Source organism: Coleofasciculus sp. H7-2 (assembly GCF_042747725.1).
In the GTDB taxonomy this organism is placed as follows: domain Bacteria; phylum Cyanobacteriota; class Cyanobacteriia; order Cyanobacteriales; family FACHB-T130; genus FACHB-T130.
The window spans coordinates 56,516-114,186 of sequence record NZ_JBHZGO010000086.1; the positions used below are offsets into that span (position 1 = coordinate 56,516).

At 47.2% G+C, this 57,671-nt stretch carries 45 protein-coding genes and 1 pseudogene (2 of these 46 running past the window's edge); 23 read left to right on the forward strand and 23 right to left on the reverse strand.

Annotation, left to right across the window (positions count from 1 at the left end; genetic code table 11):
• Positions 1-474, forward strand: the 3' portion of a protein-coding gene (locus ACFW2W_RS17655; RefSeq protein ID WP_378180862.1) for an energy-coupling factor ABC transporter ATP-binding protein. Its footprint begins 312 nt before the window's first position; only the last 474 of its 786 coding nucleotides appear in the window; the start codon falls outside the window, past its left edge; it ends in the stop codon at positions 472-474.
• A gap of 13 nt (positions 475-487) precedes the next feature.
• Here the strand turns inward: ACFW2W_RS17655 and ACFW2W_RS17660 are convergent, their stop codons facing one another.
• The 11 genes and pseudogenes from ACFW2W_RS17660 to ACFW2W_RS17710 all read right to left on the reverse strand — a co-directional run bounded on the left by ACFW2W_RS17660 (position 488) and on the right by ACFW2W_RS17710 (position 17,395).
• The gene (locus ACFW2W_RS17660; RefSeq protein WP_378180865.1) at positions 488-2,971 is read right to left on the reverse strand and encodes a CHAT domain-containing protein; all 2,484 of its coding nucleotides are present in this window, start codon (positions 2,969-2,971) and stop codon (positions 488-490) included.
• A 272-nt stretch (positions 2,972-3,243) separates the two neighbouring features.
• Entirely contained in the window at positions 3,244-5,031 is a 1,788-nt protein-coding gene (locus ACFW2W_RS17665; protein ID WP_378180868.1) for a ShlB/FhaC/HecB family hemolysin secretion/activation protein, read from the reverse strand.
• The gene (locus ACFW2W_RS17670; protein WP_378180871.1) at positions 5,021-7,447 is read right to left on the reverse strand and encodes a filamentous hemagglutinin N-terminal domain-containing protein; all 2,427 of its coding nucleotides are present in this window, start codon (positions 7,445-7,447) and stop codon (positions 5,021-5,023) included. The genes ACFW2W_RS17665 and ACFW2W_RS17670 overlap by 11 nt, the downstream gene beginning before the upstream one ends.
• A gap of 152 nt (positions 7,448-7,599) precedes the next feature.
• Positions 7,600-10,173, reverse strand: a complete 2,574-nt coding sequence (locus ACFW2W_RS17675; protein WP_378180874.1) for a filamentous hemagglutinin N-terminal domain-containing protein — start codon at positions 10,171-10,173, stop codon at positions 7,600-7,602.
• Between the two features lie 573 nt (positions 10,174-10,746).
• The gene (locus ACFW2W_RS17680) at positions 10,747-11,130 is read right to left on the reverse strand and encodes a hypothetical protein (protein WP_378180877.1); all 384 of its coding nucleotides are present in this window, start codon (positions 11,128-11,130) and stop codon (positions 10,747-10,749) included.
• Positions 11,131-11,227: 97 nt separating this feature from the next.
• Positions 11,228-11,332, reverse strand: a pseudogene (locus ACFW2W_RS17685) (IS30 family transposase); the annotation flags it as partial.
• Between the two features lie 214 nt (positions 11,333-11,546).
• Positions 11,547-11,804, reverse strand: coding sequence for an ISAs1 family transposase (locus ACFW2W_RS17690; RefSeq protein WP_378181036.1), 258 nt, complete (start codon positions 11,802-11,804; stop codon positions 11,547-11,549).
• Between the two features lie 477 nt (positions 11,805-12,281).
• Positions 12,282-13,214: a DUF928 domain-containing protein gene (locus ACFW2W_RS17695; RefSeq protein ID WP_378180880.1), complete on the reverse strand. Its 933-nt coding sequence runs from the start codon at positions 13,212-13,214 to the stop codon at positions 12,282-12,284.
• Positions 13,215-13,246: 32 nt separating this feature from the next.
• Positions 13,247-15,619, reverse strand: coding sequence for a CHASE2 domain-containing protein (locus ACFW2W_RS17700; RefSeq protein WP_378180883.1), 2,373 nt, complete (start codon positions 15,617-15,619; stop codon positions 13,247-13,249).
• Positions 15,620-15,732: 113 nt separating this feature from the next.
• Positions 15,733-16,725, reverse strand: coding sequence for a DUF1822 family protein (locus ACFW2W_RS17705; protein WP_378180886.1), 993 nt, complete (start codon positions 16,723-16,725; stop codon positions 15,733-15,735).
• Between the two features lie 19 nt (positions 16,726-16,744).
• A complete protein-coding gene (locus ACFW2W_RS17710; protein ID WP_378181039.1) occupies positions 16,745-17,395 on the reverse strand; it encodes a sigma-70 family RNA polymerase sigma factor in 651 nt (216 codons plus the stop codon).
• A gap of 817 nt (positions 17,396-18,212) precedes the next feature.
• On the opposite strand from ACFW2W_RS17710, the gene ACFW2W_RS17715 reads away from it, so the two are divergent.
• From ACFW2W_RS17715 to ACFW2W_RS17770, 12 genes are all read left to right on the forward strand, one after another.
• A complete protein-coding gene (locus ACFW2W_RS17715; RefSeq protein ID WP_378180889.1) occupies positions 18,213-18,914 on the forward strand; it encodes a calcium-binding protein in 702 nt (233 codons plus the stop codon).
• A 575-nt stretch (positions 18,915-19,489) separates the two neighbouring features.
• Complete coding sequence (locus ACFW2W_RS17720; RefSeq protein ID WP_378180892.1) at positions 19,490-20,242, forward strand: calcium-binding protein; 753 nt, start codon at positions 19,490-19,492, stop codon at positions 20,240-20,242.
• Between the two features lie 585 nt (positions 20,243-20,827).
• Positions 20,828-21,067, forward strand: coding sequence for a hypothetical protein (locus tag ACFW2W_RS17725; protein ID WP_378180895.1), 240 nt, complete (start codon positions 20,828-20,830; stop codon positions 21,065-21,067).
• A gap of 123 nt (positions 21,068-21,190) precedes the next feature.
• The gene (locus ACFW2W_RS17730; protein WP_378180898.1) at positions 21,191-21,376 is read left to right on the forward strand and encodes a hypothetical protein; all 186 of its coding nucleotides are present in this window, start codon (positions 21,191-21,193) and stop codon (positions 21,374-21,376) included.
• Between the two features lie 166 nt (positions 21,377-21,542).
• Positions 21,543-22,328, forward strand: coding sequence for a peptidylprolyl isomerase (locus tag ACFW2W_RS17735; protein WP_378180901.1), 786 nt, complete (start codon positions 21,543-21,545; stop codon positions 22,326-22,328).
• Positions 22,329-22,611: 283 nt separating this feature from the next.
• Positions 22,612-25,584: a peptidase domain-containing ABC transporter gene (locus ACFW2W_RS17740; protein WP_378180904.1), complete on the forward strand. Its 2,973-nt coding sequence runs from the start codon at positions 22,612-22,614 to the stop codon at positions 25,582-25,584.
• A 331-nt stretch (positions 25,585-25,915) separates the two neighbouring features.
• Entirely contained in the window at positions 25,916-27,472 is a 1,557-nt protein-coding gene (locus ACFW2W_RS17745; protein ID WP_378181042.1) for an HlyD family efflux transporter periplasmic adaptor subunit, read from the forward strand.
• 130 nt (positions 27,473-27,602) lie between these two features.
• Positions 27,603-28,271 (forward strand): glutathione S-transferase family protein, encoded by a 669-nt coding sequence (locus ACFW2W_RS17750; RefSeq protein WP_378180907.1) that lies wholly within the window; start codon positions 27,603-27,605, stop codon positions 28,269-28,271.
• Between the two features lie 216 nt (positions 28,272-28,487).
• Positions 28,488-29,315, forward strand: a complete 828-nt coding sequence (gene map / locus ACFW2W_RS17755; protein ID WP_378181045.1) for a type I methionyl aminopeptidase — start codon at positions 28,488-28,490, stop codon at positions 29,313-29,315.
• A 195-nt stretch (positions 29,316-29,510) separates the two neighbouring features.
• Positions 29,511-29,699: a hypothetical protein gene (locus ACFW2W_RS17760; RefSeq protein ID WP_378180910.1), complete on the forward strand. Its 189-nt coding sequence runs from the start codon at positions 29,511-29,513 to the stop codon at positions 29,697-29,699.
• A 167-nt stretch (positions 29,700-29,866) separates the two neighbouring features.
• Positions 29,867-30,526, forward strand: coding sequence for a Uma2 family endonuclease (locus ACFW2W_RS17765; RefSeq protein WP_378180913.1), 660 nt, complete (start codon positions 29,867-29,869; stop codon positions 30,524-30,526).
• 101 nt (positions 30,527-30,627) lie between these two features.
• Positions 30,628-32,031, forward strand: coding sequence for an amidase (locus ACFW2W_RS17770; protein ID WP_378180916.1), 1,404 nt, complete (start codon positions 30,628-30,630; stop codon positions 32,029-32,031).
• Positions 32,032-32,232: 201 nt separating this feature from the next.
• Here the strand turns inward: ACFW2W_RS17770 and ACFW2W_RS17775 are convergent, their stop codons facing one another.
• Entirely contained in the window at positions 32,233-33,282 is a 1,050-nt protein-coding gene (locus ACFW2W_RS17775; protein WP_378180918.1) for an EndoU domain-containing protein, read from the reverse strand.
• Between the two features lie 284 nt (positions 33,283-33,566).
• Here ACFW2W_RS17775 and ACFW2W_RS17780 point away from each other — a divergent pair, with 284 nt between their 5' ends.
• On the forward strand, positions 33,567-35,378 hold the full coding sequence (locus ACFW2W_RS17780; protein WP_378180921.1) for a tetratricopeptide repeat protein: 1,812 nt from the start codon (positions 33,567-33,569) through the stop codon (positions 35,376-35,378).
• A 255-nt stretch (positions 35,379-35,633) separates the two neighbouring features.
• On the opposite strand, the gene crtW is transcribed toward ACFW2W_RS17780, so the two are convergent.
• The 3 genes from crtW to ACFW2W_RS17795 all read right to left on the reverse strand — a co-directional run bounded on the left by crtW (position 35,634) and on the right by ACFW2W_RS17795 (position 36,979).
• On the reverse strand, positions 35,634-36,410 hold the full coding sequence (gene crtW, locus ACFW2W_RS17785; RefSeq protein ID WP_378180924.1) for a beta-carotene ketolase CrtW: 777 nt from the start codon (positions 36,408-36,410) through the stop codon (positions 35,634-35,636).
• Between the two features lie 207 nt (positions 36,411-36,617).
• Entirely contained in the window at positions 36,618-36,839 is a 222-nt protein-coding gene (locus ACFW2W_RS17790) for a hypothetical protein (protein WP_378180927.1), read from the reverse strand.
• Complete coding sequence (locus ACFW2W_RS17795; RefSeq protein ID WP_378180930.1) at positions 36,776-36,979, reverse strand: chlorophyll a/b-binding protein; 204 nt, start codon at positions 36,977-36,979, stop codon at positions 36,776-36,778. The genes ACFW2W_RS17790 and ACFW2W_RS17795 overlap by 64 nt, the downstream gene beginning before the upstream one ends.
• Positions 36,980-37,246: 267 nt before the next feature.
• On the opposite strand from ACFW2W_RS17795, the gene ACFW2W_RS17800 reads away from it, so the two are divergent.
• Positions 37,247-38,068 carry an SDR family NAD(P)-dependent oxidoreductase gene (locus tag ACFW2W_RS17800; protein WP_378180932.1) on the forward strand — a complete coding sequence of 274 codons (822 nt, stop codon included), beginning with the start codon at positions 37,247-37,249 and terminating at the stop codon, positions 38,066-38,068.
• Between the two features lie 366 nt (positions 38,069-38,434).
• Here the strand turns inward: ACFW2W_RS17800 and ACFW2W_RS17805 are convergent, their stop codons facing one another.
• Positions 38,435-41,035: a CHAT domain-containing protein gene (locus tag ACFW2W_RS17805; RefSeq protein ID WP_378180935.1), complete on the reverse strand. Its 2,601-nt coding sequence runs from the start codon at positions 41,033-41,035 to the stop codon at positions 38,435-38,437.
• A 93-nt stretch (positions 41,036-41,128) separates the two neighbouring features.
• On the opposite strand from ACFW2W_RS17805, the gene ACFW2W_RS17810 reads away from it, so the two are divergent.
• On the forward strand, positions 41,129-41,347 hold the full coding sequence (locus ACFW2W_RS17810; protein WP_378180938.1) for a hypothetical protein: 219 nt from the start codon (positions 41,129-41,131) through the stop codon (positions 41,345-41,347).
• Positions 41,348-41,982: 635 nt separating this feature from the next.
• Here the strand turns inward: ACFW2W_RS17810 and ilvC are convergent.
• Together ilvC and ACFW2W_RS17820 are read right to left on the reverse strand one after the other, a co-directional pair.
• Positions 41,983-42,978 (reverse strand): ketol-acid reductoisomerase, encoded by a 996-nt coding sequence (ilvC, locus tag ACFW2W_RS17815; protein WP_378180941.1) that lies wholly within the window; start codon positions 42,976-42,978, stop codon positions 41,983-41,985.
• Positions 42,979-43,146: 168 nt separating this feature from the next.
• Positions 43,147-43,875: a DUF3891 family protein gene (locus ACFW2W_RS17820; protein ID WP_378180944.1), complete on the reverse strand. Its 729-nt coding sequence runs from the start codon at positions 43,873-43,875 to the stop codon at positions 43,147-43,149.
• Positions 43,876-44,257: 382 nt separating this feature from the next.
• On the opposite strand from ACFW2W_RS17820, the gene ACFW2W_RS17825 reads away from it, so the two are divergent.
• The 3 genes from ACFW2W_RS17825 to ACFW2W_RS17835 all read left to right on the forward strand — a co-directional run bounded on the left by ACFW2W_RS17825 (position 44,258) and on the right by ACFW2W_RS17835 (position 48,003).
• Positions 44,258-45,202: a DUF4349 domain-containing protein gene (locus ACFW2W_RS17825; protein WP_378180947.1), complete on the forward strand. Its 945-nt coding sequence runs from the start codon at positions 44,258-44,260 to the stop codon at positions 45,200-45,202.
• Between the two features lie 179 nt (positions 45,203-45,381).
• Positions 45,382-46,923, forward strand: a complete 1,542-nt coding sequence (locus tag ACFW2W_RS17830) for a SagB/ThcOx family dehydrogenase (RefSeq protein ID WP_378181049.1) — start codon at positions 45,382-45,384, stop codon at positions 46,921-46,923.
• 138 nt (positions 46,924-47,061) lie between these two features.
• Positions 47,062-48,003 (forward strand): ribonuclease III domain-containing protein, encoded by a 942-nt coding sequence (locus ACFW2W_RS17835; RefSeq protein ID WP_378180950.1) that lies wholly within the window; start codon positions 47,062-47,064, stop codon positions 48,001-48,003.
• Between the two features lie 6 nt (positions 48,004-48,009).
• On the opposite strand, the gene ACFW2W_RS17840 is transcribed toward ACFW2W_RS17835, so the two are convergent.
• Positions 48,010-48,342: an alkaline phosphatase D family protein gene (locus tag ACFW2W_RS17840; protein ID WP_378180953.1), complete on the reverse strand. Its 333-nt coding sequence runs from the start codon at positions 48,340-48,342 to the stop codon at positions 48,010-48,012.
• On the reverse strand, positions 48,339-48,683 hold the full coding sequence (locus ACFW2W_RS17845) for a hypothetical protein (RefSeq protein ID WP_378180955.1): 345 nt from the start codon (positions 48,681-48,683) through the stop codon (positions 48,339-48,341). The genes ACFW2W_RS17840 and ACFW2W_RS17845 overlap by 4 nt, the downstream gene beginning before the upstream one ends.
• A 400-nt stretch (positions 48,684-49,083) precedes the next feature.
• Between ACFW2W_RS17845 and ACFW2W_RS17850 the strand changes: the two genes are divergently transcribed.
• Positions 49,084-49,464: a response regulator transcription factor gene (locus ACFW2W_RS17850; RefSeq protein WP_378180958.1), complete on the forward strand. Its 381-nt coding sequence runs from the start codon at positions 49,084-49,086 to the stop codon at positions 49,462-49,464.
• 24 nt (positions 49,465-49,488) lie between these two features.
• Here the strand turns inward: ACFW2W_RS17850 and ACFW2W_RS17855 are convergent, their stop codons facing one another.
• Positions 49,489-50,082: a hypothetical protein gene (locus ACFW2W_RS17855; protein WP_378180961.1), complete on the reverse strand. Its 594-nt coding sequence runs from the start codon at positions 50,080-50,082 to the stop codon at positions 49,489-49,491.
• Positions 50,083-50,368: 286 nt separating this feature from the next.
• Positions 50,369-51,754: a tRNA uridine-5-carboxymethylaminomethyl(34) synthesis GTPase MnmE gene (mnmE, locus tag ACFW2W_RS17860; protein ID WP_378180964.1), complete on the reverse strand. Its 1,386-nt coding sequence runs from the start codon at positions 51,752-51,754 to the stop codon at positions 50,369-50,371.
• Between the two features lie 59 nt (positions 51,755-51,813).
• Between mnmE and ACFW2W_RS17865 the strand changes: the two genes are divergently transcribed.
• A complete protein-coding gene (locus tag ACFW2W_RS17865) occupies positions 51,814-52,812 on the forward strand; it encodes a mechanosensitive ion channel family protein (RefSeq protein WP_378180967.1) in 999 nt (332 codons plus the stop codon).
• Positions 52,787-53,923: a mechanosensitive ion channel family protein gene (locus ACFW2W_RS17870; protein ID WP_378180970.1), complete on the forward strand. Its 1,137-nt coding sequence runs from the start codon at positions 52,787-52,789 to the stop codon at positions 53,921-53,923. The genes ACFW2W_RS17865 and ACFW2W_RS17870 overlap by 26 nt, the downstream gene beginning before the upstream one ends.
• Positions 53,924-54,010: 87 nt before the next feature.
• Here ACFW2W_RS17870 and ACFW2W_RS17875 read toward each other — a convergent pair whose 3' ends face one another.
• Positions 54,011-54,538 carry a hypothetical protein gene (locus ACFW2W_RS17875; RefSeq protein ID WP_378180973.1) on the reverse strand — a complete coding sequence of 176 codons (528 nt, stop codon included), beginning with the start codon at positions 54,536-54,538 and terminating at the stop codon, positions 54,011-54,013.
• 1,498 nt (positions 54,539-56,036) lie between these two features.
• Between ACFW2W_RS17875 and ACFW2W_RS17880 the strand changes: the two genes are divergently transcribed.
• Positions 56,037-57,671: the 5' portion of a family 10 glycosylhydrolase gene (locus ACFW2W_RS17880; protein ID WP_378180976.1), read on the forward strand. 210 nt of this gene lie beyond the right edge of the window; 1,635 of the gene's 1,845 nt are visible here — the first part of the coding sequence; it begins with the start codon at positions 56,037-56,039; its stop codon lies off the right edge, out of view.

Below are 57,671 nucleotides of genomic sequence, written 5' to 3' on the forward strand. Positions count from 1 at the left end.
GGCCCGATGAATCAAGGCTTGCGAGACAAGGAACTGACCGCACGAGTGCTTCAGGCGATGGCAGCGGTGAATATCGATCCAGAACGCTATGGAAAGCGGAATACAGATAATTTATCTGGAGGCGAAAAGAAGCGGATAGCGATCGCCGGCGTGCTGGCAATGAACCCCCAAGTGCTGGTATTCGACGAACCCTCTGCTCAGCTAGATCCCCGTTCTCGTCGCCAGTTGATCGAGTTGTTAAAAAGATTGCCGCTGACTCAACTGATTGCCACCCACGACTTAGATTTAGCCTTGGAGTTATGCGATCGCACTGTAGTCTTGAGCCAGGGTCAGGTCGTATACGATGGTGCAACTGAGCAGGTAATGAGCGATCCTGACTTCTTGGTTCAGCACTCTCTAGAGTCGCCCCTATGCTACAGTCGCCCTTACTGTCAGCTTGAAGATGCGCCGGTTAAAGAGCGCCTTCTTGTTTGAAATCTTCCCGCCACTATAGCCAATTCCCTACCAACACATAGGGTGCCCAGTAACGGGGATGCTGGTATCGCGGATTCTGCAACAGAGCCAGCTGGGCAAACCGGAGTGCTTCCGCTTTCGTCACCTTTGTATTCGTTAACTCTTGATAAAACTGACTCATCAGGAGGGCGCTGCTTTCATCGTCCAGCGACCATAGAGAAGCAAGGGTACTGCGTGCCCCAGCTCGTACCGCCACCCCAGCAAGTCCTAAAGCCGCCCGTTTGTCACCGCTAGCGGTTTGGCAAGCGCTGAGGACGAGTAATTCGATCGCAGTCGGTCGGTTCGTATCTCTAATTCGGAGTAAATTATCCAACTGATTGACATTAATGCGATTATCCCAAGTTAAAATAAATGTCTCCTCAGCTTTAGAACTGAATTGACCGTGAGTGGCAAGATGTACGACTGGAAAGGAAACAGCATTAATTTCTTTTTGGAAAGCGGTACTGGTAAATTCCCGATCGAGCAGTACCGTAGTAGGCACTACAGATTTAATCTGATTTAATTCCAGCATCACATTGCTTAGAGCAGCAAAACCTTGACGAGATTCAGTTAGTCCGGCAGTTAAAGCTTTGATTTTTCCCCGTTCTAAAGATTTGGGACCGAGTAACTGCAAGCCTGGAGTTAATGCAACGCCATACTTTTGGACAAGGTACTGTTGACCGTCGTAGAGTGCAGCCATCGGGATATTTCGCAAGGAACCATCTAGGACAAATACCAAAGTTTTAATGTTGCTAGCGGCGAGATCCTTAGACGCAGGTAAAATCAGCCAATCATATACTTGCTTGGATAAAGATTGAGTTTCTCGAAGCGTGTAAGGTTTGGTCAGTTGCTTTCGCAATTCCCCGGCAATTCTTTCTACTTCACTTTGGCTGATAGCAGTTTTGTAGTGGCGTAGCGGTTGTTGAGGCAACTTGAGAATGACTTCTAATCGGTTTGCCAAAATAATCGGATAAATGACGGCTGCTGTTGGATCGTCTTTATCAATAACTTGGTCGATTTGTACTGCCTTGCCTTGCAAACAAGCGGTACGAAAGAAGTTATCGAGTTCGGCGAGTTGCAGAGATTCAATGGTGTTACGGGCTAGTTTGAGATTGTCTTGACTCGGCTTTGAAGTTCCCTCTGTTTGCAATAGCAACTCGACAAGCTGCCGATAGATAGGCTCGACTTCCTCTCGAAAAGAAAACTGAACGTCAGGATTAATTGTGACTAAATCGCTGCGGAGAGATTGTAGAATATTGACCGCTTCCGTATAAGATGCGATCGCATCTTTAGTTTTTCCCTGCGCTTTCAATAAGCGTCCTAATTGCCATTGCCAACGATAGGAAATATCTGAGGCGTTAATTGATTGTGCCAGAAGTAAAGCTTGCCGAGTCAAGTCTTGGGCATTCGGCAATTGCTGAGTTTGTTCGTATAGTCCGCCGAGATGTCCCAGCGCATAAGCTTCTGCCCGGATATCTTTGATACTTTTGGCTTGTTGAACTGCATTCGCCAACACCTGACCGATTTCTGTCCAAGAGGGAGTATTGGCAGTGTCAGCTTGTTTGAGTCGCGTCAGACTTTGGGCAAAATTAATCTTGGCATAAACAGCCGTCCGACTGGGTGGTAGATTGGCAATTTCCGCTGGCATTTGCGACCCCAACGCCTTGGCAGCGCTCAATTGCTTCGTTTCTAGCAACAAACTCAATTGATTCAGTTTGGCTTGGTTGCGGGTCATTGGTGAAGGAGCGGTTGATTCAGCCTGTTGATAAAACTTTAAAGCCGCTTCGGTATCCTGTTGCGATCGCGCGGTATTCCCTAAACCCAGCAACGCTGCACTAATATCTGGAGGAGAATTTAGTTGCTGGGCGACATCCAAACTTTGCTGCAAAACCTGCCGGGACTTCTCTAAATCGCCAACGATGCGGAGAGTGTTGCCAAGCGAACTGAGGGCGATCGCCTTCATGGTATTTGGTTGATTAGCCAGCGTCTCCTCTACCTGAGTTAACGTCTTCGCCGCTTGACGATAACGCCCTAAAGATTGCAGCGCTAAGCTTTGGTTAATTAAGCTACCAGTAATTCCCGCCTTATCGCCTGCTTGAGTATAAATAGCCGCCGCTTGTTCCCAAGTCAAGAGAGCTTGTTCCGCTTGTCCGAGTGCCAATTGCAGCTGTCCTTGGATATTAAAAGCTTGGGCGAGAACTGGCAAGTGGTCTTTGTTGGTAGATTTTATCGCTTCTAATAGTTTCAGACTGCTTGCGATCGCTTCAGTTGCCTCCGTCCACTGTCCGAGTTGTTGGTAAGCTAACGACAGGAAGCTCAACGTAGAAGCTTGATTTAGAGTATCTCCTTGAGCTTGAAAAGTTTTTGCCGCTTGTTGCCAAATCCTTACCGCCTCAACAAACTGTCCACTTTCATAAAATTCTCGTCCCTGTTGTACTTGAGTTGCATTGGAACTTAGTTCGGTAGCGTCTAATGCCATCCTTCTCGAATTGGGGAAACCTATCCCCCTAACCCCCTTCCCTCGTAGGGAAGGGGGAAGAATTCTTTGCGCCTCTCCTGCCCCCCTTTTTAAGGGGGGTAAGGGGGGATCGAGACTCTTTGGGGCAGAGGTATCCCTTGAAGGTAACGCCTGACCATGTATGGACACGGCATTGCCGTGCCCGTATTGACTTGCCAACAGCAGCGAATGAGAGTTCGCCTTTTGACCCCAGGAAAGCAAAAGGGTCAAAATTAATCCGAAAAGCCCGTACTTTAGAAAGGATTGTACTGCACGGAAAAGTACAGACCGTTTTCTTGCCATGTTCTTTCCCTCGAAGAGAGATTCACTAAAGGAATTCCCCAGTCCAAGCGGGCGCTGAAGCGTGGTGATTGTCGCCACTGCAATCCTAAACCAACAGATAAAAGTCTGTTGGGATCTGGATCTTCTCTGCCCGAACTGTTCCAGGCGGTGCCAAAATCGACGAACGGAATGATTTGTAGAACACCCTGCACTTGGGGGACGCGCAGCACAGGGTACTGAAGTTCTGCACTCAGCAAGACTCCGTTATCCGTCAGCAGAACATCTTGACGATAACCCCGGACGCTTTCTAAGCCGCCTAAACCAAATTGTTCTAAAGGGACTAGCGTTCTATCTGCTAGTTGCACATTGCCACGCACTAATAGCAACGTTTCTGGTGCTAGGAGGCGTACCCATTGGGCTTGTCCTTGCCATGAATAAAAGCGGCTATCGGGCGCAGATTCGTTGATAGTGGCATCAAAGGCACCGAGTCCGATATTAAATTGCGATCGCAATGCAATGACTTCGCGACTACCTGTTCGCGTCCATTCCTGAAAAAATCGCAAGGCTGATATCCGAGTGCGTCCCTCGTCATCAGCGCCCGCCGACAGCGGAAACGGAATCTCTAGCAAAGAAGTTTCGCTTTCCCGCCGAGATGCTGTTAAACCGACAGTGAATTCTTGGCTGGGGGTTTGAACAATTGGCTGGCGCAGCGTCAATTCATAGTAGCGTGAGGCGGCATAAATATCGAGTCGGTCGAAGGGTGGCTCAATGACATCGCTGGATGTGGTGCCATAGCTAACGCTGAGCGTGCCATTGTAAGGATTAATCGGAATTGTATAGGAAGTATCGAAGCTATCGCTGCCATCCGTATTGCTGTAGGCAATGCTTAAACCATCTCCCAAACCAAATAAATTCGCCTCATTCACTTGCAATCGGCGTCGGAAGCTGCCCACACTGGGAGAACGACCGTTATCGATGCCGATTTGGGTGCTAAAAGTCTTCGCCTCAGTAACCCGCACCTCCAGCAAACTCAATCCCGGACGCGATCCCGCTGAGAGTTCGGCGGATAAGTTGGCAATCAGCGGATTGAGTTGCAGCAGTTGCAATGCTTCTAAGAGACGTTCCTGATTTAGAGGCTTTGATGTGGCGACAGCCAAACGCGATCGCACGTAGTTGGGATTTAACCGTCGCGTGCCACTAATTTTAATCCCTTCTAAGCCGCCTTCGACTACCTGAATGGTGACGACGCCTCCCTGAATCGTTTGGTCGGCTGGAATCAGGGCACCAGAAGTAATATATCCTTGGTTGATGTAAAACTCGGTGACAGCAGTCCGAGCTTGCAGCAGTTCGGCAAAAGAAATCGGTCGATTGGTGAAAGGCTTCGTAATTTCCGCTAGCTTTTGGGAACTGAAAGCTGTATTGCCAATGAATTCAAACTTTTCCACCGTGATGTTGACGAGGTAAGTCCCCACCGGTGTCTCCTCGTCAGGGGGAGGCTGGGTAGGGGACTGGAGTAAGTCTTCTGGCGGCGGTAGTGGGGCATCTGGTGAGGGAAGCGGGGTAGGCGAGGGAGATGGCGGGGATGGAAGGATGTCTTGTGGCGGAGGGAGTTGCGGTAAGGGGGAATTTTGCGGAAGCTGAGGAACTTGAGCCGAGTCAATCGTTTCAGGAAGCGATCGCGCTGCTGGAGCCGTCAAGCAGATACTCAGTATTGCTATGAGCCGAAGATACAATAAGCGATGAGAAAGATTACGGCACATGACACTTAGCGGTCGTTAGCCTGGAACGATGAGAGTCATACGGAACAGAAGCGGTGAGAACGACTTCGCCTTTCTCGTTTTTCACCCAACCTTGTGCTTCTACCTGCTCTTTTATCAAGTTGTTTGAGTGTATGGCAACATCGTTTCTTGAGTGAGTGGAAGCTTGTGCAGCGTGGATGAGCCGATTCGGGCGGCTGGTTTGAGAAATTCGCCAATCTGTCCAAACGGCGTTGCTACTTCTAGCGTCACCAGGATTATCCGGCAATCCCCCGCTTCCGGTCACGGTAAAAGAACTAGCGACGTTGCTTCCACTCGCCGGACAAGTTTGTGCCACCAATCCAGAAGCATCGACTAACTCTGCTGGTAAAGTAGCTAACCCGCGACTTGGATCGACATCCAGCGTATTAATTTGTACGGTGCCATCTACACCAAATTCCGAACTCACGGTGATGTCACTTTTGGAGGTTGGGCGCGATCGCAACTGGGTACCAAAGATACCAGAAGTGGTGATATTGATATTCCCTCCCCGACCTTTGAAGGCATTGGCGGTAATATCGCTATTTTCAGCCGGGACGGCGACGATAAATTTGGCATCTATCTCCATATTGCCGCCGTTTCCACCCGCCTTATCGGTGCCAGCAGTAGTGGAGATGTTACTATTGCGGCGCAGCAATAATAAGTCTTGCACTCGCAATCTAATATTCCCGCCGTCACCTGATACGGTTTCAGCGTTGAGGGTTGCCCCATTGTCCAGCAGGATAGAGCGGGAGTCAATTTCGAGTTCGCCTGCCTTTCCTAACCCCTGACTACCTACAGATATTTGTGCCCCATCCCGAACCGTTAACAACTGAGTTTTCACGGTCAGACTTCCCCCATCTCCGGTAGAAAAGGCAGGAAGATTACTGGTATCGGATGAGGAACCATCTCCGTCTCGGATGACATCGGAGGGGTTGCCAGTGCCAGCAAACAATCTGCTGCGAAGCTTTCCATTCGCTGAAGTCCCAATCAGTTCCACCAACTCAGAGGCATTTACCTCCACATTTCCCCCAAAACCTGCCCCAAAAGTAGCCGCAGAGACTTCTGCCCCATTCCGGATAATCAATTGCCTGGTGGTAATCGTTAAGTTTCCGGCTTTACCATTGCCTCTAGAAGTTTGAACCGACAATCCACTGGGACGGCGATCGCTGGGTGCGGTGCCACTCAGTTCCACCAAATCAGTGGCATAAACGTTGATACTCCCTCCCTGCCCCGTTCCCGAACCACTCGCTGATATCCGCGCCCCATCCCGAACCAGCAATTGCTGGGTCGTAATTGTCAAGTTTCCCGCATCTCCCGCTGCGTCTTTAACATCACTTGCTAGTTTGCTGGGTTTTTGACCATCCGCTGAGGTGCCAATCAGTTCTACCGAATTAGAGGCATTGATGTCGATAATCCCGCCCTTCCCCTTGCCGGTGGTAGTTGCAGATACCTGAGAACCACCCTGAATTGTTAGCCGTACAGCCTGAATAAAGATTCCTTGCCCATTTCGATTCCCCAACGTATTTGCAGAAATTTTTGACTCATCGCTGAATGTCACCTGTCTGCCTGAAAGCTGGATCGCACCGCTGCCCTGACCACTGACATCAATGACTGCTTTATTCGTCAGGGATATATCTGCTTGGACGACGTTATCTAGAAATTTCAAGCGCAAACGATTGCCCTCTACATTCAGCTTGACGGTTCCTGGTTCTGCGAATCCTGCCAACTCGACTCGACCACCCCGCGCCTGCAAAAGCCCGCCCTTCCAACTCACATCACCGCCTAATAACAACAAACTCTGATTTTCTGAGACTTTCAGGGTGCTAGCAGAACCCACGATTGGTTTAGGCAGTGTTTGTGAAGAGATAAACCCACTGGGATCGCCAACAATCGTCAGCAAGCTATTCGATCCACCTGGATTGGTAGCGCTAAACTGGCTACCATCAGCCCACACCAGAGCATCTAGAGTGGTGGCAACAAAAGAGCCTCTGGTGGCACTGCCTACATTGAGTTGAGCCTTTGGCCCGAACTGAATGCCACTGGGATTGATCAAGAAAAAGTTGACCTGCCGACTCTCAGTGAAGATTGAGCCGTTAATCAAGGAGGGACCACCTGTGACACGGGACAGAATATTCTGGATATTGGCGGCGCTGCTAAAACGAGCTACCTCGCCTGCGTTGAGGCTAAATTTTCCAAAGCTGTGGAACAGATTAGTGCCGACGGTTTGACCCACTGATTGAGGAATAACGTAATTGGGGCCAGTTAAGGTTTTTGCGGAGCCGAGGCTGCCATCAAGGGTGATGTTCTGGGCGATCGCGCGATCGCTAATAGCGGCGATAATACCCAGCCCGATCGCGCTTCTTATCCAACAAGGGTGGCGATGCAGTGGTCGAAGCACTCTGCGAATTAACATTGGGGCTAGCGTTACTTGGCAGTAACATTTCCGTATATTCACGCAATAGCCTAGCACAGCCTACTGATATCAATACTCATGTTTAACCTTTATCAATAAATGGAATGGCTCGCTGACACTGAATCATCAAGACGCAATTAGCGATCGCACTGCGACACCAACTCTATATCGGGAGAGGAAGAAACAGCAGCCATCAGAACGACTTCACCTTGATGATTTCTCCCCCATCCAGTCGCTTCCACTAAAGGCATTGCTGTGGAATTAGCCTGAGATATGGCAACCGTAGAACTTGAGCGAATGGAAGCTTTTGCAGCGTGGATGAGCCGATTCGGACGACTGTTTTGAGAAATTCGCCAATCTGTCCAAACGGCGTTGCTACTTCTAGCGTCACCAGGATTATCCGGCAATCCACCGCTTCCGGTCACTGTAAAAGAACTAGCAACTTGATTTCCACTTGCCGGACAAGTTTGTGCAATCAATCCAGAAGCATCGACCAATTCTGTTGGCAAAGTAGCTAACCCGCGACTCGGATCGACCTCCAAGGTGTTGATGTTGACTGCGCCATCTACACCAAATTCCGAACTCGCAGTGATGTCACTTTCTGGAGTGAGGCGGGGGCGAAACTGGGTGCCAAAGATGCCAGAAGTGGTGATATTGATATTACCTCCCCGACCCTCAAAGGCATTGGCGGTAATATCGCTATTTTCCGCAGGGACAGCGACGATAAATTTAGCATCTATCTCCATATTGCCGCCGTTTCCACCCGCCTTATCGGTGCCAGCAGTGGTGGAAATGCTACTACCGTGGCGCAACTGCAATAAATCCTGCACCTGTAAGGTAATATTGCCGCCATTTCCCGATTTGGTTGTCGCGGTGAGGGCGGCTTTATTGTCTAAAAGAATGGAACCTGCCTCGATTTCTAGATTGCCTGCATTTCCTGTCCCTTGGCTGCTGACATTGACTTGAGCGCCATCTTGGACAATTAACTGCCCCGTCGCAATTTTTAAGTCTCCGGCGGCTCCAGCACCTGATGTTTGAGTCAGCAAGCTACTGAAAAACTGCCCATCTGCCGATGTTCCCACCAATTGCACCGACTTCTTGGCGGTGATGGTCAATTTTCCTCCCTGACCCTGACCTAAAGTTCCCGCCGACACCACCGCTCCATTTTGGACAGTCAACTGTCCCGTTTCAACCGTCAAGTCTCCAGCCGCAGCAGTACCTGCCGTCCCCACCAACAAGCCGCTTCTAAACTGACTATTTGTTGATGTTCCCATCAGTTGCACCGAATCTGCGGTGATATTCAACGTTCCGCCTTTGCCTGTCGCCCCGCCAAAAGTAGAAGCCGAAACCTGTGCCCCATCCTGGACAATTAACTGTCCCGTTTCAACCGTCAAGTCTCCAGCAGCTCCGGAGCCGCCTTGAGTCACCGCAAACAAACCGCTAGGATTACCATTTGCGGAGGTGCCAATCAATTGTACGGACTGTTGTGCGGTGACACTCAATTTTCCGCCCTGACCTGCATCAACCGTAGAAACTGAGACCTGCGCCCCATCTTTGACAGTCAACTGACCCGTTTTCAGCGTCAAGTTTCCAGCGGCTCCAGCACCTTCAGTTTGAGTAAACAAGCCGCTGACATCCACTCCATCCGCTGAAGTACCAATCAATTGCACGAACTTTGAGGCAGATACGGTTAACGTTCCCCCCTGACCCGTGCTAAAAGTAACACTTCCTACCTGTGCCCCATCTTTAACAATCAACTGCCTAGTTTCAATTGTTAAGTCTCCAGCCGCTCCATCCCCGATAGTTTGAGTTAACAGGCGGCTTCCTGCTAACACTTCTAGGGACTCTGCGGTTACGGTAATCGTCCCCCCTGGTTCTGACCCGATGGTATTCGCCTCAATTTTTGAGCCATCGGTGAGCGTAATCCGCTTGCCTGAAAGCTGGATAGCACCGCTGCCCTCACCACTGGTATCAACAATGGCTTTTTCCGTTAGGGAGATATTTGCTAGTTGGACTCCTGCCGGAAAACTCAAATGCAGATTGTTACCATCAATCTTTAGCCCTACGGTTGCTGCTTCTGCCACTCCTCCCAACTTGATGCTACCGCCGGGAGCTTTTAATTGCCCTGCTTGCAATTCTATATTCCCGCCCACTAACAACAAACTCCGACCATCAGGAACTTGTAAACCTGACGCAGATTGAATGGTAATTGACTTAGCTGCAATTTGATTAAATAGAAAAGCCGAAGGATTGACAGTCAGAATTGGGGGAACATTAGGTGCAGAAGCACTGAAAAAACCCTGAGTGTCAAAAGCAATTGCATTCGCTGTCGTCGCCACAAACGAACCACCGATATCTAGAGAAGCCTTTTGCCCAAAGATAATCCCATTGGGGTTAATTAAAAATAGGTTGGCATCGCCAATTACCCCCAGGGTTCCCAGAATCTCGGAACGACTCCCTCCTGTCACTCGACTCAGTATGTTTTTAATTTCTGGAGGAGGAAGAAAATAGGCGGCTCGGATTTCCCCAATGTCGAATTGTTGAAAACTGTGGAACAAATTGGCACCCCGCGTTGCTCCGCCAAAGATGAGTTCAACTGGGTAGCCAGGAGCAAGAGGTACTACTACAGAACTTTCGGTTCCTAAAGTTTCATCGGGTAAGATTTGGGCACATACGCGGCTGACTTTGAAAAGCACCCCTACTATTGCCAACGAGCATACCAGCCCCAACTGCTAAGTTGGCTGAAGCCAGCTTTTAGGGTTGACGGAGTTGTCTCTATTAAGGTTAAGTTAAGAACTTAGTTGGTATTTCACTGCAACAAAGCTAAGAAGATGTCTAGGAAGTAAAAAGGGCGAATAGAATTCGCATCTACACAGACTAAACCCGCCTATGCGGGTTTCAAAAGTCTCGCGTTGCGCGGACTTTGTTTGTGTAGCCGCGATTTCCAATCGCCAGGTATATTTGCAAAATCGGGATGCTCCCTTTTTGCTCCCCCTAACTAACCTTAAATCAAGAAGGGGAACTGAGCGTTCAATATCTCCCTAATTTACCCAGATTTACAACAGCGACTATTCTATAGCAGTTCTAAATGATTCGTGAAGGCGAGATCCCCGACTTCTCCAAGAAGTCGGGGATTTGAAAGGCTAGCATCTCACAACTAAAATAGGATTGCTATATGAAGCTAAGGGTTAAACTTGAGTCGAATAGAGTTGCAAAAGTTACGCGATCGCTCAAAAAATTACCAATTTCAAGCGTTGTGAAGTTGCTGACTAAGCCTCTATTTGTCAGATGGGTACGCCTGTAATGTGTTGAAAATGGGCAGGAATGTAAGGAGTAGCAGGCACATAACTCTGGATAGTATCCTGAAGTGGATTAAAGTCTGTAATGATGTCAAAACCATCCTGACTTTGGACATAATGCCCATATCCCGGCTGTATGCCCCAGCTAATAACGCTGTTAAATCTGAAGACATCATTGCCAGCACCTCCAGTGAGAGTGTCAAAACCAGCACCTCCAACTAAAAGGTCATTGCCTTCTCCAGCTATAAGGGTATCAATCCCATTGTTGCCATATAGATTGTCATTTCCCGCAAAACCATAGATGGTGTCATTTTCTACACCCCCCACTAAATTGGGGTCATTTCCCGAAGTGCCGTTGATAAGTGCCATATTAATTACTCCTTGAAAAACCTAGTGATTTGACCGTGATTTCAGTGTTGAAATATACGACGCCGAAGCTTCCTACTATTTTAAGGACAACGTCTATTTAAGTCTGAAGTGCATCACTCGCTGATCTTCTTCCATAAAATATCTCACAAGGGGTTAGATAGTCAAGACATTTTCTCGGTCGATTGTTAATCAGGGTAAGCGCATCTCAAATGCTATTGACAAGCGGGTTTAAAATCATCAAGTTGGGGTAGACAAGCAGCAAGAATCTTGAGCATAGAATTATTATCCATTGCGGCTCGATCGCGATTTTTGGCGGGTACTACGCCCTTAAAGACTGTTCTCGATTTAGAGCATTGAGTGCAATTCGTCTTAATATCGCCAGGTTTTGTAGTGCATGACAATTACGAACACGGCAATCATCTTCGCGTGAAAGTAACGTCCATTGTCCAATGGAAACCATTCTCAATGCCCCAATGAAGGTAAATCGCTTGCCCCAGCTTGTGGGCATCGCTCTCCAAGCTGGTTAGATAAAACTGTACCTCATGGGTGGTTTTGTTCCAAAGATGACGTACCCGCACCACCATAACAACAAATTTGCGTCCCGCCCAATCTTGTTGGTTATGCAGGAGTGGTAGTTGAGAAACTGGGACGCACTCCTCTTGCCGCTTTTCAATGCGAGGATATCTACCTGCTTGTGGGCGCGGCTTCGTTGTACGCGCAGGTCTTTTATCTCGCTAAAATAGCTCTGCATCCGCTCAGTCAATGCATTAACTGAGGCTACACTTACTGAATTTAAGTGGTGACGTGGTGTACCGGAGTCTAAGCCTGATACCATGAGATAGCCCCTTCTTTCAGATTAATAGCCGTTCTCATTAGCCTAATACTTAGTATATTTAACACTCATATTTAGATGCGCTTACCCTGGTATTTTTTGGGCAAAAGTGAAATCGAGTCATTGAAGTACGGTTGAATCTAGCAGTATTTATTTATTTAGTTTTTAAGAGTTAATTTTTATCAATAAATTAAATTCTTTACCGACACTCTATGACTAACGAGGCATAACCCCAAAGGGGTAAATCCTTTGGGGTTATGCGGTAACCGCGAAGAATTACCGCATAATCTGCGATCTAGGCAAAATTAGACTTGTTTGTTTACTGTTGTTGAGCGGTGCAGCAATCGATTACAGGTTCTTGAGCGATCGCTTCCAAGCCACCAGAGTTTAATAAACTTACCCAGTCAGCAGTCAGGGCAGCATCTTTTGGATTCGCAATGCGGAGTTCAGCAAGAGCAGTGAGGGCATCATGCCAGATTCCTTGTTTGGCATAAAGAACCACACGCTCCCGTGGGGTTGCTTTCTGTAACTGACTCTTCAAAGTGGCAGAAGGTGCAATCCGTTGAACGGAGCCTTCAACCAAGGGTGGAGCATCCGGATCGCAATCAATCATAAAAAACCAACGGTACATCTTGCCAACTTCTAGCGGCGCTACTGTAGCAGGAAGACGCACTTTGACTACACCAGGCTGCTTTTGGGATGCGATGAACTTGGTTTTATAGACATTGTTACCCTGGTCATCCTGTAGGATGAATTCCACAGGCAGGTCGGATGTGAGCGCATAAGGAACGTAATACCAGAAGGTAGGAGACTCAGCAGCCGTTAATGCCCAAACGGACTCAAAGGTTTTTAAGCCTGAGTTCCCAGATTGTCCTTCATTCAAACTTCTCTCAGTGGCAGGCACCAAGGCAGTCAGAGGCTCCTCGCCTATCACTGCTGGACAGGTGCCACCACGGCTAGCACCTCCTCGCTGTCGTCCAGCGGGGGCGCTGCGGTCTGCGGGCGGTGGTGGCGCGTTGAACAGAAGGCTGCCGGGGCTACGGCTAGCACCGCCTCGCTGTCGTCCAGCGGGGGCGCTACGGTCTACTGGCGGTGGTGGCGCAGTGGATACGGTTGAGACTTCTGGGAAGGCGGGTTTTACTGGGATTTGCGTCAAGCTGCCGATCAAAGTAACCAGGAAGAGGGTCGTCTGCCATCCAGCACGCTGGGCGATCGCTCTGGCAAGGATTATCTGATTAAAAGGTAACTTCATATAGCTAGTCGAAGAAATTTTAATGTCAGTGACTATCGTCTAGCTCGAAAGGTTGCATATACGGCTACGCTAGTGCTGGTCGCTACCAAGGCTAGGGCGGGTGGAACCAGCGGTACCCAACAACTGCTTTTTACTAACAGTGCCAAGCATAAACCATACAACAAGATTTGGGCTGCGGCGATCGCTATCCCCAAGTGTAGCGGGGACTTGAGATAGCAGACGAACAATCCTCCCAGTAAAGACCAGCCCCAAATCCAAAAAACTTCGCCCCACTGAGGCCACACCCATAATAGCGATCGCCCATCTTTAACTGCACTAATCATTTGACTCACCATTTGCGCTTGCACAAATACTCCCGGCATTTGCTTTTCAGACCACTGACCCTGACCGTAGGGTGTGAGCCAATAGTCATGAAAACTATTAGCGCTCGTGCCGATCAAAACAATGCGATCCTTGATTGAATTGGGATCGATCTGACCGTTGACGACTTCTTTGAGAGTCACTCGATCGGCAACATTTTCTGGGGAACGGTGGGAGCGATAATTCAGCAGCACTTGATGACCCCAGGCATCGGTTCCTTGGTAGCCACCTGTAAAGCTCTCCAAAGGCTTAAAAACCACCTTACCCAGCTGCAAGAACCCCTCTGAATTGATAGTCGGTACAATGCCTTCTGCCGCTAAGTAACGGAATGCCAATTGGGCGCTGAAAGCGTAGTAAGCCGTACAGGGTGAGGCGGGGTCTGGTTTCAGCGATAACAGATGGCGACGAACCACCCCATCTGAATCGACCATAAAATCGCTAAACCCTAAACGTTCTGTCGGGATTTCTGGCGGTGCTGGAATCCCCGGTTCACCCGCCTGGGGATCGCTGACTTTGCAAATACCAATTAAGCGATCGCTTTTGCGTAACCGACTGGCTAAATCTTTCTGACTAGGTAATGCCGGAAAATCTCGATAAATATCTAAGCCAATCGCTCGCGGTTTATACTGCTCTAGTTTCTGCAACAATTGATTCAGTGCCGGATCTGACAACGACCCACGCCTTTGTTCTGGATTCTGAGCTTGAACATCTGCTTCAGTAATTGTGACCACCAAAAGGCGCGGATCTGGCTTTTCATCTGGTCGCAGCATCACTATTTGGTCAAAAGCTTTTAATTCCATTGATTGCAGCATTCCCTGATGCCGCACCAGAGCGATCAATGATGTGACAGCCACGCTGGCAAGCAACGCTACCCGAAGTCGTCCCCGCCAGTTTTGAGATTGAGTCTGGGAGGTTCGGGAGGGGGATGGCAGAGGGGAATCGAGAATCGGCAATTCTTCTTTCCTTTTCCCGACAACTCCTTGCCAAGTTGGTGGCAATACAGCCGGATTTTGGCAAACGATTGGCAACCAAGTCGCGCAAGGGAATTTAGCTTCTAGTCCTTGCAATCTTTCCCGTGCTTCCCGTACTGCTAAATAAAACGACTCACCACGAGCGAAGGCTTCTAGAAAAGACTTCAAAAATTCTTGTGCAACCTTATCCGGTACAGGCTCCCGCATCACAATAATTTGTGGAATCTGTAAAGAAGCCAAATTTTTTGCCAAACCCAACCCATCACAAGAGTTGAAAATAGCTATTTTTAATCCGCGTTCAACCGCTTTTTTTAATGCATATTTTAGTTCTTCAATCGATAAGCTTTCTGTTTGATTAATATAAATTTGTCCCGTCTCACCATTCTTATGGCTTGAACTATGACCTGCAAAAAATAAAATATCCCAGCCTTGTTTCCAAAGCTGTTCGGTTAATTCTTCCCGTTGTGGCTCTACCAGAAATCTGAGTTCCGCGTCGGGTAATTGCTCTAATAAAATGCGATCGGCTTGGGTATTAATTCCCGCACTATTCCCCAAAATTGCTAAAATTCTCACCTTCTCGATAGGCGATGAGAGTTGTTCTACACGTTCGTAGACTGGGGCGCTTAAGGCGATTTCTGCTTTTGGATAGCGATCGCATAATTCCCAAAGATGCCAAGGTAATTTCCGTAGCTGAACGTCTTCGGTTTGGATAATGAACCGAATTTCATCGGTAGGGACTAATTGTTCTAGTAGTTTTTCTCGAATTGCCCGAAACGGTTCCGAATTCAGCCAAAGATTCAAGCGATCGCGCAATACATTAGCTGCCAAACTACAGTCATCAATCTTGGCAACATTAGTCGATTGTCTGGTTTTTGCTTCTAGTCTATATTGCGCTCCCAAGCGACGATAAGCGGTTGTCCAGATGGTGTAGTGTTGGGGAATTTCTGGGGCTGGAGGTAACATTCCGACGATTTCTATGGAAGGTCGTTCGCTATCATTCCCAATCTGTAATGTGACTTGGAAACCATCTTCAAAAGAACCACTCCATAGCTTAATAACAACTAATTTAACCATTTTGACAGTAGGACGATTAGTTTTCAGCAATTAAATGTATGATGCATTTCCAGATAAATGGAAAAATCAATCTTGCATTATTACAAGAGATGCAGCAAGTTTACAAATAATCGCTAAATAACAAAGTCTTCTTGAATGCTGGCATTCCCCAAAGCGACTCTAACGCTAAACTGTTCTCCAGGGGAACCACTGAACTCTAATTGAATGTAATCATCTGCATTTCTGGACTCGGCTTCTAGAAAATTAGAGCCATCATTGAGTACAATCAATTTGAGGGAAGGTGGCAGATAAGTTTGACTGCCAGTAGGATGCACCTGAAGAAGAATATTCGTTTTCTCCTCAGATTCTGGATTGATTTCAACAACTAAAGCAACAGAAAGGTCGGCAATCTCTATCCCTAAGTCTATCAATTTCGCTTTGCGAACGGCAGCTTCTGGCTGTTCCAAACTGGGAGCAACTACATCGCCTCTAAAACTAAAGGCTAGATTTGATGCAGGCGTTAACAAAGTTTCAACTGTTTGCCAACCGGCTTCAAAAACATTGTTGAACCATTGGCTCAAGTTCGCTTGAGTTCTGCTGAAAGAACGGTTGAGGGACGATGCAGGCGCTACTGTAGCAGGATGCATCAGTTGCTGCAAGCGATCGATTAAATCTTCAGGCGATCGCAATTGGCTGATAGGCAACTCTGAGGTAGCGATGCTTGGGGTAAATCCCAACACACTTGCTTCCCGCAGCGATTCATCGATTTGAACCATCACATAGCCAATCCGGTCTGACCAAACTTCGGGGGGAATGTGGCAGATTTGTTCTGTGCTTCTCAAAGGACGACATTCTAATCGACCGATTCCCGGCACTTCCAGGTCAGCGACATCAGAACATAAGCGCACGATGGGATTCCAGCTGTCACTGGCTGCAAGATTGGTGGGAATCCCCATCATCTGCAAGTAATCATTCACCACAAAGACAGATAGGGTATTCAACAGAACTTGCTCTGCTTTGTGTGGTGTCGGCTGCTGAGTGGCAAACTGCTGTGCTAGCCTGCGTGCGGCTTGGGTAATCGGCAACGGTAGGGCAAAATCTTCTAGCTCATGGGTATTGTAAGTCATAGTTGGGAAGCTCCTTTATTTATAGATATCCCTCCGATTCACCAAATTTACGCAAGCGAGAGATACATTGACGCTGATAAAAACTGCTCAATGTGGAAATGGGGAGGTTAAATTCCGCTGAAAGCTCTTTCCAACTGGCTTCTGGGGGTAAGCGTCGCAAAATCAACACTTGGGCATTCACTTCTGGACGACCGGCAATGTGCGTGCGGCACAACTCACCTTGAGGATCTGCTTCCACCCATTTTCTGATGTCGTCCAATAAGGGGGGAACATCCGGAGTTGCTTCCAGATTATCCACCGGGTCAGTAGTTTCACCGATATCGCCCGACTTTGACCTTTTCGCTTGACCCGTAACGGTTCTCGATTCTTGCTTTTTAGCATCAATGTAGAAATCTTGAAGCCGCCGTTTCAGGTAAGTATTCAGCCAGGTGATGACACTGCTGCGACTGGGGTCATAAGCTTCGCCGGTATTCCCTTCACAGATATTTTGGCAGAAATACACCCAGGTCTGTTGCAGTGCATCTTCATAGTAAGGGGTATATTCTTTCCAAAGCTTGTGTGAGATTAAACGAATCACCCTGGTTAAGTTTTTCTGGCGCTGGGCACTTCCAGGCGGGTGCATACAGGCTTCCTTCACCAGATAGCGCAGCTTTGACTCCAGTCCATCCATAATTTGCGATCGCCCCTTCGGTTGATATAGCGCCAATTTTGTCTGGAAGCGTATCTATTTAAGATAACTTTCCCCTTGATGTCTACTACATACAGTTAGAAATTACGGATTTTCGATTGCTGATGAGTGAGGATTCCGGCAGATGGCAAGGAAGAACTAGGCGCGTAATTGTGCGTTCTTCAAGGATAGCGATCGCTCTGGTTGAAAGTAAATAGCTCTGCTGTCGCACGATTGAGTGACACTCAAATGAAGCGATGGCGCTAGCTGTGTTTCACCGCCAACAGCAATTGCCAACGAGCTTTGAACAACATTTATCTATAGTCGGGACTTACGCAAAGCTTATTACATATAGCGTTTTGTAGGGGCAATCCCCCTGTGGTTGCCCTCAGATGTCGCGCAAGTTGCGTAAGTCCTGTATAGCGCCAAAGCCGGAAAGCCTGTCTTAGAAGGATTTTCGTTTCCTCGCTCCTTCTTGAGTTAATTCACAACCACCCATATTTGCCAATTTTATGTAAACGTTTGTAACGACTTGCATAATTGGCTCCGTTGCGGCTGACAAGTGCATAGAGGTGAACAAAATGCAACGGGGAGATAAAACAACCCAACTTCTGGTTTCCCAAGCATCATCACCAGCGAGGCAAAGACAACGACCAACGATGTCCGAAAGCTCTCTAGAAGTGCAAAGGCGAACAATAACATTTCCTGAGAATACAAACCTTTCGGACATCACTCACCACCAATCAACCGATTCAAGCGATTGATTGATGACAACACACCAACAAACACCAATTCTCATCATCACTAAAGAGCAAAGATTATGGCGATTATCAACGGCACCATTTACAACGACACACTCTACGGCACTGCCTACAATGATTCCATCTACGCCAAAGAAGGGAACGACACGGTTTACGCTGGAGCTGGCGATGACTACATAGATGGCTGGAATGGCAACGACAGCCTCTATGGTCAAGATGGCAATGACAGCATCCTCGGCTACTACGGTGACGACTACATCAATGGCGGCAACGGCAACGACTACCTGTATGGCGAAGCAGGCAACGATACTCTAGATGGCTGGTATGGCAATGACTACCTCTCCGGTGGCGCAGGCAACGACACCCTGCTGGGCTACTATGGCGACGACAGCCTGAATGGCGGCGCTGGCAGTGACAAGCTGTATGGCGAAGCCGGTAAGGATTACCTGAATGGCTATGGCGGCACGGCTTATGAATACGACACCCTGAGTGGTGGCAGCGAAGGTGACACCTTCGTGCTGGGTACCGCTAGTGGTGCTTCCTACCTGGGTGCTGGCTACGCAACCATCACTGACTTCAAGTGGAATGAGGGCGACAAGATTCAGGTTAAGGGCAGCTACGCTGACTACACCCTGAACAAGAGCTATAACTTCGGAGGCACCACGGCGCTGGATACAGCAATCTATAAGGGCAGTGACTTGATTGGGGTGGTTCAGGATACCACCAATGTCTACGCTTCTCTTGACTTTGTGAGCGTCTAGGTTGACGAATCGGAATAACTTGACTCTATAACTTCAATACCCCTGAGAAATGCCTAAATTTCTCAGGGGCTTGTTTATTTTCTGCTGAAGCAATGACTACCCCTAGCTGAACTGTATGGTTGCAAAGGTTTAGTGGATTTACGCTCGGTATCTGACTCAAGGGGCGAAGATTCTTTAGCAATGCTTCAGCTTAGTAGTCGTAGATGCTCAATGCAGCCCAATAGACTCAGCAGCACCCATTAAAAATCGACTTTTCCAGCTTTTGCCGAGTTTATGTAAACGTTTGTAACGACTTGCATAAATGGCTCCGTTAGGGCTGACAAGTGCATAGAGGTGAACAAAATGCAACGGGGAAATAACAAATTCAACTTTTAGTTTCCCAAGCTACATTACCAGCCTTTAGCACAGAGCCAGCGATGTCCCAAAGATTAACATCAAGTGTAACCGCGAATTACATTTCTCTTAAATACAAACCTTTCGGACATCACTTACCATCAATCAACTGATTCAAGCGATTGATTGATGACAACACACCAACAAACACCAATTCTCATCATTACTAAAGAGCAAAGATTATGGCGATTATCAACGGCACCGCTTACAACGACAACAACACCTTCAACGGCCCCCCTTTCTTTCCTTTCAACTACCACGGTCAGCTCAACGGCACTGCCTACAATGATTCGATCTATGCTGGAGCCGGTGACGATATTGTGAAAGCTGGCGCAGGCGATGACTATGTAGATGGTTGGACTGGCAACGACAGCCTCTATGGTGAAGATGGCAACGACTCTCTGTTGGGCTGGACTGGCGATGACTACATTAATGGCGGCAACGGCAACGATTACCTGTACGGGGAAGATGGCAACGACACCCTAGATGGCTGGCATGGCAATGACTACCTCTCCGGTGGCGCAGGCAACGACACCCTGCTGGGCTACTATGGCGACGACAGCCTGAATGGCGGCGCTGGCAGTGACAAGCTGTATGGCGAAGCCGGTAAGGATTACCTGAATGGCTATGGCGGCACGGCTTATGAATACGACACCTTGAGTGGCGGCAGCGAGGGTGACACCTTCGTGCTGGGTACCGCTTACGGTGGTGTCTCCTATCTGGGTGCTGGTTACGCAACTATCACGGACTTCTACTGGGGTGAGGGCGACAAGATTCAGGTGAAGGGCAGCTATGCTGACTACACCCTGAACAAGAGTTATAGCTTCGGCGGTACCTCGGCGCTGGATACGGCAATCTATAAGGGCAATGACTTGATTGCGGTGGTTCAGGATACCACCAATGTCTACGCTTCTCTTGACTTTGTGAGCGTCTAGGTTGACGAATCGGAATAATTTGACTCTTATAACTTCAATACCCCTGAGAAATGCCTAAATTTCTCAGGGGCTTGTTTATTTTCTCAGGACTTACGCAACATCACCACATCTGAGGGCAACCACAGAGGGATTGAACCGACAAGAACGCTATATGTATAAGCTTTGCGTAAGTCCTGTTCTGCTGAAGCAATGCTTACTCTTACCTGAACAGTATGACAGTGCTGAAAGACTATCCAAAACCCCTGGAACCCTTGAAAAATCGTAGGTTGGGTAGAGTGTAAGCGAAACCCAACAAATTGCACCAGTGCTGGGGAACGTGAACTCAAAAGGAGCCTACATATCCGAGATTTGGATAGTCTTTCAGATGACAGTGACACCAAAGGTGGCGGGGTTGAACAGGCAAAGTAGCCTCTTGTGCCAAAATTACTGCTGCGCCGATTAGCAGAATCATTGTAAACGTTTGTAAAGCTTTGCAAAACTACTGCATTTGTACCTGACAACTTAATAGCGGTTCATCTAGAACCCAACCTGATTGAGAACCGCAACCAGGGTACAAACCTCGATCATCCCGGAAGGTGTAAACCAATGAAGGCGCAGTGGAAAAGAGTATTCGTTAAAACAACTGTTTGGCTAGTTACTGAGATCATCCTGAATCTCTTGGGACTCGATAACCTAGCCGATTACAACGATTTTATTCTTGAGCAAAAGAAAATGATGGCAATGAGCCATTTATTTGCGCCAACTCTCACCAATAAACTTGGCCTTTATTGGCTTGATTGTGACTCTGCGTTCCAGATGCCACTTTGCCTAGCACCAAAATTTTAAGTAACCTAAAGGGAATAGAAGTTAATAATATTAGGCAATTCTACATCTAGAAAGTAAATCTTGGGTTGACGATCAAACTAAAACTTTCAGTTGTTACCCCAAGACTCAGGAGGCTCTACAAATATGAAGAATGTTTTGCAAGTTGATAATCGCAGCAGCATTGCTGAAGAAATAATTCCCATTCTGCTGGGCTGGTATGGCAACGATTGGCTATATGGCGGCGACGGTAATGATATCCTCAAGGGTTATGCTGGCAATGACACTCTCATCGGCGGTTTTGGCAATGACCGGCTGACGGGTGGTGCTTGACTCCACTTCCGGCGCTGGCTCCTAGAAAAGGGTAGAGTAAAGTTTTGTAATTTTCTGCATAATTCCTGAATTTTTGGCTGATAAGTCCATAGAGATTTGCAGATGTCAAAAGAGCGATCGCGCTCAAAATCTCAGTCGCAAACCAGAAATTCAAAGGGACTCAGGTATGACTACAGTTTTACAAATCGGTAATCGCACCATCACGACTGAGGAAATCATTCCCCTACTGGCTAGCTACCAAATGTTTCCTCAATTGCTGCGTGAGAGCATTATTGACAGTGCGATCGCTTCCTTTAACTGTACGCCTGAAGAAATTGCTCATGCTTGCGGGCATTTCTACCAGCAAAATCAACTGACTTCGGAAGCCGAACAGCAAGCTTGGCTAGAACGCTACGGGATGAGCCAAGAGCATTTAGAAGCCTTGACAACGCGGAAGTTAAGAATTGAAAAGTTTAAACAAGCGACTTGGGGTAACAAACTAGAATCTTATTTTCTCAAGCGCAAAGCTCAACTGGATCAAGCAATTTATTCGTTGATTCGGACGCAAGATCCAGGCATTGCCCAAGAACTTTATTTCCGCCTTTGGGAACAAGAGCAGTCTTTTAGCCAACTGGCGGCTGAGTATTCCCAAGGTCCTGAAGCACAAACGGGTGGAACCATCGGTCCGGTTGAGATAGGAACTCTCCACCCGCATCTGGGGAGACTGCTATCGGTTAGTCAAAAGGGTCAACTTTGGTCGCCTAGACCTTTAGGAGAATGGATGGTCATTGTGCGCCTAGAAAAGTTAGTTCCCGCCCAATTAAATGAATTCATGCGTCAACGATTGCTGCGAGAACTTTTTGAAACTTGGTTGCAAGAACAAATCGGTAAACTACCAGAATCAGATAGGATTTGGCTAGGGGCTGCAACAAATCGTAAGGTTGAGGCGATCGGTCAACTAGCAGCAGCGTAAACGAGCGATCGCTAAGTAGAGATGTCGTCGATTCAGGTGTTAAAGACGACCTTGAAAACCCGGATTTCTCTCATTAAACTATTTTGATAAACTACGGAACAGTGGTGCTAAACCTGTCAAAATGATTCAAAAGGATCTTAAGCATCACTTATTAAATTATTCTGTTTGTTTTCAGCAATAGTATCCCTTTTAGCTGTAATAGACTGTAAATATTTGAACAAGGAGGGCGGCTTTCTTTCCCATCAAGTAACAGCTTGGATGGAAGGTGCAGCCGCAAGACGGGATGACCCATACGACAATTAGTATCAAAGAAATTCTCGCTGCTATATCTCCGTTTAATCAACTGCCATCTGTTGTTTTAGAAAGAGTGGCGGCAAAATTTCAATTTTTGCGCTACCGCATGGGACAGGCAATGTTTGTGCGGGAAACAATGCCAGCGCAGATTGCCATTATCTATCAAGGGCAAGCCCGCCTTTTAGGTTATGACCCCCGGAGCCAAGCACCTGTCACCCTGAAATTATTAGAACCCGGAGAAATTCTAGGATGGGTTAGCTTAATTCGGGGAACTGCTTGCGAGACAGCGATCGCTTCTACAGAAACCATTTGTTTAATCCTCCCCGCCGCCGATTTTTTAGCTTTATTAAACCAGGAACGCTCATTTGCGGCTGCTTTTGAAAACCGTTGTTCTTTAATTGAAGTATTTGATCTCCTTGGGGAAGAACTGGCGCGTCAAGCTGACGGGACAACCAATCTCAAGGAACTGGCTTTAAAAGCTGTCTCAGAAGCAACGATTCTCAACTTACCGCCCGGAAAAACTCCCCTCAGCAAGATAGATCCCAACTTGGTATGGCTGGTGAGTGGCGGAACCGTCGCTGATTTCCCCGTAGGAAGCCGCTTGATACCGAGTACACCCGGAAATTTACACGTAGAAGGCGCGAGAGGGGTTCGTTTATTAGGCTTGCAGAAGTCCATCCTGTTTCCCTCGGAATCGAAAGGCGCGATCGCTTTAGCATCAGCGTCCCTTTCCGCTAGCACGACAACTGACTGGGAAGCGATTCCCTACGCGCCGGAACAGCCTCCCGCCGGTGAGACGACGCCCTTCAAACATGAGAAACACCCCTACATCCACGGAAGAGGTCGTTTGGATGCAACATTAGCTTGCTTCCAAATGCTGTCTCAGCACTTGGGGATACCTTTCCGGCGGGATGTGATCAAGAGAGTCTTAGTCAATCATCTCAAGCACACAGAGAGCTTGTCTCTGCAATTTTGCGGTGCTGTGGCTGAGCTAACGGGGTTGAATACTCAATTAATTAAAGTGCCTGCGGTTGCGGTATGTCGCCTGCAAGCTCCCGCCATGATTACTTGGCAAGATAGTTTTGCGATTCTTTACAAAATTAGCGATCGCGAGTTAGTGCTGGCGGTGCCAGAAGTTGGCATCTTACGCAAAAAACCAGCCCAATTCATGGAAGCCTGGGGGCCAGAAGGGGAAGTTCTGCTGCTCCGACCCACAAAAGAAGCTTCTAAAGAGCGGTTTAGTCTGCGTTGGTTTTTACCTTCTATCTATCGCTACCGCAAGGTTTTAATAGAAGTTTTAATTGCTTCCATTTTTGTACAAATCTTTGGTTTAGTAAATCCCCTGATGACTCAGGTGATTATTGACAAAGTTCTTGTACAAAACAGTATTGATACTTTATCTGTTTTAGGCATTTTCTTAGTCGTCGTCGCTGCCGTCGAAGCAGTTCTGACCAGTTTACGCACGCATTTATTTGTTGATACCACCAACCGGATGGACTTGGCTTTAGGCTCAGAGGTAATCAGTCACCTTTTACGCCTGCCTTTGTCCTATTTTGAACGGCGACCTGTTGGGGAACTCGCTACTCGCGTTAATGAACTAGAAAATATTCGCTCCTTCCTAACTGGAACTGCCTTAACTGTAGTGTTAGATGCTATCTTTTCAGTCATCTACATTGTGGTGATGTTAATTTACAGTGGAGTGCTAACGCTAGTCGCATTGGCAACAGTGCCACTGTTTGCTTTGCTAACACTTGGAGTGTCACCGATCATTCGGCAGCAGTCGCGGGTGAAAGCAGAGCGCAACGCCGAAACTCACTCTTATTTAGTGGAAGTTCTGTCAGGAATCCAAACGGTTAAGGCGCAAAATTTGGAACTGCGATCGCGCTGGCAATGGCAAGAGCGTTATGGTCGTTATATCAGTGCTGGATTTAAGACAGTTTCTACATCTACTACTGCCAGTTCGGTGAGTAGTTTTCTGAATAAACTCTCCAGTTTGTTAGTGTTATGGGCTGGAGCTTATTTAGTCCTAAAAGGAGAATTAACATTAGGACAGTTGATCGCTTTCCGCATCCTTTCCGGTTATGTAACAAGTCCGTTATTGCGATTAGTGCAATTGTGGCAAAACTTTCAGGAAACAGCTTTATCTCTTGAGCGACTGGGCGATGTTCTCGACGCCAATCTAGAAGCAGATGAAGCTGACCGTCACAACATCCTCATGCCAGTCATTCAAGGAAGCGTGAAGTTTGAAAATGTTTCTTTCAGTTTCAATCCCAGTGGATCTCTTCAGCTAAGTAACATTAATATGGAATTTCCGGCAGGGCTATTTATCGGCATCGTCGGACAAAGCGGATCGGGTAAAAGTACCTTGACAAAACTTTTACCCAGACTCTATGAGCCAAGATCGGGACGGATTATCATTGATGACTATGATATTAGTAAGGTAGAACTTTATTCCCTGCGGCGTCAGATTGGAATGGTGCTTCAGGATACTCTCTTGTTTGATGGGACGGTGCAGGAAAATATTGCGCTGACCAATCCCGATGCCAGCGATGAGGAAATCATTGAAGCCGCCAAGGTAGCTTTTTCCCACGACTTTATCATGGCTTTGCCTAACGGCTACAACACTCGCGTCGGAGAACGGGGTTCGGCTTTATCTGGGGGACAAAGACAGCGAATTGCGATCGCGCGTACCGTTTTACAAAATCCTCAGTTACTGATTTTAGACGAAGCGACCAGCGCTTTGGACTACAACGCAGAGCGACAAGTATGTTTAAATCTAGCCTCGACATTCCGCGATCGCACTGTGTTTTTTATTACCCATCGTTTAACTACAATTAGAAATGCCAATCTGATTTTGATGATGGATCAAGGTGCAGTAGTTGAACAGGGTACTCATGACGAATTAATGGCTCTCAGAGGTCGCTACTACTGTCTGTATCAACAACAAGAAGCGCAACTATAGAAATCCGAATGGGAATTGCTAATGGCTAATTGCTAATGGGTTGTTAATAACTTCCCCTCTCCCACTCTCACCCTCTCACCTTCTATTATTCAGTTCGCGAACACAGCGCCGCTACGCTAACACTCCTCAGCCCTCAGTCCTCAGCCCTCAGTCCTCAGTCCCTCAGTCCCTCAGTCCCTCAGCCCTCAGCCCTCAGCCCTCAGTCCTCAGTCCCTCAGTCCCTCAGCCCTCAGCCCTCAGTCCTCAGCCCTCAGTCCTCAGTCCTCAGCCCTCAGTCCTCAGTCCTCAGCCCTCAGTCCTCAACCCTCAATCCTCAGAACTATTGTCAGCTATGCTCCAACAAAATGGAAAACAGTCTAACGATCAACTATCTTTAGTACCCCAAATAGTCCCAAGTCCTAATACTAATCAGGAAGTAACGCCACCCGCCTCAACCTCAAACAACTTCGATCAAGCTGTTATTCTTCAACAATCCCCGACTTGGTCTCGCGCCATCGTTTGGGGAATCATGGGAATGACAACTTTTGTGATAGTTTGGGCTTCTGTATTCCAAATTGAAGAAGCCATCCCTGCAACAGGCAAACTGGAACCTCAAGGTGCTGTTAAGGAAGTTCAAGCTCCAATAGTAGGCGTAGTCAAAGAAATTTATGTCAAGGATGGGCAACGAGTCAAAAAAGGGGATAAACTGCTGAGTTTAGACTCAAAAACGGCTCAGGCTCAGCTGACTTCCCTGAATAAAATTCAGACAGCATTAAAGCAGGAAAATCAGTTTTATCGTTCGCAAATAAAAGGCGCAGGTTTCCCCACGGCGATAGATGGAGATACTGCTCAACTAAAGCTGCCATTAGAGTTAGTATCTCTGACTAAAGTCCGATCTGCTGTAGCGTCAGAAAATCAACTTTATCGCGCTCAACTAAGAGGTTCTTCCAAAGGAACAAGTCTTAGCTTAGATCAACAACAGCGTTTTCAATCGAGTCTAGCAGAACTAAATTCTCGCGTTGCGACTGCTAGGTTGGAAGCTGAACAATTGGAAAAGCAATTAAGTCAAACTCAGGTAGAGATAGCGAGTTCCAAAGACCTATTAGAGGTGAATCAGGGGATTCTCGACGATATAGAACCGATCATGAAGCAAGGAGCGGTTTCCCGCGTGCAATACCTGAAGCAGAAGCAGGATGTACGCACTCGCAAAGCTGAGGTGGATCAACTGACTCAGGAACAGAAGCGGTTACAGCTAGCGATCGCGCAAGCGAATGAAAAGCTGCAAAATACCATCGCTTTGACTAAACAAGATTTGCAAACCAAAATTGCTGAGAATGAAAAACGTCTGGCAGAAATTGACGATCAGCTAAACAAGGCAATTGTAGAAAACAACAAACGCCTTGCAGAAATTGACAGCCAAATGAGTCAAGCGGAACAAAATTTAAAATACCAAGAAATTCAAGCTCCGGTAGATGGAACCATCTTTGAGCTAAAAGCTCAGGGGCCAGGTTTTGTTACCAGTTCTACCGAACCCATTTTAAAAATTGTTCCAACTGACACTCTAGTTGCTAAAGTTTTTATCACAAATAAAGATATTGGCTTTGTTAAAGAAGGAATGGAAGCAGATATTAGAATTGACTCTTTTCCATTCCGGGAATTTGGCGATACGAAAGGTCGTTTAACCTGGATTGGCTCGGATGCTCTACCACCCGAACAAATCCGCCCTTATTATACATTTCCTGCCAAAGTTAGCTTAGATCATCAGTCTCTTTTAATTAAGGGTCGAGAAGTCCCGCTGCAATCAGGGATGTCGGTGAGTGTCAACCTGAAGGTGCGTAAGCGCACAATCATGAGCATTTTTACCGATTTATTTATGGATAAAGTTGAGGGTTTAAAGACGGTTCGCTAGTGTTTCTTAGCAGGAAGATGGAAAAATAGGGAGAGGGAAGTCTGGGAAAAGTTGCATAGGACGCGATCGCATTCGTTGCCAGACGAGCCAGCGGAGTATCCTGGGAAATAAGTTCTGGAGAGGTGTCCTCATGCTGAAGCTTTATCACACCGCCCTTTCCGCCAACTCAAGCCGCGTATGGGTGGCGCTACTGGAGAAAGAAATTCCCTTTGAGCTGGTGTCGCTCAATCTGGATGGCGATCAATTTCAACCAGAATTTCTAGCGATGAGTCCCTTCCACCACATTCCAGTTTTAGTGGATGATGGCTTTAACATCGTAGAATCCTTAGCCATCCTTGACTATCTAGAGGCAAAGTACCCCACGCCTGCCTTGCTGCCTACGGATGCCAAGGCGCTAGCAACCGTGCGGATGGTGGAAATGGTGACTGTCAACGAACTGTTGCCTGCCATGAACCCATTCGTGAATCAAATGATGGGCTTGGATACAGACGCACAGAACCTGGAGCAGTCAACGCAGAAAGTGCTGACAGTGCTGAACTTTTTTGAGAGTCTACTTGGCGACGATCGATACTTTGCAGGTAGCTCTAGTCTCACCCTCGCCGAGATTGTCGCCGGAACTGTGGTGCCGTTGTTGCCCATGCTAGGCGTTTCCTTGGATAACCATCCCAAACTGAGTGCCTGGTGTGAAAACTTAATGCAGCGTCCTGCATGGCAAAAAACCCAGCCCACTCAGGAGGCAATTGAAGCTTTTAAGCCTCGATTCAAAGAGCTGATGGCAGCGCAGCAGAACCACTCTTAATACCAGTTGGTGGCTGTAATCCTGAAACAATGCAGATGCGAGAACAACCGTCGAGCCTCCCGCCCTAGGAATGGTTTCAACAAAGTTAACTTAAGATAATAAATACCTGACAAATTAACAGGGAGAGTGCTTCCTCATTCGTCAATCACCACCAGAAGCAGTCGGGAGGAGCGATCGCTTTGCCCTGTTGACATCCCACCACTCGCCATCCGTCAAATGAACATCCTGAACAATCTGCTTTTCCAACCCGCTCAACCTCCCCGCGAGAAAAAACAACGCCGTGGCATTGAAATTAAGTCACAGCGTGAAATTGAAATCATGCGACAGGCGGCGAAGATTGTGGCAACCGTGCTGAAAGAAATTCAAGAGATGGTGCAGCCTGGTATGACAACAGCGGATTTAGATGCTCACGCCGAAAAGCGCATCCGCCAAATGGGGGCAACGCCCAGTTTTAAGGGATATCACGGCTTCCCCGCTTCGATTTGCTCTAGCATCAACAACGAAGTCGTGCATGGGATTCCCAACCCCAAAAAAGTGATTCGGACTGGCGATGTCCTGAAAGTCGATACAGGTGCTTATTTCCAGGGCTATCACGGTGATTCTTGCATCACCATCGCCGTGGGTGAGGTGACACCAGAAGCGGCTAAGTTAATCCGCGTGGCAGAAGAAGCGCTTTTTAAAGGAATTGAACAAGTTAAAGCTGGAGCCTACCTGCTCGACCTTGCAGGTGCCATTCAAGACCATGTGCTAGGCAATGGTTTTAGTATTGTGGAAGACTTCACCGGACACGGTGTTGGGCGGAATTTGCACGAAGAACCGTCAGTTTTTAATTTCCGCACCCGCGAGATGCCAAATGTCAAGCTTCGCGCTGGCATGACTTTGGCAATTGAGCCGATTTTAAATGCTGGTTCAAAGTTTACCCGCATCTTATCCGACAAGTGGACGGCAGTGACGGTGGATAATGCCCTGTCAGCTCAGTTTGAGCATACCGTGTTGGTGACGGAAGATGGATATGAGATTTTGACCGACCGCTCAAAAGTTTAATCGCTCAAAAGCACGATTGACCCACATCCTCAAGGGTGGGGCTAGACAAACAATTAGCCCTGCCTGCGCGGGCTTCTAACTTTTTCTATCTGAATAATTATAATTTGGATAAAGTGAACCCCTGTAGAGACGCGATAACCGCAAGTCTTCTACACTAAGGCGAATACTCGCGCACAACTTAAAAAGGATTGCTATATGCCTTTTCCTCTCTCTTATTCACTCCTCACTCCTCAGTCCACCCTTCGGGAAGGCGAAGCGCCTACAGTCCTCACTCCTCAGTCCTCACTCCTTAGCCCTCACTCCTTAGCCCTCACTCCTCAGTCCTCACTCCTCAGTCCTCACTCCTCAGTCCTCAGCCCTCACTCCTCAGTCCTCACTCCTTAGCCCTCAGTCCTCAGTCCTCAGTCCTCACTCCTTAGCCCTCACTCCTCAGTCCTCACTCCTTAGCCCTCAGTCCTCAGTCCTCACTCCTTAGCCCTCAGTCCTCAGTCCTCACTCCTTAGCCCTCAGTCCTTAGCCCTCAGTCCTTTCTCAAGACAGCAGGTGGCAAGATGTACCAAACAGCGCAAGAGTTGGAAGCAAAAATGCCAGATGCTACAAAACTTTTGAGCGATGAACCAGAGATGGAAAGTTCTCTACATTACAAGCAACTTGCTTTATTAGTGAGTTGCTTAGAATGGTTTTGGCGTAATCGGAATGATTTTTTTATTGGCGCGAATCTGACAGTTTATTTTAGTCGGCAGCAACTGCGAAATCGAGATTTTCGAGGACCAGATTTTTTTCTAGTAAAAAATACCGAAAAACGCGATCGCACTTCTTGGGTAGTTTGGGAAGAAGAAGGCAAATATCCCGATCTGATTATCGAATTGCTTTCGACTTCAACGGCTAATATTGACCGAAATTTAAAAAAAGACCTGTATCAAAACCGATTTCGCACACCGGAATACTTTTGGTTCGATCCAGAGGATTTTGAATTTGCGGGTTTTCGGCTGGTAGGAGAACAGTATCAAGCGATCGCGCCAAATTATTCTGGCTGGCTGTGGAGTGAGGTTCTAGATTTGTATTTGGGTGTAGAAGCCGGAAAATTGCGCTACTTTACCCCAGAAGGTGTTTTGGTTCCCACGCCAGAAGAGGCAGCAGAACAAGAACGAAGACGAGCGGAACGATTGGCGGAACAACTGCGATCGCTTGGTGTCGAGCCGGATAATTAAACGAAGAAGCGATCGCGTGAAACAATGTAAATTGACCTAGGATTTTATTGCCTAGACGCGCTCAGGCGTTCAAGATTAAGTAGCGATCGCCCAAAGTTCCCATGAATCAAACTGATTTAGCTTTTACCCCAGCGATAGAACAGGCGCGGCTCATCCGCAGCAAACAAGTATCACCGCTAGAGTTGGTGGAACTTTACCTGGAACGCATTCAGAGACTAGATTCCCAACTGGGGAGTTATTTTACCGTCATGGCAGAAATGGCGCTTGCCGATGCCAAGGCGAAAACGGAAGCATTGGCAGGCAACACAGAGCAATTTCCGCCCTTTTTTGGGGTACCCATTTCGATTAAAGACCTCAACCCCGTTGCCGGTGTTCGCTGTACCTACGGAACAGCCGCGCTGATGGACAAAATCGCCGCTTATGATGATGCCGTGGTGACGCGGATTAAGCTGGCTGGATTTACGATTCTCGGTAAGACAGCGACTTCTGAACTAGGTTCTTTCCCTTATACAGAACCTCCGGCGTTTCCACCCGCCCGGAATCCCTGGAATCTAGACTATACACCAGGGGGATCGAGTGGTGGCGCAGCGGCGGCTATGGCGGCGGGATTGTGCGCTCTAGCTCAAGGTTCTGATGGCGGGGGTTCGGTGCGCGGTCCCGCCGCTTGTTGTGGTTTAGTCGGCATTAAGCCCTCAAGGGGTCGGGTGTCTTATGCACCCGTGGGCGATCATCTAAATGGCATTGCCACCAATGGCTGCTTGGCGCGTAACGTTGCCGATGCTGCCGCCCTTCTGGATGTCATGTCTGGTTATGTCACGGGCGATCCCTACTGGTTGCCCGATCCTGGAACGACTTTTCTGGCAGCAACTGCCCAAAAATTGGGGTCTTTGCGGATTGCTTTTTCCACAGCAATTCCCCCTATAGGCGAAGCCGATTCGGCATCTGGGCAAGCAGTCCAAAAAACTGTGCAATTGCTAGAAGAAATGGGTCATACCGTTGAACCCGGATGTCCCGATTTCACCGATTTGATCAAACCTTTTGCCAAAGTTTGGCAAGCTGGCGTGGCGGCGACGGGGATTCCTGGCGACTACCTGGAACCGATGAATCGCTGGATGTTAGAGCAATCCGGTTCCGTGGGTGAGTATTTGCAAGCGGTGACTCAGATGCAAATTACGGCGCGGCGCATTGTTGCCTTTTTTGACAACTATGACGTTTTGGTACTGCCAATTTATATGCATCAGCCAATCCGGATTGGGGAGTGGGCGCACCTGAATCCGGAGGAAAGATTGCAGAAAATCATTCAGTGGATCGCGCCCTGTCCCCCATTCAATGCCACCGGACAGCCTGCAATCTCACTTCCGACTGGTTTTGACGCCAACGGGTTGCCAATCGGCGTGCAGTTGGTGGGACGCCCCGCTGACGAAACCACGTTGATTGCCCTTGCTGCACAACTAGAAGCTGCAAAACTTTGGAGCGATCGCCGCCCTGACTTTGCAGCGTCATAAAACCGATATCTGTTTCTCGTTCCCCAGCTGAGATGGGGAACGAGGCTAAATTAAGCCCCAATACAGTTTAAGGAAGCCATAGAAGCAGTGTCTATTGAATGCGCGATCGCGCCTTTACTTCAGACGCACTGGACGAGCATCAATAATTGCCAGGTGCTAGCTGGAAACGAACAGAACCAGAGTTATGCAAGATGTGAGCAATTAACTTCTGCAAGCTTTTCCTCTAGGAGTCGCATCAGGATAAAAAGTAACAATCGCATCTCGACTCTTGACAAAAACCGCCTTATAAGATTTCTTTGTCTCATCATCTTGCACTGTTAGAATGCAAGCTCCCTGAGCATTTCCCTGCGCTTTTAATGCTTTCGTTGCATCTATTAATATTTCTTTGGCATCGCTGACGAGAGCATAGCCTTTGATCTCATCCTTCCAACTTTGACCATCCTTTTTGATGAATATTCCTAGCGTATAAACTAACCCAGGAACCACCTCTTCTTTCTGCAAATTATTAGAAAGTCTCCCCCCAATTCCTTGTTCTTGCAATTCCCGATATCTGCCAAAAAAGTGCATTCCGCCAATCTTAGTTGACCCTTCGAGTTCACCGCAAAAAATATGTTCAAAGCCGCCTCTCTCAGACCAAGCAACTGTTAGATCGTCGAGAAATTCTGCTTCTGTGCTGCGGACGGCACGCAGTTTACCGCCTACCGCTTGTTGAATCTCTCGCAGTACATCTCGATTTTCTGACATCAATGTTTTGAAAGCACTTGCTGTAACTTGGCTGCCAATCGACCTGCAGGTTCTCAACACCGCTTGGTCAAAAACACTGAGTTGGGGTAATGGCGGTGTGATGTCTGCTTTTTGATGGCGCGGAAAGCCATGAAGCTCTAGGTTGTTAACATTATCAAAAAAGGGCAGTACTGATGTCGATGACTGCGTTACGGTGCCATTCGGTCGAGAACTCGCATCTGTTGTGGGGGAAAAATTACCACAATCAGCACTAACCCAGCGGCGTTCTGGCTTAGCACCAGGGACTGCGATCTGAATAAACTTTCGCTTCGGAGAATTGAAGCCAACTGCTTGATAACGCTGACCGTTTGAGACTTGAATATTACCCGGATTGATCCCGTTAATTGCCCGTGGTGCTACACAAGTGCGTGTGGCGGTGAAGGTTCCAGAGGGTGGGACTTGAGCGTAAGCAGCCTCTATTGAGAGTAGCGGAATGATTCCGAGTAAGAAAATGGCAAATCTAAACATTGGGCTGGCGCTTAGACTAAGTAAAAAATTACGTTGCATAATTTTTAAGGTAAAAATCCGGAAGATTACGCTCATAGATGAGGGCGTTGACAGAGTATATTCAAGTGTTTTTATAAAAATCCGGACATTTATTGTAGGCTCCCTAAGCTATTGCTCTTTTCCAAAGTTTTTTACGTGGACAAGAGTTTATTTTACTTTACAGTCAAGCAGCAAAATATTAATTTTGGCAAGAAGATGACTTGTGGTTTTATGCTATTCTGAAAGTCTAAAATTAAGCTCTCGCTATGGCAGAATACGGCAATTTGAAGAAGGCGATCGCATTGCTAGGGCAATCCCGCAGAGAGAAAAAGGCGAACAAAAGATTTTTTACTTTTAGTTTATTTCTGTTAAGTGTTTATTGTGTAAGTGTTAATTTTTACGGCTCCAAGGCTTTACTAGCTCAGCCAGCGCCGCAGCCACCGCTGGAGTTGAAGGACATTGATTACTGGGCGAGTTTGTGTGACTTATTGGGGGACGAGAAGAAATATGCAGAAGCCGTCGCGGCTTGCGACCAAGCGATCGCTCTCGATCCCAAAAAGCCGAAAATCTGGACTGACCGAGTGGATGGGCTGCTAGGACAAGCAAAATACACCGAAGCCCTGGTTTCCGCTGATAAGGCTATCCGCCTCAAACCCAACTATTCCCTGGCTTTGGCGGATCGGTGCATCGCCCTAGCCAACTTAGGCAAATATGAAGACGCGATCGCCTCTTGCGACAAAGCACTCAGAGGCGATGGAAATTGGGAGAACAATACGCCGCTCTTGGCTTGGTATAATAAAGGATTAGCGCAAAAGAAGTTGGGACAGAATACGGAGGCGATCGCTTCTTTTGACCAAGCCTTAGAAATAAAATCGGATTATTCTTTAGCTTTAGCGGATCGATGCGCCGCACTTTCTGCCTCCGGGCAATATTCCCAAGCGATCGCCGCTTGCGATCTGGCGCTTAAAAGTGATGCTGATTGGGGCGCTGGAACTCCAGCCGTCGCCTGGTACAACCGAGGCGTGGCGCTCAAAAAATTAAGTCAGTACCAAGAAGCGATCGCTTCTTACGATCAAGCTTTGGCGCTGAATCCCACAGACGCCACCGCTTGGACTGAACATGGCGTTTTGCTGTCGCTGGTGGGCAAGTACGCCCAAGCACTCCCCTCTCAGGAAATGGCAGTTAAATTGAGTCCCAGTTACTCTCTGGCGTTGGCGAACCAGTGCGCGACGCTAAACAAAGTCAGCAAGTACGAAGACGCCGCCGCCGCCTGCGATAAAGCATTGCAAGGAGATGGGAGATGGGGTGATTTAAGTCCATCATTAGCCTGGGATCAGCGGGGGAATGCCTTAGCCGGACAAGGCAAGTATGAAGAAGCATTAGCATCTCACGATCGCGCGATCGGTCTTAACCCTGATTACCCTGAAGCTTGGAACAACCGCAGCGTTACCCTGTGGTTTTTGGGAAGATACTCCGAAGCGATCGTTTCTAGCGATCGCGCCACTACCCTCAATCCTAACTATGCCCAAGCTTGGTTCAACAAAGGCAGAATACTTAGGACAGTAAAAGACTATCCCAAGGCACTCGCCGCTTACGATCAAGCGATTAAGAATAGCGATCCGAACTTAAATCAATCGCTTCTTGCTGATATTTGGGCGAACCGAACTGTGGTGTTATGGCATTTGGGAAGATACCCCGAAGCCCTCGCCTCTAGCGATCGCGCCATTAGCCTCAATCCTGAATTATCTCAGGCTTGGTACAACCGAGGCGTCGTGTTAGTCGCTTTAGAACGGTATGAAGAAGCGATCGCAGCTTACGCCCAAGCGATTCGCATTACTCCCAATGATGCGAATATTCTGGCAGGTCGAGGCGTCGCCCTCTTGATGTTAGATCGGTTAGAAGAAGCGATCGCTGTCTTTGATGAAGTTTTGAAACTCGATCCAAAAAACACCTTAGCGCTGGAAAACAAAACCCTAGCGACGCAAAAATTGACAGAAAAGAAGTTGGAAGAACAAAAGTTGGAAGAGGAAAAGAAAGAAAGCCTCCCGCCACCCAAAGTATTACCCATTAAGAAGTAACAAAGAAGGGGTTTATTGTAATACGTCCCTTAGTTCTGCTTAAAATGACATTTAGGAGTACAAACGGTGTGTTTATCAACTCAGGGCTGTTTCATTCCCACCCAGTCAATACGGTTCATTTAAAGTTAAAAATCCCAAATCTGCGTAGGTTGGGTTGAGGTACGAAACCCAACAAATGCTTATGCGTGTTGGGTTTCGTACCTCAACCCAACCTACAACTTAAAATGACATTTAGGAGTACAAACGGTGATTTATCTAACTAGAAGCTGTCTGATTCATTCTGTAAGCTTCTGGTAGCTTCCACCAAGGAAGATGAGGATATTCGTGATGTTCCTCGTGGTAGCCAAAATGGTAACAGGTGATAAAAGACCAGAAAACAGGGAGAGCATTTGTTTGGGCGCGATGAGGATCTTTATAACCCTCTTGTGGCTCTCGATGAGGCAGAAAGGTACCAAAAAAGAATAATTGCACCGAACTCAAAATTGAAGGAATCACCCAAAATAAAGTCAAATTTATTTCTGGGATAGGCAGAGTGAAAGCAATCAGGTTATAGAAAGCCATTAAAGCAAACAAGCGTTTCCAGCTCCAATAACCTTTCATAAAGTGAAAGTACCAGGCAAAAAAGTTTTTATGCTGACTATTATGAAAATCAGGATCGAGTTTGCTTGCTGGGTGCTGGTGGTGTACCCCATGCTTTTTTAATAACTCGTCAAAAGAAAAGAATCCATACAACAATAATACGAATGAACCTATCAAGTTATTAATCTTACGGTTTTGAGGAAATACCACTCCATGCATTGCATCATGGGCGGTAATGAATAATCCTGTATAAAGAAACATTTGCCAAATGATGGCGGGGATTCTCCACACAGTAGGAATTTGCGACCAATCAAGGGAAAGTAAGAAAAGCAGACTGCTTGCCCAGATGCCAATAATAGCAAAAGCAATTACAAGTCCGATAATTGGATTTTCACTTCTTTCTATTCGCGGAAGTTTCGCTTGTTGCACAGGTGCGCGTTCGAGCTGGATCATGCTTGTATAAATGTGTAGTTTTCCTTTCAAGCAAAAATTTAGGAGAGAATAGCGATCGCGCTTAGTTTACACGATACTCATCCTTCAAAAAATATCGAAAAAATATCGCTCTAGTGCAAGTCCCTCTGGGAAGAAAACTCTGTTGATGCTCGGTGGTCTGGATGAGATAGCGCTTCCTTTTTGTTAAATACTGTAAAAATAATATAACTATTGTAAAGGATTGCTGGTACTGCGATCCGAACCAGAGAGGTTTTTCCGCTGCCCTGACTGCACATCAGTGGCAGCATCTGGATACTTGAGCGTCCGGCTGACAGATGTAGTATTTGTCTGCAACTGCCAGCCAGACGAGTCTTGCAGGTCAATAATTAGCGGGTATAGGAAATCAGGTGCAGCACGTCCCGGACAACGCTGTAGCCTGCCAGATCCCAAAGTACATAAGCTAAAAAGCCGATCATCGCCAAGCGCCCGTTCCATAGCTCAGCTTGGGGATTCCAGCCAAACAGAAAGGCATTGCGGTCTTTGCCATTGTACGCGCTAGCAACAGGAGGTAAATCAGTAGGGCTTTGCATCGTTTACATTCCTTAACAAATTGATTACGCATTCATCCTAGCTACCCAGCCAGTCACCGCTCTCTGCCTATAGTCCCAAACTGCATTTAATTCTCAAGGAAGATGAAAGGGGTTTTGGGCAAAGTAATCTATATCACAAAGTTAATCAAGATTTAGGTGAGCAGAATTACAGCAGTTTTTATCAAAAACTCTGACGAAAGCTAGAGGATTTCCCCATTTTTGTTGAACAAACTTAGAGAGCAAAGCAATATTATTTAAACTAACTCTATGGCTTCCACGGTACTAATTACGGGTGCTTCTCAGGGCATCGGCAAAGCAACCGCCCTCTTGTTTGCCCAGAAAGGATACGATCTTGTGATGGCAGCGCGTCAGGCTGACCGTTTGGAAGCGGCGGCACAGGAAGTGCGATCGCTCGGTCGAAAAGCCCTAGCTGTTCCCACTGATGTCACAGATCCGGAGCAAGTGAAAACCCTCGTTCACAAGGCGCTGGAAGAATATGGCACTATCGATGTGCTGATCAATAATGCAGGTTGCTATATATCGGGGCCAGCAGAGTCGTTCTCCCTAGACGATTGGCACCAAGTTATAGACCTCAACCTTTGGGGATATATTCATACAATTCACGCCCTATTACCTCATTTTATTGAGCGGAAGCGGGGCACGATTGTTAATCTGAGTTCCATCGGCGGCAAAGTACCCGTTCCTTATCTCGTGCCTTACAATACCAGCAAGTTTGCTGTGACAGGATTGACCGAAGCGCTGCACTCGGAACTCGCACCCAAAGGCATTCATGTTTGTGGGATTTACCCGAACTTAATCAAGAGTAGTTTGATGGAACGGGCAATCTTTCGAGGTAAGGATGCAGAAGATGCCCAAGCGCGTCGAGATCAGCTCAATCAGGTGCTGAGTACCCCGGTGGTGGAGAAGCCGGAGGATGTGGCAAAGGCAATTTGGGAGGCGGTGAAGCATCAGCGATCTGAGGTGTTGGTCGGTTCCGCAAAGCTATCGAAGGCATCTTATAGTATGTTTCCCGGCTTTATGCAGTGGGTGTTTCGGAAAACCTTCCAGCTCAAAGACAAGGAAGCTTAGCGATATCGCCCGTCCATTCAGCAATCTCGGAAGACCCGAACCAACCCAATACAATTCGGTTAGTCAAAAGGCGCAAGAATTTTCGCTGCGTAGAGACGCGATTAATCGCGTCTCTACAATCTATCTTGATTTAAGGAATCATCTTATCCGAACCGTATTGCTCCCCAACCCTCCCCGCAACGCTACCGTGTACACGGTAGCCGCAACGGGGAGGGAGCCTGATTTTCTTGTTCCTAGGCTGTATTAAAATCGAGGCAAATTTTTATCATTACAGGACTTACGCAACAGCATCACATCTGCCACCGCAACCACAGAGGGATTGAACCGACAAGAACGCTATATGTATAAACTTTGCGTAAGTCCTGATTATTTGGGTTCCCCAATTAGCGTGAATGCTGCCCAGTCTTTGGGATTGGGATTTTGTTGCTTGATTTTGAGCATGGCTTGGCGCAAGGCATCGGCTTTATCGTTGTTCTGCTTCAGCTGCTTGTAAAATTCACTCATCAACGCACCCGTGGGAGCATCTGGCGCAGACCACAAAGGCACGATTGCAGTAGGAACGCCAGCTGCCATCAAAGCAGTGGATAGACCAATAACGCCATCGCCAGTCGTTTTACCCTTCCCATTTTCAACGGCAGTGAAAACGACTAATTCGGGGCGGAGGTGTTGCCCTTTGGGTTGGGCGAAAGATTCCAAAATTTCAGCAGAAGTGAGTAAGCCATTATCTGAGCCACCCGGAGCCAGCGCGATCGCACCGGGTACACCTTGGCGCTTCACATCATCCAGAATCGCATAAGTTCCTAGATGAACGCTCTTAGCTTTCCGCATCTGTTCCAAAACCGCCGCCTTTGTTGCTTGATTGCCAATTAGCAGGGATTTTGTCTTGAGAAAGTCGGCGATTTCTAGGGCTTGCTGTTCTGCATTTGCCAGCGGCGGTAACGCCTTCGGTGCCTGTCCCAGTGCTGGTGCAATTCGCGGCATCACGGGATTTCCGACCACCAGACGATTGCCCCCAGAAGTTTTTCCTCGTTGCTCTTTGGTTAAAGCAAGTGCCTGAATTGCAGGTGCTGTCAGGATGGTATGTTTATCGATCAGGTAGTTGCCATAAACATCCACTAAAGCCGCAAACGGAATCCGAAACATTTCTTTTTGTGGAATAAAGATAACACGGGCGTTTGGGTCTTCTGGCAATAAATCAGCAATCGGTTTAATTAATAGTTGATGCAGTTGCAGCAACGGTTTTGGCTGAATGATTGGCGCGATCGCCTGTGAGGAAGAATTTGCATTTCCGATTGGCGCTTGTTCTGAACTTCCTCTCTTGTTCGGAGGATTCGCAGGCGCTGACAATCCGAGAGATTCAGGAATCTTGGAAATTACATTTTCGATTGAAGAGACAGGGAAAATTGTATTTTGGGCGCTGAGTTCGATGCGCCGAAATGTAACTTCCCCGCTAGGCGGAATCACCCAAACATAAAGTCCTTCATCGGGAATAATCGAATATTCAACGAGTGTGGCTTTTTCCTGCTGGGCGATTTTTTTAATTTCTTCAATGGTGGGGAAAGTCAGTTTCTTCGGTGCAGGTTTTAAACCCGATCCGACGGGTTCGGTAGCTAACCGCAACCGCAGTAAATCGACAATCGACCTGATCCGCCCTTGTTCAGCCATTTCTAAGGCGGCAATCGGCTGTTTTTGAGCAACTAAAACTTGTTGCAAGCGCTGATACGTCGTTGCTTGCGCGTCCAAATAGCGATTGGTGCTGCCTAAGTTGGCGCGAATGGCGTCCCAAGTTTTAACTGAATTGAGAAGGGTTTCTTTCGCTTCTTCTGGTTTACCTGATTTTAGAAGCGCGAATGCCAAATTATTCAGCGCCGTCCCTTCTGCCAAGCGATCGCCTGTTTTTCTTGCCGCCGCCAGCGGTTCCTGATACAGCGCGATCGCTTGCTCAAATTGCCCCGCATTTTGGTAAGCTTTTGCCAAATTATTCAGGGCAATTAATTGCAAAGCAGCATCGCCAGCTTTTTGAGCGATCGCAACTTGTTGTCTTCTGACTTCAATCGCTTCTGGATATTGCCCCTGTGCCTCATAAGCTTCAGCAATACTGTTAAGAAAATAACCTTCTTCCGTGGCGTTGCCGCTTTTCCTAGCAATCAGCTGCTGCTGCTGATAAAAGTCAATAGCTTGGGGGTATTGTCCGATGGTGCGATAAGCTTCTGCCAGGTTATTTAGAGAATCCAGCACTGCATTTGGATTGCGGCTGTCTCGTGCCGTCGCTAACTGTTCTTTGTAAAGTGCGATCGCTTCTGGATATTCTCTCTCTGATTCGTGAGTGATTCCCACATTGCCTAAAAAAGCAGCTTCTCGTTTGGGATTGCCGATTTCTTTTCTCAGTTTTTCCGCTGAATCGTGAAAATCTTTCGCTTGTTTTTCATCCCCCAGATAGAAGTAAGCATTGCCCAAATTATCCAGCACCTTAGCCGTACCCGGTTGATCGCCGATGGCTTGCAGAATGTCTAAGGTCTGGTAGTAGAATGCAAGCGATCTCAAATATTGCCCTAAAGTGAAGTAAGTTTCGCCAATATTTAACAGAACATTCGCTTCACCCGTGCGCGAACCGATCTCCTGGTAGAGTCTGAGTGACCTTTGCAAAGACTTTAATGCTTCTTGAAATTGTCCCGTTTGATGCTGCCGAATTCCTAGTTGCAGCAGTTTATCTGCGTTGAATTCGCTAGCGCTTTGCCTGTCAGATGTCTGGGATCGATGATCAATTGTGACTGGATCTGGTTTAACAACCTGTTTCGTTATGGATGCTTTATCAGGATGGGCGGTCAAACTTGCCCTTACACCACTGATAAAATCCTCATCTCCTTGCGGCTGGGGATTTTTCAGGGCATCTTCTAGTTCCGGTGCTGCTGATAAGGGGGGTAATAAATAGAAAGGCGCGAATAAAGGCAAGACAGCAGTCGCCAAAAACAGATAAAACTTTCCCTTTTTACTGTTTAACTTTTCCAGTTTTTGAGGGAACAATAGAAGAAAATAGCTTAGGAAAATTTTCATACGATCGTGGATAAAAAGACAGTTACGCCATTGGTGATTATTTTAGCTTTAATGTTTATTGGTTTTGGCGATCGCGTTCTGCCCAAACCCTTAAGTACAGCTAGTTTCAACACCCGAACCGCTTTGAATAATTCTTTCCTGGGATTATTTCCCACCAAGAAACCCAGAAATGTTTACGAGCGAACCGAGAAAGCCATTGAACAAGAGGAAAAAGGAAGAAAATAGTCAATTGGTAATGGGTTAGGGGAGAATGTTCATTTCCATTATCCATTACCGATGACTGGCAATTCTGAGCGCGTTTATAAAGAAAAATGAAAGTTGTCGAAAAGTGGTTTTTTTTCTTTACATAAAACTTTACACATACCCTCTAGGTTCACTACCGAATAGTTGTAGGTTGGGTTGAGGAACGAAACCCAACACGCATAAGCATTTGTTGGGTTTCGTTCCTCAACCCAACCTACGCAGATTTTGGATTTTTAACTCTAAATGAACCGGATTACTATCTAAGTAGGAATACTTATCGGCTACAGCTGTAATTGTTGGATATACCCCCAACCCCCTTACAAAGGGGGCTTAGAAAACTAAGTCAGGACTTACGCAACTTGCGCGACATCTGAGGGCAACCACAGGGGGATTGAACCGACAAGAACGCTATATGTATAAGCTTTGCGTAAGTCCTGAAGTTTTTGCTCTTGTCCCCCCTTTTTAAGGGGGGTTAGGGGGGGATCTGACGTGTTAGCTCAAAACTTTAACTAAAAAGTATTCATTGGAATAAACATCAAATTCCAATCAACTAAAAACCCGCTTTCTTTAAAGAAAACGGGTTTTCAACTATCCAGATTTTTTTCGTATCTAACCGCTTACACTTTCTTCAACCAGCTAAACATTGCCCGTAAATCTTTGCCAACTTCCTCAATAGGATGTTCGGCTTCCTGACGCCGCATAGCTGTAAATCCGGCTTTTCCAGATTGATTTTCTAACACAAATTCCCGTGCAAATTGACCCGATTGAATTTCTTGGAGAATTTTCCGCATCTCAGCGCGGGTTTGGTCGGTGACAATCCGAGGACCACGGGTATAATCGCCATACTCAGCGGTATTAGAGATGCTGTCGCGCATTTTGGCTAAACCGCCTTCCACAACCAAGTCAACAATCAGTTTGACTTCATGGAGACATTCAAAATAAGCCAATTCCGGCTGATAGCCAGCAGCAACAAGCGTTTCAAAACCAGCTTTAATCAGCGCACTTAAGCCGCCGCAAAGCACAACTTGTTCGCCAAACAAATCGGTTTCAGTTTCTTCCCGGAAAGTGGTTTCTAAGATCCCGGCACGAGTACCGCCGATACCTTTAGCGTAAGCCATCGCGCGATCGCGTGCTTGTCCAGTGGCATCTTGATACACCGCAAATAAACAAGGCACACCTTCACCCTGTTCGTAAGTGCGTCGCACCAAATGTCCTGGCCCCTTTGGTGCTACCATCACCACATCTACATTCTCAGGCGGGACAACCTGACCAAAGTGAATATTGAAACCGTGTGCAAAGGCTAACACTTTTCCTTCGGTTAAGTGAGGCGCAATTTCATTGGTATAAACTGTTTTTTGTGCCTCATCAGGCAGCAGAATCATAATGAAATCAGCCGCTTTGGCAGCGTCAGCCACCGTGTGGACAGCTAACCCAGCTTCTTTCGCTTTTTGGGCCGACTTACTACCCGGATACAGCCCGACAATGACGTTCATGCCACTATCTTTGAGATTGAGGGCGTGGGCGTGACCTTGAGAGCCATAGCCGATGATAGCAATGGTTTTTCCGCTTAATAAATCTAAGTTAGCATCGTTGTCATAATACATCCGAGCCATAGGGGCAACTCCTTGGAGCAAGCATCTTGAGTAGTGCAAACTCTTAATTCTATCAAACTAAGTCAAGATAACCCTACGCTTAGAAAATTGGTAATGGGTAATTGTTAGTAGTCGTGAGTCCTTGGTTTGTTGCGACTGACTAATCACCGATTACCCATTACCCATCCGTCAAGACTTAACTAACGTCCACTCTAAAATGTCGATCGGTGCTTCTTGAAGCGCTTGCGTGAGTTCCTCGTTTGAGTCGAATTTCACTTGTCTGAGGTAGGACGCTTCCACATTCACCGTAAACTTTTCCTCTTCAAAAGGCCAAGGTTTCACGGTGAGATTACCATCGCTACGCTGCACCACATCATAGCGCTTTCCGTCTGGCCCATTGCTAATTTCCAAAGCCCGCTCACCAGCAGGCAACTCGTGGTTGCAGAGGATGAGTGAGAAGCGATCGCACCATTGCATATATGCATAAGCTTTCTCGGCTTCCTTTTGGGTAATCTTCAACCCCTTAATCCATTGCTTTTGATGCTCTTTTTGCTCATCCAGAAATTTGTCCAATTCCGGCGACTCTCCACGTTTCCCTTCATTGAGAAAGCTGGTATGCATCGAAATCAACAAAGCTACCCAGCGTCCTCGGTAGCGGGAATTCTGCGTCAGTGCAGCCAGCTTTTTGAGGTCAGTTTTCTTGTCAAGGGTAAAGTCCAGCGGTGCCCCCGCTTCTGTAAGGTGGTTTCCTTCCCACTCCCGTTCTAAGTCGTCGTGATGGGAAATCGCCGCCACAGTCTCGATCAAGCGTTCTGGGCGATCTTTCTGGTGCCAGTGTCCCGCTATTTGAGCAGCCAGCAAGGCATGGGCGCGATGATAAATTACTTCCCAACCATTTTCAATCAGGTTAGCAATCACGAAAAACAGTCCTTTTTTCCTGGAATTCCCGATCTAGTGTGAAGTAAATTAACAAAGCACGTATCTAGCTTAGGGAAGCCGTTAGATGCGATCGCTCTCGTCAGACACGAGGAAGTATATAGCAATTTTCAGTTGGATGCAGTACGAACTGACCTCTCCCCTAGCCCCTCTTTTGCTCTTGAAAGGGGAATTTTGCAGTTCCCCCTTCCCTCATAGGGAAGAAGGCTAGGGGGTTAGGTTCTGCCTTATTTGGTTCAAGTAAGAACCGCTATCGTCGCCATTTCCCATCGCCGCCGCACCCTTTGTTGCATAAACCGCAACAATCAGCGTGCCCCTTCTATGAGTGAGGCATACTGGCGATAACTAAATTGGGGGTTATGCAATGAACGGCTCAATTCATCCCACGCTTAAACCTTCTTTACTCTTGAGTGCCTTGCTGGGAGGCATCGTTTTAACCAGTTGTGCCTCTTCTTTTGAAAAAAACGCTCAACTGGCTCAACTCGATCGCGCAGCCCCAAATTCAGAGCCAATGGCAATTCCGGCAGCCGAAACCGAAGCAGTTAGCTCCCAAAACATTGCAAAACCTGCTGTGGCGAAGGCTCAGGTGCCGAGACAGCGCCCCCAATTGATCAAAAACGCCGAACTATCAGTGAGTGTCAACTCGATAGAAAAAAGTACTGAAATCGCCTCCAAAATTGTTAAACAACAGCAGGGCGACTTACTAAAATTCCAAGATCAAAAACCCAAAGACGACAACTCTCGCCACACCGCATCCATGCAAATTCGGGTTCCTCAAGAGCAGCTCGAAACCAGTCTCGATTTCTTAGCAAAACTGGGAACCGTACAGCGCCGCACCCTCACCGCTGAAGATGTCACCGATCAACTGGTGGATAACGAAGCCCGACTGCGGAACCTGCGGAAACAGGAAAGCACTTTACTTAAAATTATGGAACGCTCCGGCTCAGTCGGGGATGTCCTTAAAGTTGCCAACGAACTCAGCAACGTGCGGCAAAATATTGAACAGCTGGATGCACAACTGAAAAGCTTACGCAGTCGAGTCGCCTACTCTACCATCACGCTAACTTTGGAAGAAGCGATCGCAGGTATACCCCCAGAGCGACCTTTGGGTTCAGATGTTCGGGAAACCTGGAACCAAGCCACTCACTCCTTGGGCGAACTCACCACCAGCTTCATCCGGTTGGCGATTTGGTTAGCAGTCTTCAGCCCGTTTTTGTTTGTGTTAGTGGCTGTTCCCGTTGGCTATCACCGCTGGAAGCAGCAGCGGCGACCATCAGCTCAACCGTCCGAACCTCCGCACGCCGGTTAATCTACGGGTCTGTCAACGTTGATTTAAGGCATCGGGGCAAACCGCCATTCGCCCCTAAAGACCGTTAAAACATAATTAATCCACAACGACGCACATTTATTTGTACCTAACGGCACGACACGTTTGCTGCTGGGAATGGCAAGATGGAAGGCGAAGCAGAAGCGTTGCTAGACAGCTGTATGCCAGAATTGCGAGTGTCAATTGCTCAGCACTATCACGAGCGGACTAAATACGATCCCCAGACGCTCGCCTCTAAGAGCCAGGGGTTGGATTGGGAACGTCAACCAGTGCCTTTCAAGGACTACAAAATTGGCACATCCTATGACCTGAAGCCCTATTTAACAGAAATACCAGAGCCGTTAGTGGATGAGGGAGAAAAGACCCAATGGCGTCGCCTGTCGCGGCTGCTGTTTTGCAGCTATGGCTTGACTGCCAAAGTGGTGACAATGGGAAATCCGATGTATCTGAGGGCAGCACCCTCCGCCGGTGGATTGTACCCAGCGGAGATTTATTTGATTTCCCGTGGGACGCCGCTGTTGCCACCCGGACTGTATAACTATCAGCCTCAGAGCCATTCTTTAATTCATTTTTGGGAAAGTGATGCCTGGAAAGCGCTGCAAACAGCTTGTTTTTGGCATCCGGTGTTAGACAGTACCCAATTGTGCCTGATTACAACAGCCGTATTTTACCGTTCCGCTTGGCGCTATCAAGACCGAGCTTATCGGCGGATTTTTTTGGATACGGGGCATCTGTTGGGCAATATTGAGCTAGCGGGCACCCTCAATGACTACCGCCCTCACTTAATTGGGGGGTTTGTGGATCGGGCGGTGAATGAGTTACTTTACCTCGACCCAAAGGAGGAAGCGGTCATTTGCGCGATCGCTCTGGCAGACTTGCTGGATGTGAAACAAAACTTGCCCCTCAGTCCAACTGCATTGCCCTCTGCCACCCAGACTGACTATCCCAATATCCCCGATGGCGAATTACTCGGCTACTGCCACCAAGCGACGCAGATTGAGGAAAGCCAGCAGATAACCGGCAAGACACCCATCCCCCAAGATGTCCTCCAAGCGCCACCCCCCGATGATAAATACAACTTCCCCTTCTGTCTCAAGGTTTCAACCGTCACGACGCCAATTGATTGGGCAGCAAATCTGCACGACTTGGAAACAACCATTCTCAAGCGGCGCTCGACTCGTGCTTACACGGGTGACGATCTGACTTTAGAGGAACTGAAAGCTTTATTAGATTTCACCTACCAACCCCAGCACTACATCGACCAAGGTTTAGATAGCTCTCCAGACTATTTTGATTTAAATTTAATCGAAACCTTTATCGCCGTGTCTGGGGTAGAAGGACTGGAGGAAGGCTGCTACTATTACGCACCGAAAGCTCAGGAATTGCGGCAAATCCGCTTTAAAAATTTCCGCCAGGAATTGCACTATCTGTGCTTGGGGCAAGATTTGGGTAGAGATGCGGGGGCGGTGCTATTCCACACAGCGGATTTGAAAACAGCAGTGGCGCAGTATGGCGATCGCGTTTATCGTTATTTACACATGGATGCCGGTCATTTGGGGCAACGGCTGAATTTAGCCGCCATTCACCTCGGTTTAGGCGTCAGCGGCATCGGCGGCTTTTTTGATAACCAGGTGAATGAAGTCTTGGGTATTCCTGCTGATGAAGCAGTTGTGTACATCACCACCTTAGGACGTCCGAGATAAAGGCAAGTAAAAGGCAAAAGGCAAAAGAAAAAATACTTGTAAATTTTAAGATTGCCCATTGATTCTTTCAATCTCAAATCTAAAATTTCTTTTTCCTTTTGCCTTCGTTAACTAGGCATTTCATAGAGGAAAAAGAAGATGACATGGAACCCGGAAACGGTCGAAAATAAAATTGGCATCCGTTTCAAAGACAAGAACCTACTCCGCCTAGCTCTAACCCATAACTCCTTCGCTACTCAAATCGGCGAATCTGAGCAAGACAATCAGCGGCTAGAATTCCTCGGCAATGCCATTCTCAACTTTGTGGTTGCTGACTACCTGTACGAACGCTGCCCCTATCTAGAGGTCAGCAAATTCTCAGTTTTGCGAGACAAGCTAGTCGATGGAGAAAGACTTACCAAGCTTTGGTTCCAATTAGGGCTAGGAGAAGAACTGTTGCTGGGTTCGGGTGAAGACTGGAACCTGCTGCGCCAGAAGGTGAATAACCCCTTTAAAGATGCATTTGAGGCGTTGTTAGGCGCAATGTACCTCGATCGTCGCTTCTCGCAGACGCAGAAATGGCTCGTCAAGCACTTAATCGATCCGGTTCTGGAGCATCATCTTCAGAACTTGAAGGAGCGCAAGCAGCCTAATAAACAGTTAGAATTTTTGGGCAACGGGATCATCAACGCTGCTGTGTCCGATTACCTGTATCGCAAATTTCCCCAGATTCGTACAGGCATTCTCTCCACTTTGCGAAAGCAGCTGATCAACTCTCACAAATTAGCTGAATTGAAGTCTCATTTGAGGTCGGAAGACTCAATTTTATTGGGGCGAGAGTCGGAAAAAATTGGCAGTTTATCGTTCAAGGCAATATTAGGGGAAGTTTACAATTACCATGAGCGTAGCTTCTCTGATACGTGTAATTGGTTTAAGCGCTTTATCCAAGAAGATGAAGTTTTGATTCTGGCGATTCCAATACTTCTGGAAGACGGAAAACACAAGGAGTGGATTATCAAGAAAGTGATGGGATATGAAGGGCAGCGCTACAAAGAAGGCGTAGAACGATTTAATCAGCTGATGGAGCCGCAAGCTTCTTAAAAAGTGCTAGATACTGTTAGCGTAGCGGCGCTCTACTCGCGGACTGCGATAAATCCGCTCTGGATCGTTGGGATTGAAGCGCATAGGCGTATATTCTAGAAACGCTTGCTTCCCCCTAGCAGCCAGCAAATCGCAGCTTTTGACTACTTTATAGCGATCGTCATCAGCGAGTATCCGACCAGGAAACCAGTTGTTCCGGGTCTGGTGGTCATCCCACTGCACGAGAGTCGGCACTTGGGCATTGAAGCGACGCACGTTCTCGTCGAGCAAGTTGTAGACATAATTTCCGCGAAACTCCGCTAGGGTTTCGGCTACCTTTGACTTCTCTGGTGTGGTCAAGTTTTTCCAGATACGACCATCCCCCAATGCACCTCAGGGCGGCTGGTCCCACGACCCGCTGCACATTCCGGAATGACTCGGTATGTCGAATATTCCACAATCATGCGTCCAGGGCGATCGCAACGGCTCCACACGACGGCGCTGTTGCCTGTGATGTCGCCGCTAGCAACCCCAAACGGGATTTGCGGACGCATCTGATCCGATATCACAATAGCAGGGGCAGAGACTTGTGCTTTTCCAGATTTTGACAACAAATCTGCGGCAACGATCCCGCCTCCACTCAGGGCACAGCCAAGTAAGAACCGGCGACGGTTCAGCCGCTCTCGCAGTTTTCCTTCCATGAATTTAAAATTATTAGTTATAACCGATACATAGAGTTTTATAAAAATTGGAACGAAAAGATGGCTCTGTATGCTTACGTATAAGGATAGTGACCGAATTCTGCTTCTCCGTATTTAGACGGGTTTTTACATAATCTTTACAACTTTTCGGGAAAAAGTAGGACTAACTTTGAAGGTTGAGTAAAGATGCCCGTTGATCGAGAATAGGATTCCAGAGCGATCGCTTAAAATATAACGGAAAGAATCCGGAAAAATTACGTACATTTACGTAAACACTTTTTAGACTCATAAGCGAAAATGAGCGGAAGTAGATAAGTTTTATCTAACCAAAGGCAATTCGACTTGGGGTGCGCTCATTTTTTTCCCGCGAACATTTGAACCTCGTAAGTAGGTAGGAGTTATGACTACAGTTCTGGTGGTGGAAGACAGTCACACGCAACGGGAGATGATCTCACGCCTCCTCCAAGATAGTGGGCTGAGTGTTACTGTGGCTTGTGATGGTGTCGAAGCGCTGGAGCAAATGGAGGGCAATTGTCCGGATTTAGTGGTGCTAGATATTGTGCTGCCTCGGATGAATGGCTACGAAGTTTGCCGTAAAATTAGAGCCGACTCCAAAACCCAGAAGGTAGCTGTGGTGATGTGTTCAGCCAAACGGGAAGAATTCGATCGCTACTGGGGAATGAAGCAAGGCGCAGATGCCTATATTTCTAAACCCTTTGAACCCCACGAGCTAGTCGGAACCGTTAAACAATTGCTGCGAGAAACAACTGTGAGAAACTAGGTTCGGGATCGGGGTGAGCAATGCCTACTCTCCTTGCCCATAAGTGCGCTGATAAAGCCGCGATCGCACGCGGTTACCGATGATTTCATCTAAGCAAAGCCATCCCCATTCCGGCTTCAAGTGAGGGCGCTTGTTTGGGGTAATAATTATCATTGAATGGGCAATTAGACCTAGCTGGTAAACGACGATAGGCAAACGTGACTCTGGCAGCAAATGCATCGCAAAGCTGCACGCAATCAAACTATAATGCCGGTCGTTGAGAATTCCAGAGGCAATGTCCTCAAAAGTATAGGGTTCAGCTTCTTTACCCGTGCGATTTAAATAGGCGTTGTAGGTGTAGGGATCGATGCCATCAATGTTGGTACAGCCTAAACTTTGCAGCGCTAAAGTCACTTCGCCGCTGCCACAAGCTAAGTCTAATACTTTGTGAAAATCTAGCTGCCATTGACTGACTGCAAGTTGCAAAACTTTTTGAATGGCGGACTCTTGAGGATTTCGATATTCATCTCCAAATTGTTCGTAGAAACCTTGGACGCTATATTGTTCGTATCCTTTCCGAATGGCTTGACTCTGGTTAGGAGAACTGGATTTGCCTGAGTTTTGCTTTTGCTTGTGCATAATATCAAATTGTCTGTATCGTCATTACACCCTCAGCCTGAATGGGGCTATACAAACAATTAGAAACTGTTTGTAAATGAAATTAAATATAACTGAACTACGTGTGCCTAGATCCTCCCTAACCCTCCTTAATAAGGAGAGAACCGAGCAAAAACACTGAAGTCCCCCTGATTCAGGGGGATGCAAGGGGGAGCGAAACCTTTGTTTACAAACAATTAGCCCTGCTGGTGCGGGCTACAGAATAATGCGTATTGGTAATAGAGAGTTCTGAAAAATTATCCATTACCTATTTCCCAATACAAAATCGGCTAAAAATGCGATCGAGAACTGATTCTGTGACTTCCTCGCCGGTGATTTCTCCTAAAGCTTGAATGGCACCTCGCAAGTCAATTGTCCAGAAGTCGAGAGGGAGTAGATTCGCAATGGTAGCCAGCACTTGTTGCAAAGAAGTTTTAGCCCTAGTTAGCGCTGCTGCTTGTCGCTGGTTAATCGCTAAATCCAAGTCAGCTGCCTTGAGGTTGCTGGTGTGTACGGCATCCAAAATGGCTTCTTCTAGGGCGTCAATACCGTGGTTGTGGGCGGCTGCGGTGGGTACAACCCGGTGAATGGTATCTGGGAGGGACAATTCGGGAATTTCCCCTACAAGGTCAACTTTGTTCATGACTAAAATGAGGGGGCGGTGTTGTACCTGTTCGTAGATTTCTCGATCGGCTGGCGTCCAACCGGCTTGGGCATCAATGGTGAGTAGTACCAAGTCAGCGGCTTGGGCGGCATCGCGCGATCGCTCAACCCCAATCTTCTCTACCACATCAGCGGTATCCCGAATCCCGGCAGTGTCTAGCACTTGCACGGGAATTCCACCGACTACCAGAGTCGATTCTACAACGTCGCGAGTGGTGCCGGGAAGGTCGGTGACGATGGCGCGATCGCTCCGACTCCAGGCATTCAGCAAACTCGATTTCCCCACGTTGGGACGCCCGACAATCGCCACTTTCAAGCCAGTGCGGAGGAGTTCGCCTTGTTCGGCAGTTGCCAAAATTTTTGTGGTTTCTGCCAAGATATGCTCGATTTGGGCGATGATATTCGCTTCATCCAACGGTGGCAAATCTTCCTCAAAGTCAATTCGGGCTTCAATCTCTGCCAAGATGTCGAGGCAAGTGGTACGCAGAGAGCGAATCGGCTTTTGCAACTTCCCCTGCAAACCGGCGAGAGCTGATTGAGCCGCTTGAGGCGATTTAGCTCCCACTAGATCGGAAATACTCTCCGCCTGCGTTAAATCCAGACGCCCATTCAGAAACGCCCGCAGGGTAAACTCTCCCGGCTGTGCTAATTTTGCCCCCGCCTCCAAACACAGCTGCAATACCTGCTGCACTGGCATAATTCCACCGTGGCAGTGGAACTCTACCACATCTTCGCGGGTGTAGGAGCGAGGCGCTTGCATAATCAACAACAGTGCTTCATCTACCGGATGATGCGTCTGGGGATCGCGCACATATCCGTAGAGGATGCGGTGAGATTCCCACTGCTGCTTCCCTGGTGCGTGGAAGAGGGTACGCGCTAGAGCGATCGCTTCCGCCCCCGATACTCGCACAATCCCCACACTCCCCTGTTGGGGAACAACAGCGGTAGCGATCGCGGCGATGGTTTCCCCCTGCACAAACGTTTCAGACATCTTGCCTTGAGATTCGGGTTAAGTGAAAAGCCGATCAATTTCCATTCTGCTGTAATAAAGTGGAAGAATTACCAGAATTATCAGAAGTTGTGCAATTAGTTTCTTCCCAGGCTCTTGAAGCCTATCAAAAAGTCGTTAAGCCTTACAAGGGTTTATTGGGAGTTGTCATTGGGCTAGCGATCGCTGACACTGCCATACACTTAATCCCAGCCTTTTTCCAGTCGGGTTTAATAGAAATTGCAGTTAGTTTCTCTCTAGCGATCGCTGCCAGTTGGTTAGGTTCGCGCCTGTTCAAGCAGGTTTTTGATGTCTATCTCTTAGATGCTGCCATCAACAGTGGACGTAAAATCAACAGCGAACTGCTAATTTTGGCTAAATTAATTGCTAATTTCATTATTATATTTTTGATTATCGTTATTTTTGCCGAAACTCATAAAATTAATATTTTTGGTTTGGTAGCCAGTTTAGGAATTGGCGGCTTAGCTGTTGCCTTTGCTGCCCAAAAAACTTTGGAACAAGTATTAGGCGGCATTGTCATTTATCTCGATCGTCCCTTTGTTGTCGATGACTATATTGGCTTGCCAGATGGTATTTTTGGCAGAGTTGAGTCAATTGGCTGGCGTTCCACCAGAATTCGCACTTCTGGCAAAGGAACATTGGTAATCGTACCGAATAGTTCCTTAACACAAGTGAATATTGAGAATTTTTCTGGTGCCAAGAAAGTTATGGCTCTCATCTACTTAAACTTTCACCGGACAATTGAGAATGAAGAACGTGCCTTAATTCGTCAAGTCATTTTAGACAGTACAGAGGATATTTTTGGCATTGACTCGCGCAACACCGAAGTGACATTTAGAGATTGGGGCAACGATAGCGAGAGCAAAACCCAAGCACAAATTACTTTTTTTATCTTAGGCTCTAGCGAAGTATCGATGGGATTGCGGCGTCAACTCCTCGATATTGCCAGTCAAAATATTACAGATAAATTGAAATATTACGGGATTGCCTTCGACATTGAAGAACCAACAATTTATGTGGATTCACCCATTACTATCTAAGCTAAACTTTGCCGATATTAGTTATCAGGTTATTCAAATTGATATTTCTAAACCCCTTATTTTCCTGCTGTTTGTCCTCCTCTCTTTGCTATTGGGACGATACACACCTGGGATCAGCAAATTGATCGTCCGTCGCTTTGCATCGGAGAAAGTAACGAGTATTTATGAAGACTTTATCGAGCCAATCAAACACTTGTTTAGAGTGGCGGGTACATTCATCCTGATCTCTCTTTCTCTAACCTGGATTGAAAGCTATCAATCACTTTATAAGTTAATCAAACCTTTTGTAGATTTAGCTGTCATTATTAGTGTAGCTTGGTTAATCTCGCGGCTATTTCGGCAGTTCATCCGAATTTATGGAATTGATTTACTTGGCAAATTTGGTCGAGATTTTGATGAACTGATTCTGGTAATTGAGACTTTAGTAAATGTTGCGCTCGGCTTCATCGCCGTTTTGGCTTTTGCCCAGAGCCAGCAATTCAATTTAGTTGGCTTGATGGCAAGTTTAGGCATTGGCGGTTTGGCGGTGGCGTTTGCGGCTCAAAAGACTCTAGAGCAGCTTTTAGGGACGATTGTTTTGTATTTAGATCGCCCTTTTGTTCCTGGGGATTATATTCGTCTGCCTTCAATTGGCAACGTACCAGGAGGTTTGTTTGGTCGCGTTGAATCGATTGGTTTGCGCTCTACCAAGATTCGCACGGCGGCTAAAAGTACGTTATATATCGTGCCCAATTCCACATTGGCAAATTTGGAAATTGAGAATGTGACGATGGGCAAAAAAGTAATGGTTTTACTTTATCTAGATTTTTTTCAGTTACTAGAAGATCGGGAACAGGCGCTAGTACAGCAAGTCATTAATGAGAGTACGGATTCTGTGTTCGGGATCGATCCAGGTAGTACAAATATCACATTAATGAATAATTCTGAAAAGCAAACAACTAGAGCCAGAGTAACGTTTTTTATTCTGGGTTCTAACGAAAACTCGATTCAACTGCGAAAGCATCTACTGGAATTGGCAAACGAAAAAATCTCTAAGCATCTGATGGAGTATGGCATAGAGTTTAAGATGCAGGAACCAACAATTTATGTTGAGTCACCAGTGACTATTTAATGACACCGCCTATACAGTTCTGGCTAGATTGGGTCATGCCATCCTACCAACTGTCCAGCGTTAGTCATCTTGCACGATGCTCCCGATTCAAGCAGTGATGGCTGTCCACTCTATCGACTGATTGTTGGGAACCTCAAATCGAATGGCGGTGGTAGCCCAGTTTTTAAAATCGGGTGCCATCCGAGTCAGCTTTTGCAGAATTTCATCGCTCACCCACAACACTAGCGGAAAAGCGAACTGTTTGCGGAACTGATTCCGGACGAGGTTCGTCGAGGTAAGTACTTGATTAATGTCCACCACAGACTCTAGACCGAAGACCATCAAGGCTGGCGGCTGCCGATCTTCAATTGTTTTTTGAATAGTTGTATAAAGCGTCTTCACCGAAGGATGCAGGACGAGTTCTTGAATCTCGACTGAGGAGAGTTCTCTCAGCAGCTTCGCCATTTGCTCCTGTAACTGGGGATAGTTACAGGAGACCAAAATCAGCGAGAACTCACCTTGAGAAAGCGCGATCGCCTTGGCGAGTCTTCTGAGCGATCGCTTGTGGTTTGCCTGAACATCTTCTGAATCATAAAGGTCAGTCATGGCGGGTACCAAAGGGAATTTAATTAACATTTTTCCAATCTAGGTTTCTTTTTACTTCCTTATATCGGGTGATTTTGCGATCGCTCAGGCGATCGCACTTTGACAAGACAATGACTGGTATCTTCTCTTTTCGTGATCTCTATCACTTAATTTAAGTGATCTAGGTGTGTCTGTCCAAAGGCAGCTAGAACAGTCCTGAGCTTGAATTGAGTGTCCTGTAGGGATTGTTGAGTATGCGTACACCCTGTTATTGGGTACATAGGGGCATTCGGCTTTTCCCTAAACAAAAAATAAATTTTAATAAAACTTAACATTTCGTTAGAGTTCTTAAAGCCACAAGTGCTTGCTCTGGACATGGAATGCAAGCGGCTTTAGAGATAACACCCGCGATGTGCTAAGAGCGCTCTCGCTTTCATGGAGGCTGATGGCATGGGAACGTCCTAGAGCGCTACGTATTCTAGGAACCGCAACTCTAATTTTTGAAAATGCCTACAGCTTGTGTCTACGTTAAAGAGCTTTATTCATAAAATCCATAAGGGTTGATTGCCACTATGCAAACATCGCACACCTACCTAATGACACTACCGAAAGTAAGAGAAATTGCTGACACAGTAACAGCAGCAGACTTGGCTCTTTTTGAACGATTTAGAGCCAAATCCGCCTCTTTCTTGGCTGTATAAATGAAAACTGTAGCAGAGGAGACAGCAGCTATGGGCGATTTATTAAGTAATCTTCAGCTTTATTAGCTGAAACCAGACTTATGGCAGATGCGGGTACACAAAAGTTAGTAAATTAGGCGATCGCCCTTCAAAATTTGAACCGCAAAGAAAGCGAACAGCGCCTCGCTGTCTGCCACAGTCCACGAACTCAAAGTTCTAAATTTCCTGGGGCGAAATGCGGAAACTTTGAGAGAACGCCACGCCAATCAGCCAATAAGCGACTCAAAGTTGGCGTTTATTGTCATAAAAAGGGCTAACTTTTGTCATGACGTTCAATAAATTTTCTAACTTCTTACACAGAATTGCTTGCTTTCTTTGCTGCCTGAGTATCGATTCAGTTTTTTTGAACTAAAGTACCGGAAGTTATATGAATTTATTCTGAATTCTTGAATCAATAATACGTGTTTTTTGCACGATTAAATTACGTATAAATACTTGAATTAATCCAATTATACTCTCGTCCCCGAAGACATTTATCCTAGTTTCCACTAACAGGTCAAATAGTTTAACGCTGCCCAATTGCGGGACGATCTCGTGGGGTACATTTTGTGGATACGCAGGTAGTGTCCAGGGCAGGTACAAGCCTGCCCCTCGATCATTTCCATCATCAGCCACTTCAAAAACTGTATGCTGGTTGCATTTGTAGCATCCTTAAAAGGAGCGATCGCTATTTTCGATTACCAACGATCTCGATGACACCACGACCTTCACCCAGTCAGCTTGCTGCAACCTTTGCCGAAATGCCCAAGTCATGATTTATGGTTCCATAATATTGGGTAAGTTTTTGTACACCCCTATTGAGGTAGATATTGAAATACTCTGTCAAACGACTTTTTACGAGCCTAGCAGACGGGCTGGTTTGGTTTAGCCGCGCCTTTGGGCGTCAAGCTTGGTTTGTCTTCCTGCTTGCTTTTAGCTTCAGCATGGCGCTGGTAAACCCTGCCGCATTTGCTCAAACAAAATTTTTGGATGTGCAAGGACTTTGGGCGCAACCCTGTATAGAACAGTTGGCACAAAAGCAGATTATTAGTGGCTACCCGGATGGGAGTTTTAGACCAAAGGCACCCGTAACCAGGGGTGAGTTTGCCGCAATGATTGACAAAGCTTTCCCCAATACAGCGGAAGTTCGTAGCGGCGGTCAATTTGCGGATATCCCAGCAAATTACTGGGCGGTAGATGCAATTCGTAAAGCCTATAAAAAGGGATTTATGTCGGGTTATCCTGGTGGGGTGTTCAAGCCGACCGAAAAAATCCCGCGATCGCAAGCGTTGGTATCTTTGGCGAGTGGTTTGAAGTATTCGCCGACTCAGGCGGTGAGTAGCACCTTGACTGGGGCATTTACCGATGCAACGGCAATTCCTGACTATGGGCGGAATGCGATCGCTGCTGCGACCGAAAAACAAATCGTGGTCAATTACCCCAACGTCAAGACACTCAATCCAAATCAGTTGGCAAGTCGTGCAGAGGTTGCGGCTTTCTTGTGTCAAGCCACCGGAACTGCTGGATTAGTGCCTTCCCAATACATTGCTAGCGTTAGGACGCCGCCAACCGCGCAGTCCAAAGAGATTCGGGGGGTGTGGCTGACGAATATCGATAGTGATGTGTTGTTTGAGCGCGATCGCCTCAGCAAAGCCCTACAACGCCTCGATGAGCTAAATTTCAACACCGTATATCCCACCGTTTGGAACTGGGGTTACACCCTCTATCCCAGTGCTGTAGCCCAAAAAGAAATTGGGCGATCGCTCGATCCCGCCCCAGGCTTACAAGGACGAGACATCCTCAAAGAAATTGTAGACCAGGGACATCAAAAAGGCATGGGAGTCATTCCCTGGTTTGAATTCGGCTTCATGGCACCCGCTGATTCTGACCTCGCCAAACGCCACCCCGATTGGCTACTCAAAAAGCGCGACGGTTCCCAAATTTGGAAAGAAGGCTCCCATGACCGAGTTTGGCTAAATCCGATGCGTCCCGAAGTTCAGAAGTTCATCCAAGATTTAGTCGTCGAAATTGTTAGCAAATACGACATTGACGGCATTCAATTTGATGACCACTTCGGCTTTCCCGCCGATTTCGGCTACGACGCCTTCACCGTCGAACTGTATAAGAAAGAAAACGGCGGTAAATCTCCTCCCGCGAACGCCCAAGATCCTCAATGGATACGCTGGCGGGCTAACAAAATTACTGCCTATCTGAAGCAGTTGTTCCAAGCCGTCAAAGACCGCAAACCAAACGTTATTCTTGCCCTTTCTCCCAATCCCCAAGAATTCTCCTACAACTCCTTTCTAGCCGACTGGCAGACGTGGGAACAACAGGGGCTGATTGAGGAACTGATCGTCCAAATCTATCGAGATGACCTGAGCCGCTTTATTGGGGAATTAGAGCGCCCAGAAGTCAAAGCAGCGCAGCGTCATATCCCCGTCGGCATCGGCATTCTCAGCGGCGTG

Bases quoted from the DNA above. Each gene is read 5' to 3' on its own strand.
- ACFW2W_RS17660 (WP_378180865.1), bottom strand. From the start codon at position 2,971: ATGGCATTAGACGCTACCGAACTAAGTTCCAATGCAACTCAAGTACAA.
- ACFW2W_RS17665 (WP_378180868.1), bottom strand. From the start codon at position 5,031: ATGTGCCGTAATCTTTCTCATCGCTTATTGTATCTTCGGCTCATAGCA.
- ACFW2W_RS17680 (WP_378180877.1), bottom strand. From the start codon at position 11,130: ATGGCACTTATCAACGGCACTTCGGGAAATGACCCCAATTTAGTGGGG.
- ACFW2W_RS17695 (WP_378180880.1), bottom strand. From the start codon at position 13,214: ATGAAGTTACCTTTTAATCAGATAATCCTTGCCAGAGCGATCGCCCAG.
- ACFW2W_RS17700 (WP_378180883.1), bottom strand. From the start codon at position 15,619: ATGGTTAAATTAGTTGTTATTAAGCTATGGAGTGGTTCTTTTGAAGAT.
- ACFW2W_RS17705 (WP_378180886.1), bottom strand. From the start codon at position 16,725: ATGACTTACAATACCCATGAGCTAGAAGATTTTGCCCTACCGTTGCCG.
- ACFW2W_RS17710 (WP_378181039.1), bottom strand. From the start codon at position 17,395: ATGGATGGACTGGAGTCAAAGCTGCGCTATCTGGTGAAGGAAGCCTGT.
- ACFW2W_RS17715 (WP_378180889.1), top strand. From the start codon at position 18,213: ATGGCGATTATCAACGGCACCATTTACAACGACACACTCTACGGCACT.
- ACFW2W_RS17720 (WP_378180892.1), top strand. From the start codon at position 19,490: ATGGCGATTATCAACGGCACCGCTTACAACGACAACAACACCTTCAAC.
- ACFW2W_RS17725 (WP_378180895.1), top strand. From the start codon at position 20,828: ATGAAGGCGCAGTGGAAAAGAGTATTCGTTAAAACAACTGTTTGGCTA.
- ACFW2W_RS17730 (WP_378180898.1), top strand. From the start codon at position 21,191: ATGAAGAATGTTTTGCAAGTTGATAATCGCAGCAGCATTGCTGAAGAA.
- ACFW2W_RS17735 (WP_378180901.1), top strand. From the start codon at position 21,543: ATGACTACAGTTTTACAAATCGGTAATCGCACCATCACGACTGAGGAA.
- ACFW2W_RS17740 (WP_378180904.1), top strand. From the start codon at position 22,612: ATGACCCATACGACAATTAGTATCAAAGAAATTCTCGCTGCTATATCT.
- ACFW2W_RS17745 (WP_378181042.1), top strand. From the start codon at position 25,916: ATGCTCCAACAAAATGGAAAACAGTCTAACGATCAACTATCTTTAGTA.
- ACFW2W_RS17750 (WP_378180907.1), top strand. From the start codon at position 27,603: ATGCTGAAGCTTTATCACACCGCCCTTTCCGCCAACTCAAGCCGCGTA.
- map (WP_378181045.1), top strand. From the start codon at position 28,488: ATGAACATCCTGAACAATCTGCTTTTCCAACCCGCTCAACCTCCCCGC.
- ACFW2W_RS17760 (WP_378180910.1), top strand. From the start codon at position 29,511: ATGCCTTTTCCTCTCTCTTATTCACTCCTCACTCCTCAGTCCACCCTT.
- ACFW2W_RS17765 (WP_378180913.1), top strand. From the start codon at position 29,867: ATGTACCAAACAGCGCAAGAGTTGGAAGCAAAAATGCCAGATGCTACA.
- ACFW2W_RS17770 (WP_378180916.1), top strand. From the start codon at position 30,628: ATGAATCAAACTGATTTAGCTTTTACCCCAGCGATAGAACAGGCGCGG.
- ACFW2W_RS17775 (WP_378180918.1), bottom strand. From the start codon at position 33,282: ATGTTTAGATTTGCCATTTTCTTACTCGGAATCATTCCGCTACTCTCA.
- ACFW2W_RS17780 (WP_378180921.1), top strand. From the start codon at position 33,567: ATGGCAGAATACGGCAATTTGAAGAAGGCGATCGCATTGCTAGGGCAA.
- crtW (WP_378180924.1), bottom strand. From the start codon at position 36,410: ATGATCCAGCTCGAACGCGCACCTGTGCAACAAGCGAAACTTCCGCGA.
- ACFW2W_RS17795 (WP_378180930.1), bottom strand. From the start codon at position 36,979: ATGCAAAGCCCTACTGATTTACCTCCTGTTGCTAGCGCGTACAATGGC.
- ACFW2W_RS17800 (WP_378180932.1), top strand. From the start codon at position 37,247: ATGGCTTCCACGGTACTAATTACGGGTGCTTCTCAGGGCATCGGCAAA.
- ilvC (WP_378180941.1), bottom strand. From the start codon at position 42,978: ATGGCTCGGATGTATTATGACAACGATGCTAACTTAGATTTATTAAGC.
- ACFW2W_RS17825 (WP_378180947.1), top strand. From the start codon at position 44,258: ATGAACGGCTCAATTCATCCCACGCTTAAACCTTCTTTACTCTTGAGT.
- ACFW2W_RS17830 (WP_378181049.1), top strand. From the start codon at position 45,382: ATGCCAGAATTGCGAGTGTCAATTGCTCAGCACTATCACGAGCGGACT.
- ACFW2W_RS17835 (WP_378180950.1), top strand. From the start codon at position 47,062: ATGACATGGAACCCGGAAACGGTCGAAAATAAAATTGGCATCCGTTTC.
- ACFW2W_RS17845 (WP_378180955.1), bottom strand. From the start codon at position 48,683: ATGGAAGGAAAACTGCGAGAGCGGCTGAACCGTCGCCGGTTCTTACTT.
- ACFW2W_RS17850 (WP_378180958.1), top strand. From the start codon at position 49,084: ATGACTACAGTTCTGGTGGTGGAAGACAGTCACACGCAACGGGAGATG.
- ACFW2W_RS17855 (WP_378180961.1), bottom strand. From the start codon at position 50,082: ATGCACAAGCAAAAGCAAAACTCAGGCAAATCCAGTTCTCCTAACCAG.
- mnmE (WP_378180964.1), bottom strand. From the start codon at position 51,754: ATGTCTGAAACGTTTGTGCAGGGGGAAACCATCGCCGCGATCGCTACC.
- ACFW2W_RS17870 (WP_378180970.1), top strand. From the start codon at position 52,787: ATGTGGATTCACCCATTACTATCTAAGCTAAACTTTGCCGATATTAGT.
- ACFW2W_RS17875 (WP_378180973.1), bottom strand. From the start codon at position 54,538: ATGTTAATTAAATTCCCTTTGGTACCCGCCATGACTGACCTTTATGAT.